Source organism: Bradyrhizobium sp. LA6.1, assembly GCF_040547805.1.
GTDB lineage: Bacteria > Pseudomonadota > Alphaproteobacteria > Rhizobiales > Xanthobacteraceae > Bradyrhizobium > Bradyrhizobium barranii.
The window spans coordinates 1-56,921 of record NZ_JBEPQK010000030.1; the positions used below are offsets into that span (position 1 = coordinate 1).

Sequence of the window (56,921 nt, forward strand, 5' to 3'; positions counted from 1 at the left end):
GACCCGAAAATAGGCCGGACATATGAGCGCGAGCGATCCGAGCATGCTGCCCGAGCCAATCCTTGTAAGTCGGGGGCCGTCCACATATGAACCGAGCCGCAAGGCGTCTCGGCCATTCGGCTTCGATCCCTCGCGCGATCATGAGTCGCTCGCCGGAGGCACTCGCCCTCGGTCCCGCCGTCATTTCATTCCGGCGTCGCTATCACTGCCCTTCGTTCGGGTGCCTTCTTAACCGGTCTCGCGACTGCACTCGGTCCCGGGTCCCGCCGCTATCGCGTCGGCGCTATGCTGACTCTCCTGCGGGTGCCTCTTTCTCTTGCCTGCGCTTCGCTCCGGCGCTTTTCGCTACCTCTCTGCGAGGCCGCTTTTCATCGGAAATCGGGTGGAAGGCGGTGCGCCCGAACTTCTATCGTGCTCGGGAAACGGGAGCACGACATGCGCAAATTTCATTCTATAGCGGCCCTGTGCGGTGATGGCCTTAGGCCAGAGCTACGGGAATTGTTTGACCGGCTGGCGGTTGATCCCAATTCCGAGTTGTTCGTGAGACATGATGGTATGTTGCAATCCGGTCCTGACCCAAAATCTATCGAAGCCCCTCCAGTCGAGCGCGCAGTACCTAAGAGAGTGGCCAAGATGAGTCGCGCCGCCAAATGCAGCGCGCATACGCAGCGAGCATTTCTTGGCGGCGCACCAGACGTAAAGAACAATTGACCACGCCCGCGATTAGAGACCGCTCCTGCAGCTGCCTCTTTCACTGCGCTTCGCCCCAGCGCATTTCGGCGCTTCCCCGCGAGACCGCTTTGTCGGCTGCGCTGCAGCCCCGCGTCGCGGGTCATCACCCTTTAGGGTGTCCGTCCTGTCAAAAAGACAGCCGCGCGAATGCGCGGTCCGTTTTCCCGTCACCGCCGTTGAGAGTGAGAGTGCGGGTCGGGTTTGCCGCGACGGGTTGAAGATCGGAGGAGAGGCTTCCGGTGCCCGTCGCGGAGAACCGCGATGTCTGGACATACCGCCCGAGTTCGTGCCGGCAACGACCGCGTGAGCCTTTACGCCGAGATCACCGACAAGATTATCGCCGAGCTGGAGGCTGGCCGTATCCCGTGGGTGCAGCCATGGGGCACGGCGGCGATCAAGGCGCCGCTCGCGATGCCGCGCAACGCGTCGACGCAGCGCGGATATTCCGGGATTAATGTACTGATCCTATGGGGTTCCGTCATCGAGCACGGTTTTTCGGGACAGAGCTGGCTCACTTTTCGCCAGGCGCTCGGGGTTGGCGGCCATGTCAGGAAGGGCGAACGGGGAACGACCGTCGTCTATGCCGATCGCTTTACCCCGGACGACGAACGTCGGCGCGCCGCGGAGGCCGGTGAAGAGCCGGGCGTCGTCCCGTTTCTCAAGCGTTTTACCGTCTTCAACACGGACCAGTGCGCTGACTTGCCCGAGGGGTTCGCTGCCTCGGTCGTCCCGCCGCCACCATGCCAGATTGAGCCCCGAGCTGAGGCGTTGATTGCCGCCGCTGGCGCGGATTTCCGCATCGGCGGTGCGCGCGCCTACTACAACACGACGGGCGATTTCGTGCAGGTCCCGCCGCCGGCTGCCTATTTCGAGCCGATCAATTGGCACCGAACCGCTTTTCATGAACTCGGTCATTGGACCGGCCAGGCGTCCCGCCTCAACCGCGACCACTCGGGTTCGTTCGGCTCAAAATCGTACGCGCGCGAAGAGCTGGTCGCCGAAATGGCGGGTGCCTTCGTTTGCGCGTCGCTCGGTATCGTGCCGACCGTGCGCCACGCCGACTACATCGGTTCCTGGCTCGAGGTTCTGCGCGAGGATAATCGCGCCGTCGTGCGCGCCGCGAGCGCGGCATCGAAGGCCGCCGATTTCCTGCTCGCCTTTCTGCCGCCCGCAATCGATTCCGTCGTTGAGGGTAACGAGGAGGCCGCGTGATCCATCCGCACGTCGTTTCAGCGTCCGCTTTCAGTTGGTGCTGCGCGTCAGAGAGTGAGAGGAGCGCCGGTTTGCCTGTGACGGGTAGGAGGTCGAGAGAGAGTCTTTCGGCCGCCCGTCGTGGAGAATCCGACATGGCAAGCGTTCAGAAAATCAAACTCAGTCCCTCCCGCGATATTCCCTTCAACAAACTGGTGCTCAGCCAGTCCAACGTCCGCCGCGTGAAGGCCGGCGTCTCGATCGAGCAACTGGCGGAGAGCATAGCTCAGCGCACGCTGTTACAAAGCCTGAGCGTTCGCGCGGTCGTCGATGCCGACGGCCAGGAGACCGGCATGTTCGAGGTGCCCGCCGGTGGACGCCGCTACCGCGCGCTCGGACTGCTGGTCAAGCAGAAGCGTATGGCGAAGACGCAACCTGTCCCCTGCGTCGTCCGTGATGGCGGCATCGCCGAGGACGATTCCCTCGCCGAGAATGACGAGCGCGTTGGTCTGCATCCGCTGGACCAGTTCCGCGCGTTCAAGCTGCTGCATGACGGTAGCATGAGCGAAGAGGATATCGCGGCGCGGCACTTCGTCTCGCCGGCGATCGTCAAGCAGCGCCTGCGTCTGGCGTCAGTGTCGCCGAAGTTGCACGACGTCTATGCCGACGATGGCATGACGCTCGAACAATTGATGGCCTTCTCGGTCACCGCCGATCAGCCGCGCCAGGAGCAGGTCTGGGAAAATGTGAGCCGCTCCAATTACGATGAGCCGTACCAGATCCGCCGGATGCTGACGGAGAACACCGTGCGCGCTTCCGATCGCCGCGCCCAATTCGTCGGACTGGATGCCTACGAGCAGGCCGGCGGCACCATCATGCGGGATCTGTTCGAACACGACGATGGTGGCTGGTTGCAGGATGTGCCGCTGCTCGATCGTCTCGCCACCGAGAAGCTGAAGGCCGAGGCCGAGACGATCGCGGCCGAAGGCTGGAAGTGGATCGCAGTGGCGGTCGATTTCCCCTACGGCCACACCAACGGGTTGCGCGAGATTGAGGGCGAACCGGTTGATCTGACGGAGGAGGAGCGGGCGACGCTTGACGCGCTCAATGCCGAGCACGCCAGAATCGAGGAGGATTACCAGGACGCCGACGAACTGCCGGACGAGATTGATCAGCGCCTTGGAGAAATCGAGGCGGCGCGGTCCGTCCTGGAATCTCGATCGCTTATCTACGATCCGGGCCAGATCGCCAGTGCAGGCGTCTTCGTCAGCATCGATGCCGAAGGTTCGCTGTCAATCGCTCGTGGCTACGTGCGGCCAGAGGATGAGGCACCCTGCGTCGCCGAGCCTGAGAGCGAAGTACAAGGCGACGGAGAGAACAACGGCGACGAACCAACCACCAATGATGTAGTCCAACGCGCGGTCATCACTGTCGGCGGTGCGCCAACCGAACCCGTCGAAGAGGAGGACGACGACACGGTCAAGCCGCTGCCGGATCGGCTCATCATCGAGCTGACCGCACACCGCACTCTGGCGTTGCGTAACGCGCTCGCCAACGATCCGGCCGTCGCCTTCCAGGCGGTATTGCACAATTTCGTGTTGGCGACCTTCTACCGCTTCTCGTCATCGAGCGGCTGCCTGGAAATTGCGATCCGGACGCCGACGTTCCCCGCTCAGGCGCCTGGCTTGAAGGAGAGTACATCAGCGGAAGCTATCGATGGGCGACATGACGGCTGGAAAGCCCGCCTGCCCAAGGACGAAGCCGATCTGTGGAACGTGCTCACAGCGTTCGACGGGAAAGAGCAGGCCGCGTTGTTCGCGCATTGCGCGTCATCCGCCGTCAATGCGCTCTACGAGCCCGCCAACCGCTACAATGAGGGCCGCGTCTCCGCGAACGGCATACGCCGAAGGCTTGATCACGCCAACGTTCTTGCCCGCGCCGTCGGTCTCGACATGGCAGCAGTGGGCTGGAAGCCGACCGTCGACAACTATCTCGGCCGGGTCACCAAACCTCGCATTCTTGAAGCGGTGCGTGAGGTAAAGGGCGAGCAATCGGTGCAGCTCATCGACCACCTCAAGAAAGTCGACATGGCGCGGGAGGCCGAGAGACTGCTCGAGGGGACCGGATGGTTGCCGGAACCCCTTCGTCTCGATGAGGTGGGTACGGTCGGAGAGCCCGCTGCAGATCCCGAGGCGTTACCGGAGTTCCTCGCCGCAGGCGAGGACGAAGCTGACACCGAGGCCGACGACGAACGGCCGCACATCATTGCGGCAGAATAATCTCCCAGGTGTTGGGGGCTCCGGCCGACCCACACCTACTTATCCTTGGTCCTTCCCAAGCCCGGCATTCCGTGCCGGGCTTTTTCTTTCGAGGACGTCCGAGATCGTCCCTAATTCAGCTCGCAGGAATCTCTTGCCATCGCTTCTCAGCGCAGTTGCGTAGCTGAACTGGGCTCGGAATTCTCTGCGGTCTCGTTGTCATCCAATTCGACGAGATAGACCAGCAACATTCCATCAGATGGTTGAGCATCCTTGAAAGCATCACCGAATGTTGCGATCTCGTCCTCGTAGCCCATGCGCGCTCTCAGTTGGGCCTTGCCATCCCACAACGGCGCGCCATTGGAATGTGCTGACGCGAAATCTTCACCTAGCCACGGCGCATTGCATATCTCGCTTGCTTCACGGAGGCTTTTTGCTTCGAACGTCACCGTTGGCTTGCCGCCGATCTCGATCGTAAAGACCGAAGCAAAAAACGTGGGCGTCATGTTCCCTTTGCCTTTTCGGCGGCTTCCCGCGCCAATCGCAATGATTTCAAGCGTTCGCGATTCTCGTGAAACGCCTTTTGTGCCTTTTCTTGCTCGCTTACGGCTTTTTCGGTCTTGACCTGCCCGAATACTTTCAGCGCCTCTCGTTCGGCTGGCGTGATCCGTCGTTTGAGCTTTTGGTCGTTCATCTGGTCACTTCGTTGCGATTCCCGGTGGGCAGAAAGATAGCGCGCAGAGTCATGAGACGAAAGGGCTGTTTCCGTCACTTCCTCGGTGCGGAGCAACTCGGCCTGCGTCTTCTTGGCCGTCAGTCAGCGTCTCCGTAAGAGGGAGAGGGGGCCGGGACGGGTTTGAGCCGGCGTGGTCGAGAGAGCGCCCCGCGGTTCGATCCTTCCCCGCTCTCCGAGGCTCCCTCCATGACGATCATTCCCGCATCCGTGGCCGCTGTTGCGGCTGCGCCGCTTCCCGTTGCGCCCGCTTCTCTGAACAAGACCCGCGCGATCGCCAGCGCCGCGCAACAACTCCTTCTCCATCTAGAGCGCGGTCAGCGCGTCGATGCGCCGATGTTGCGCACTGCGATGGAAAACGCCTTTGGCAACTCCGACGCCGATGGGGGATGGGACTGGAAGACGGCCTACGACGCCTGTGAAGCAGCCACCGTCCTGTTCCTTCGCAAGTTCGGTCCGGCCATGCGCGCGCGTGCCGATTTGCCCGCCGCGATGCTGCCGATGCTGGCGAAAATCGCCGGCCTTCTTCCCACCCACACCCGCCGTTCGGAAGAGAGCGAGGCGCTTCAGCAGTTTAGCACACCCATCGCACTTGGTTTCGCGGCGAGCACCGCGGCGGCGATCACGCCTGCGGATGTTGTGCTGGAGCCTTCGGCTGGCACGGGCTTACTCGCCGTCCTGGCCGAGCTGTCTGGTGCATCGCTCGTTCTGAACGAGTTCGCCGAAACCCGCGCTGGACTTCTTTCACTTCTCTTTCCCGGCATCGCCGTCACGCGCTTCGACGCCGCGCATATCGACGACCATCTCGACACCGGCATCACGCCAAGCGTCGTGCTGATGAATCCACCATTCTCGGCTCTCGCCAACGTCGATCGCCGCATGGCCGACGCTGCCTTGCGACATATAGTGTCGGCATTGGCGCGGCTCCCCGAAGGCGGTCGGCTGGTCGCAATCACCGGGGCGAGTTGTTCCCCGGACAATCCGGTCTGGCGCGATGCCTTCATCCGGTTGCAGGAACGCGGGCGCGTCGTCTTCACCGCAGCCATTTCTGGTGGGGTCTTCGCCAAGCACGGCACCACCATTGAGACGCGGCTGACCGTGATCGACCGGTTGCCTGCGGACGATGCGACGACATTCCCGACGTCTTCAGGCGTGGCGCCGGACGTTGCCACGCTGCTGGGATGGGTCACGGAGTACGTTCCGGCCCGACTGCCGATCGCGATACCAGTCGCTGCTTCGCTCAACGCTCGTCCGGGCATTCCGCGAACCGTCCGCGCCCATGCGATGCGACCGTCCGGCATCGCCGCTCTCACAGCGGATCCGGCCGGGGCTGAACTTGCCTACGAGACCGTTGCTTGGACACCGGCCGAGGGCGGTCGGATCACCGAGGCGCTTTACGAAGAGTACGCACTTCAATCGATTCGTATTCCCGGTTCTCAGCCACATCCCACCAAGCTGGTCCAATCAGCCGCCATGGCGTCGGTGGCGCCGCCGGTCCCGTCCTATCGGACGCACCTTCCGGCTCACATCATCGCCAACGGTCTGCTGTCCGATGCGCAGCTCGAGTCCGTCATTTATGCGGGCGAGGCGCATTCCCAGCTCCTTGCGGGATCATGGACCGTTGAAGAGACCTATGACCTGGTCTGCGCGGCGCGTGACGATGCGAATAATGCCGTGCAATTCCGGCGTGGTTGGTTTTTGGGAGACGGCACCGGCGCTGGGAAGGGCCGTCAGGTCGCCGGCATTCTGCTCGACAACTGGCTGAAGGGCCGCCGCCGCGCGCTATGGATCAGCAAGTCCGACAAGCTGATCGAGGACGCCCAGCGCGACTGGTCGGCGCTCGGCATGGAACGGCTGCTGGTCACGCCGTTGTCGCGCTTCCGCCAGGGTACGCCGATCTGTCTGGAGCAGGGCGTCCTTTTCACCACCTACGCCACGCTGCGGTCCGACGCGCGCGACGACAAGGTTTCGCGGGTCAAGCAGATCGTGGAATGGTTGGGCACCGACTTCGACGGTGTCATCATCTTCGACGAGTCTCACGCGATGCAAAATGCCGCAGGCGGCAAGGGCGAACGCGGCGATCAGGCCGCGTCGCAGCAGGGCCGCGCGGGGCTTCGCCTTCAGGATGCGCTGCCGAACGCGCGCATCGTCTATGTCTCGGCGACCGGCGCCACCACTGTTCATAACCTCGCCTACGCCCAGCGTCTCGGGCTGTGGGGCGGCGAGGACTTTCCGTTCGCGACGCGCAGCGAGTTTGTCGAGGCAATCGAGGCGGGCGGCGTCGCGGCGATGGAGGTGCTGGCGCGCGACCTCAAGGCGCTCGGGCTCTACACGGCGCGGTCGCTGTCCTACGAAGGCATCGAGTATGAGCTGATCGAGCATCAGCTCACTGATGAGCAAATCCGCATCTATGACAGCTATGCCGGCGCCTTCGCGATCATTCATAACAATCTCGCCGCGGCCATGCGGGCCGCGAACATCACCGGCGCGACCCGCACGCTGAACGCGCAGGCCAAGTCCGCCGCCAGATCAGCGTTCGAATCGGCGAAACAGCGCTTCTTCAATCATCTCATCACGGCGATGAAGACGCCGTCGCTGATCGCGTCAGTCGAGCGCGATCTGAGGGACGGCCATGCCGCTGTGATCCAGATCGTCTCGACCGGCGAGGCGTTGATGGAACGCCGCCTTGCCGAAATCCCGACCGAGGAATGGGGCGACGTCCAGGTCGACATTACCCCGCGCGAATATGTGCTGGATTATCTGGCGCACAGCTTCCCGACCCAACTCTACGAGCCCTTTACCGATAGCGAGGGTAACCTGTCGTCGCGACCGGCCTTCCGAGATGGCCAGCCGGTGCAATGCCGGGACGCCGTCGCGCGTCGTGACCTTTTGATCGAGAAGTTGGCATCATTGACGCCGGTTCATGGTGCGCTTGACCAAATCGTGCAGCGCTTCCGCACGGACACGGTGGCGGAAGTCACAGGGCGCTCGCAGCGTATCATTCGCAAGCGAGGGGCTGATGGCGTCGACCGCCTCGTGGTCGAGAACCGCGCCGGTTCCGCCAACCTCGGCGAGACCCAAGCATTCATGGATGACGTCAAGCGCATCCTCGTCTTCTCCGATGCCGGCGGTACCGGGCGTTCCTATCACGCGGAGATTTCTGCAAAGAACCGGCGCTTGCGCACACATTATCTGTTGGAGGCCGGATGGAAGGCCGATGCCGCTATTCAGGGATTGGGCCGGACCAACCGTACCAACCAGGCGCAACCGCCGCTGTTCAGACCCATCGCCACCAATGTGAAGGCCGAAAAACGCTTCCTCTCGACCATCGCACGGCGTCTCGACACGTTGGGCGCCATCACCAAGGGACAGCGCCAGACCGGCGGGCAAGGCCTGTTCCGCCCCGAAGACAATCTCGAAAGTCACTACGCGCGCGACGCGCTGCGCCAGCTCTATCTCCTGCTGGTCACCGGAAAGGTCAGGGATTGTTCGCTTCAGGCATTCGAGGACGCGACCGGGTTGAAGCTCACCGATAGCAACGGCATCAAAGACGAGTTGCCGCCGATTACTACCTTCCTCAACAGGCTGTTGGCGCTGACCATCGATCTCCAGAACATCCTGTTTACGGCGTTCGAGCAGTTGCTGACCGCTCGGATCGAGGGCGCAATCGCGTCCGGCACCTATGATGTCGGACTGGAGACGTTGACGGCCGAGAGCTTCGTCGTCGCAGGCCGGCAGACGATTTACACCCATCCCGGCACCTCTGCGGAGACGCGCCTGCTGACCATCACCCAGCGCGAACGTAACCGGCCGGTCACGCTCGATGAGGCGCTGAGCCGCCTCTCCGACCCCCGCGCGGTTCTTCTGGTCAACAGCCAGTCGGGCCGCGCGGCCGTACAGGTTCCGGTCCGTAGTTTGATGCTCGACGACGGCGAGGTCGAACGACGGGTCCGCCTGATCCGCCCGATGGAACATCCTACCATACCGTTGGCTATGATGCCGCAGACCCATTGGCGGGAGACCGACCGCGACACCTTCGCCCGTGTCTGGGAGGCTGAAGTCGCCGAGGTTCCGGAGTTCACCGACAGTGAGATCTACATCGTCGCTGGTTTACTGTTGCCGATCTGGAAGCGCCTGCCGAACGAGTCGACGCGGGTGTATCGGCTGCAGACCGACACCGGCGAGCGAATTATCGGCCGCAAGGTCTCACCCGCGTGGGTCGCAAGTTCACTGGAAGTCGGAACGTCGAGTCTTTCGCCAGACGCCGCCTTTACCGCGCTGATCGATGGCAAGACCATGCTCGATCTCGCCGAGGGCCTTCAGGTCAGGCGCGTCCGCGTAGCGGGTGTGAACCGGATCGAATTGACGGGCTTCACTGACATGATGCGGGATCGGCTGCGCGCCTACGGCCTGTTCGGCGAGATCATTTCGTGGAAGTTGCGTTTCTTTGTCCCAGTCGATGCGACTGGCCCCGCGATCCTGGCCAAGGTTTTGGAGTGCTATCCGATTGCCCGCATCGCCGATCGCACGGCGGCGTGACATGCCGCGAAGTGCGGCAGAACTGGCACATCGCCTCGCGCGCGAGGCCGAGGCGGTGTGCCGTCATTATCTCTCCAACGGGCGTCGTGTCGGCAATTACTGGCTGGTCGGCGACGTCAGGAACACGTGCGGCCGATCGATGTTTGTCCGCCTGAAACCGAAAGGCACGGGCGGCCGCCCGGCCGGCAAATGGACCGACGCGGCGACCGGCGAGCACGGCGACCTGCTCGACGTAATCCGCGAGAGTTGTAGCCTGGTCGATTTTCACGACGTAGCCAATGAAGCCCGACGCTTTCTGAGCTTGCCGCGATTCGAGCCGAAATCCGACAGTCGATCGCGCCTGCCACCGGTACCGAACGGCTCACCGGAATCGGCACGGCGTCTCCTCGGCATGTCACAGCCGATTGCCGGCACGGTTGTGGAGACTTACCTGCGGGGGCGCAGCATTACTAACCTGCATGGCATCGACAGCCTGCGATTCCATCCGCGCTGCTATTACCGTCCCGAAGCAGACGCCCCGACGGAAATCTGGCCGGCTATGATTGCAGCTGTCACCGATCTTCAGGGCCACATCACCGGCGCGCATCGCACCTGGATCGATCCGTCGGGGCGCGACAAGGCACCGGTCGATACCCCACGCCGGGCGATGGGTTATCTTCTCGGGCACGCGGTCCGCTTCGGGCCGGCTGGCGACGTGATGGCGGCGGGCGAGGGCATCGAGACCATGCTGTCGCTCCGCTGCGTTATGCCCGATATGCCGATGGTCGCAGCGCTCTCGGCCGCGCATCTCGCAGCCATTCTGTTTCCAGCACCGCTGCGCCGCCTCTATATCGTCCGTGACGACGATCCGGCAGGCGATGGCGCGGTGGCAGGACTGTTCGACCGGGCGCAGTCGGCCGGAATCGAGGCGATGGTGTTGTCGCCGCAGTGTAGCGATTTCAACGAGGATCTGCGGAACTCCGACATCAACGTACTGTGTGCAGCGTTACGCGTCCAGATTGCCCCTGAAGACATAGCCCGGTTCTTGAGTACGAGGGCTTCGACCGGAATGGGGGACGAAGCTCTTGCTCCTCTCTGACGATGCGCTGTCCGTCGATCGTCAGGCGTCTCCTGTTGTCGGAGAGGGCCGCGCTCACGGCCTTCTTGAGAGGGCGACCCTGCGGCAAGCGGTCCGGCCACGCAATGGCGTCCGCCGACTATTTTCCGTCGCGCCCTGAAGAGGGCGCTTTACATCGCGAGGCAAAATAGCCGGCTCCTGCCATCCTTCGCTGCGCTACGGCCGCTGTCGCTGCGCTCGGCGGTGCAGGTCCGGTCCGCCCGCCGCGTTTCGTCGCCATGAAGGCCGCGATGAGCGCGACCAATCCGACCAAGGAAAGCCGCCATGACGATCGAGCGCACCGAGACCGACTTCGAGCGGCCGCACACCACATCCCCGACTGATCACGTCCTTACCGAACTCCAGCTTCACGGCTACCGCGCCTTCCAGGACGAACCCGACCCGAGACCGCTACCCGAGGGCCGCATCGTCGCTGCCGCCGTCGCCGATATCTTCGACGCACTCATCGCGAGCTTGAGCGAAACCCGCCTCGAACCCGACCTCGAGGACCTCTTGTGGTCCACCGTCAATCTCTTCCACCGCGCCAACGAGCGCATCGAGCGCGAACTCGACGACAACGAGCAGGCTCAGAAGCGCAGCCAACGCGACCAGGACGGCTCCGAAATCCGCTCGGTCGAACTCGAACGCCTCACTGCCGAGGGCATGACACTGATCGAGCGGCGCAACAGCATGGAGTACTTCCGCGACCAGGCCGGCGACCATTTCGCCCGCCACACCGGATCGCACTGGCATCCGCGCAGCGGCTCGATGGTGAACCACCGCGCCCTGACCTCGGCTGTCATCGATAGTCGCGACTTCCTCGCCGCCAAACACCGGGCCGAAACCGAGGTGCTGTTGCCCGCCGGGCCGAAGATCGCCTTCACCGGTGGCTTGGATTGCAACGATCATCGCCTGATCTGGGACAAGCTCGATCAGGTCCACGCCAAGCATCCAGACATGGTCCTACTGCACGGCGGTTCGCCGAAGGGCGCCGAGCGTATCGCCGCCCGCTGGGCCGACCACCGCAGAGTTCCGCAAATCGCCTTCAAACCCGATTGGACCAAACACGCCAAGGCAGCACCGTTCAAGCGCAACGATCAGATGCTCGACGTGCTGCCGATCGGTGTCATCGTCTTCCCCGGCACGGGCATTCAGGAGAACCTGGCCGACAAGGCACGAAAGCTCGGCATCCCCGTCTGGAAATTCGGCAATGGCGGCGCGTAAGGGCCGCCTCGCTACGTCGTAGAAGCAATGTACGCCTAATCTCGTTTGCGCAGCTGTAGCGGTTCACTTCTCCGGTCGTGACGGACTGCCGCCTCGGCCGTCTTGCGTAGAGGTCGGAAATCGGGTGGCAGACCGAACGTCTCTGCTCCAAAATCCATCGCATCGATCGATCCGATCGTCAGATGAGACGACGAAGCAAGAGGAAATAACATGTCGAAAGAAGATGAAAACAAAGCCATCGTCGGCCGCTGGTTCACCAAGTTCTGGGGTGAGACGTGCGATCTCGGAATCGTCGACGAACTCTCCGCGCCGGATATGCTCCTTCAGTACTCACTCCACGAGCCACGTCGGGGAAAGGAGGACATCAAGGCTTTCATGACGGATTTCCGTAAGGCCTTCCCCGATCTCAATTTCTGGGGCGCCGCCGACCTCATTGCGGAGGGCGACTATGTCGTCGGCCGCTGGGAAGGTGGCGGGACGCACACTGGCCCTGCGTTCGGCGATTTCCTGGCCGGCTCCTTGCCCGCGAACACCGGTCGAAAAATGCGATTTACCGGTACGACCGTCCTCAAGTTGAAAGACGGCAAGATCATCGAGGAAATCGGGCTCGACGACGGCGTCACGGCGCTACAACAGCTCGGGCTGATCAAACTTGCCGCTTAGCTAGCGACAAGCGAATAGCCGGCCTTCCTGATTGCGATCTCGAAGGCCGGCAGGGCGACACGTCAGCGCCACCGTTCAATGTCGGTCTCTATTGCAACAGCGACCGGGACGCTCTCCTGCATTGCTTGTTCATGCCTGAAACTTGACCGTAAGGGATTCCAAACACGGGCGGGATCGGTTATTCCTTGGAACGCGCCGTGGTGGTGGAAGGCGCGACCCTTGCAACCTTTGTCACGGGGACCATCACCATACTCATCATAGGCGTTCTTCTCAATATCGTCGGGCTCGGCATCTTCTGCTGGGCGCTATTCGCGCTCGCAACCCACGCATTGCCGTTCTTCGTCGGCATGACCGTGGGGTTCTATTCATTTCAAGCCGGAGTAGGTCCGTTCGGTGCCATCGTTGTTGGCTTCGCTACGGCCGGCTTCACATTCGTGATCGGGCGGTACGCCTTCTCCGTCGCGCGCTCTCCGATCGTCCGCCTGGTCATTGGGCTACTGTTCGCGGGTCCGGCGGCACACGCCGGCTGTAGTGTGACCCTTGCCCTTGCACATTTCGGTATTCCCTCGGAATGGTGGCGGGAGTCGTTCGCCGTGCTTGGCGCCATCGCTGTCGGGGGTATCGCTTGGGCGAATGTGTCGATGCAGACCGCCCCCGCTCTCAGACCGGGCGCTGCACTCAGCCTTATTCAGCAACCGAATGGGGGGACGACCACGGTCGGCTGACGTCGCGCGTTTGTCGTCTCTCTCCCTTAGCGTAGATCGAAGCGTTGAAGCTCGGATCTACGCCAACCTCTTCGACGACGAAGACGCCGAGACTTACACCCTGATCTGGTCCCGCAGCCGCAAGCCCAACGGCGACTGAGGGGCGCTTACCACAAAGCCCCGTCCGGTTCACCGGGCGGGGCTTCTCAATATCGCAGCGCGCACTGGCAGTGACGCATAGCCGCCAAATCGGGCCGCTCGGCCCTCGGACCTGCTATTCTACCTGCCCGCGAGTCTTTCGTTTGCCGCTAGTTGCGGGCGGGCGCGTTAAAAGGTCGGCTGCTTCGACTCCCAAGCTGCGCGCCAATCGATCGACCACGTCGATGCCAGCCGCATAGACGCTCCGTTCGAGCGCGCTGATATAGGTTCGGTCAATTTCCGCTCGGTGAGCTAATTCCTCCTGCGACAAGCCGCGGGCTTGTCGCAGCTTTCGCAAATTGATTGCAAGTACCTCGCGTATGTCCATACGCGAGAGGGCATGTCCTTGAAGAGTATTTCACCACGGAGTATTCTCGACAAAACGCGTTTAGCCGAAGCCCTGTGACGAAAATTTAACGCTTCTGCCTCTTCCGGGCGGCGTGTTAGAAATTGTCTAATCTAAGGCGTGGAGTTTCATGAGGAAGCCGCCGCTCGACCCCGAGGTAGCCGACGCTGCACCCACTGACCCAATTCTAACGGTCTATGACGAGCAGCATGTCGTGACTTACATTCGCCTTCTAGAGGCTGAGAACGAAGGTGCCGACTGGAAAGAAGTCGCACGAATAGTCTTGCACATTGAGCCCGAGCGCGAGCCGGACCGAGCGCGCAATGCATATCTGAGCCATCTGGCGCGCGCGAAATGGGTCAGCCAGCAGGGCCGTCTCCTGCGCGGTGCTGGCTCGAATTAGAAGAAATCTACCGATTCCATATCCGCAGTCAGAACAAATTTCTTCGATTGATTGGTGGTCATCCCAGGGCACCACGCGGTGCTAAACTAGGGGCTTCCCACAACCAAATCGATCAGAATTATTGCGCCGCAATCCTCGTTAGTTGTGCGAAAGGGCGCGGAAGCAATGCCTGCATTCGATTGGCGATCGCCGGAGTCTTACAAGAGCCTACAAGAAGCTGATATCACCGACATTGCCTGGGAATGTCTGCGTCGCAATGCCGACTACCAACGCGACTACCAAGCGACGATCGCCAAGAGTCCAGACGGACAAGTAACCGCGGAATTCAGGAGGAGGTGGGGTATCTGCTTTCGCTCATGACCCGCAGGGGCCTTTTGGCGAGCAGGCCATCTTTTGGGCGCCTGAGGTGCTGCCGGCCGTCGTGCCAGTCGCAGCGACCTCGTCGCCTGTACATAGCCTTGAGGCGGTTCGCCCATTGCTGGATCTCGCAGCAGGTCAGATGCGACGCGCCTCCGATGGATGGCATGTCATCCTTCGTGTTGGCGCGGTGGAACATCGTGTCTGGCTGAGAGAACCACCCACACTCGGTGCAAACTATGCTGCGGAATTGCCGTTTGACGGCGACTTCGATGCACATGCCTACGCTGCCCGGCGGCTGTGGCGCGCACTGAATGGGCGCACACCAGGGGCCGCCTTTCATGAGCTATCTAGGCAGCGGCGGGAGCGGCTAAGCGTCGCTATTCGCGCGCTCGATGCTCGCGACGCCGGTAGCACTTACCGTGCGATCGCCGAAACGATGTTCGGCAAGACACGCATCCCGGATCGCGCCTGGAAAACGCACGATCTCCGCAATCGGACCATCCGTCTCGTGCAAAGCGGCCTCGCATTGATGCGCGGCGGCTATCGCGATTTGCTGCGTCCAAGGCGCAAGAACAAATAAAACCTGCAGCCGGGGGGTATCGAAAACATACCCCACGATCATCGGCATCCCCTTCGCGGGCCCTCTCCGCCATCGTGACCGTCGACGCGCCGCCGCTCGCGCCGGCGCTCCAGATAGTCACGGAGCCTCTCAAATGTCCGATCCAAACACCAGCTTGCCGCCGCGGTACTTGCGCACGCCCGAGGCCGCGCGATTTCTCGGCCTTTCCGGCCGGACGCTGGAAAAGCACCGCACCTACGGCACTGGGCCAACCTACCGGAAGATCGGTGGCCGTGTCGTCTATGCGCTGGACGATCTGAAAGCTTGGGCCGATCTCGGCGCCAAGACGTCGACATCCGATCCCGGCAAGGGGACGGTCTTGCCTGCCAAGAAGCATCCGACCCTGCGCCCGTATGCGGGCCAGGAACGCCGTTGATCACGCAGGAAGGGCAGCGGCGATGCGGCGCAGACACCTATCCGAACGCGATCAACTGGAGCTGTTTCGGGCGTTGCCCGGCGATCTGGCGCCGCGCGACGCGCAGGACTTAATGGCATATCCATTCTTTTCGCTCGCAAAGACCAGACGTGTGGTGCCGATTGATTTCCGTGCGGGCGTGATATCCATTCGTGTCGAGGCCGTGCCGGAACACGGGCTGGCGACCATCTGGGATGCAGATGTCCTGATCTGGGCCGCGTCGCAGATCGTCGAAGCGCGAGACGCGGGCCTGAAGACCTCGCGCCTCATGGCTGCAACTCCGTACGAGATTCTGACGTTCGTCGGCCGCGGCACCAGCGCACGCGATTACGATCGCCTTAAAGCGGGTCTCGACAGGTTGCAGTCAACGACCGTGCTGACGTCGATCCGTCAGCCTGCAGAACGACGGCGCCATCGGTTCTCCTGGATCAACGAGTGGAAGGAGACGGCTGATACAAACGGGCGTCCGCTCGGGCTCGAGCTGATACTGCCCGATTGGTTCTATGCCGGCGTGATCGATGATGCGCTCGTGCTCACCATTGATCGCGCGTATTTCGATCTGACGGGTGGACTTGAGCGCTGGCTTTACCGTCTCGTGCGAAAGCATGGCGGCCGTCAGCAGGGCGGCTGGAGTTTTGATCTTGTGCACCTCCATGCCAAGTCCGGCAGCCTGTCGCCGCTCAAGCATTTTGCATACGACGTGCGCCAGATCGTCCAGCGACAGACATTGCCTGGCTACCAGCTGGTGCTCACGCATGACGCAAATGGCGCCGAGCGCTTGAATTTCGCACCCACGCTCGTCGATCCATTCGCTCAGAGGCTCCGCAGGCGTGGTCTCATTCGAAAGTCGGGAGACAGCCTGTGAATCAGCTCGTGCTATTGGGGACCGCAACCTTCGTGCCATCAGGGACCGGATCCTCGTGCTATCGGGGACCAGAATCGACCCTAAGTCCTTATGTCGCAGCACTTTCCAGCCACCGTAACTCTTCTAACCAGAAATCCTTCGGATTTCTTCTAACGGACCGCGCTATTCGCGTAGCTGGGGAGAACCACCAACAACCATCCGCAAGTTCTGCCTCGCCTCGCAGTCAAGGACGGCGACGATGCGCTGTCGCAATCGGGCTTCAGCCAGGCAGTCGGAGCATCTCTCAAGCTTGGAGCGTCTCATGAGCGAACTCACCGAAGTCGAGCTCCTGTGGCTTGAGAAGCGCATCGAGAACCGCATTCGCTTCGGGCGTTCCGTCGCGGAAAAGATCCTCGATCGTCGTCGACGGCTGCTATCATTTGCGCCAGGCAGCATCTTTGCGTTCGTTCGCTGGACGTCGAACGACTTCGGAACGGCGATCTCGCGGATCGATATCCTGCGCGCGGTCGCGTCTGGACAGCGCTGCTCGACCGTGCCCTACGTGAAGCCTGGTGGTGAGATCCTCCTGCGCCTGTCGGGCTGGCCCAAGGTCGAACGAGCGCTCAAGTTGATCGACGTCGTTGAGGCACTCGACATCAATCCAGCGGACGCGGCACCCGATTATTGGCATCACGTTCACAACCGGCTGTCCGTCAACGAAAACCCGCGTCCTTACACGAAAGCGCGCCACCAAGCGTGGCTTCACCGGCAGAGGGTCATGCGATGACCAGCCGGTTCAAGACGCTGACCGCAATGCTCGGCGGTGCCGCCGCTCTGGTCGCGCCAATCGTTCTGGAGATTCCGCCGGCCTACATCTGGAATGCGTCCGAGAGCATACCGATCGGGCTCTACCGTGTGCAGCCGGCGGACAAACTATTCGTTACGGAACTCCTCGCCGTACAGCCACCGGAGCCGCTCGCGACCTTCCTCGATCTAAATGGCTACCTGCCAGCCGGGTTGCCGATGCTCAAACGCGTGCTGGCGCTCCCGGGACAAACTGTCTGCAGAAGCGGGCTCACCGTTTCCGTCGACGCGATCGAAATGGGCGAGGCCAGAGATCGCGATGGACACGGCAGACCGCTTCCGAAATGGCAGGGCTGCCGCGTCGTCGGCGAGAACGAACTCTTCGTCATGAACTGGCAGACGGCCAACTCGCTGGATGGCCGCTATTTCGGATTCTTGCCGGCATCGTCAGTCATTGGCCGTGCGCTTCCTGTGTGGACCCGGGAGGATTGATCGTGCGCATCTTGGGAATCCGATCTGCCATTCCTCTGTTTGGCCGAGTGCTGCACCATTCCTCCGTCCCGACCAACGATTGCGTGGGGGTCGCGCACAGCGGCGGTCCAGGGCGGCCGAAACGCCGGCGCGAAGCGGCTTTACCCTGGATGGGCGCGAGCACGGCGGCACGATTGCGTCTGTTCGAGAGGAGCCTGCGCACTGTCGTATCATTGTTCGTTGCGCTGACCGTGAGTAACGCTGCGGCTGTTGCCGAGTCGCGCCCTACGCAACCTACCGCCAGTTATCGAACTAGCGATCGATTTGCGGCTTTTGTCGAGGGGGCCTCGCGTCGCTTCGGCGTCCCGGCGCACTGGATACGCGCAGTCATAGTGGTCGAGAGCGCCGGAGACGTGCGCGCCAAGTCACGGAAAGGTGCCATAGGCCCGATGCAGATCATGCCAGAGACGTGGGCAGAGCTCCGTCTGCGGCACGATCTCGGCAACGATCCCTACGATTCCTATGACAACATTCTTGCCGGGACCGCGTACCTGCGCGAACTGCGCGACCGCTACGGTGCGCCGGGCTTGCTTGCAGCCTATAATGCGGGACCTGCTCGTTACGAAGAGCATCTTGCCGGCCGTCCATTGCCAGCAGAGACCCAAGCCTATTTGCAGAAGCTTGTGTCAATCATCGGCAGCGAAATTGCAGCGTCCAGCGCAGTCGCGATTCTACAGCCATCAGCAGCGACGCTATTCGTTGTGCGGTCTGAAAGCTCAAGGACCGCCGCCCGCCTGCAGCCTGGGCGCCCTCCGAATCGGACTCCGACGGTCGCGTCCGTTCACGACATCTCGGCCATTGTGCCTCAAGCAACCGGACTGTTCGTCGCGAGATCTGATGCGGGAGGTCCGCAATGACCAAATGCGCAAGCTCGCATGCATTGGCGTGCCGTGGAGAAGAATGGGCGGAAAGGCGAGGGCAGCGGGGAAGCACGACAGCGGGACGGCGAGATAAAAGCGGCTCGCCGGTCGAACCACAAGCCATTGGAATGGCTTGGGTTCGGCCGTGCCGGTCGGTCGGGGCGCGTGCCGCGCCTGATGCTTTCGCCAATGAATTCAACAGTGTTTTCGGCACTGTCCGGCGTTCCGCGTTCGTGGAGCCTTTGCCATGAGCGCGGGCGACAGCGATTTACGCATCCGGCCTGGCCGCATCCGCGGCACGCGAGCGCCAAAGCCTAAGAGCTTCATCAACCAGGTGCTGCGCGCGGCGAAGAAGGCTGGTCACAGCCCTTCGCATGCGGCGGCGGGTAAGCTCTCCCTGCGCTACGGGCGCTCGACCTTCGGGCGTGGCCGGATCAGCTTTAGCCGCAACCGCCTGTTTAGCCCGGCGCGCCGCGTGGTGGTGAAGGCGCGCGTCGTTCGTCACCAGGGACGATCCTTCCGTTCCGCGCCGCTGACCGCCCATCTTTCCTATCTGAAGCGCGACGGCGTCACGCGTAACAGTGAGAAAGCGGTGATGTTCGATGCCGGCAGTGATGGCGCTGACGACGCGGCCTTCGCGGCTCGCTGCAAGGACGACCGGCATCATTTCCGCTTCATCGTCTCGCCCGAGGACGCCGGCGAGATGACCGATCTCATAGCATTCACGCGCGATCTCGCCCGGCAAATGGAAGTCGATCTCGGCACTCAGCTCGATTGGGTCGCCGTCGATCACTGGAACACGGACAACCCGCACGTTCATCTGCTCGTGCGCGGCGTCGATCAGACCGGCGCCGACCTCGTGATCTCACGAGATTACATTAGCCGGGGCCTGCGCTCGCGCGCCGAGGAGTTGGCATCTATCGAGCTTGGTCCCAAGCCCGAGCATGAGATTCGTAACGCCCTGGAAAAGGAGATCACGGCCGAACGCTGGACGCGGCTCGACGTCGAGATCCGAATGGCCGCCGATGAAACCGGCGCCATCGACCTGCGCCCCGAAAATCCCGGCGCGGCCGACCCGGAAATCCGTCGCCTGATGATTGGACGGCTCCAGCATCTGGAGAAGATGGGTCTTGCCGCGCCTGCCGGCCCCGCCGAATGGATGGTCGGACTGGAGGCCGAGCGCAATCTCCGCGACCTCGGCACGCGCGGCGACATCATCAAGACCATGCACCGCGCCTTCACGGAGCGCGGGGAGGCCCGCGGCGTCGCCGACTATATGATCGATAGTGAGAAGCCGGGATCGCCGATCATCGGCCGGCTGGTCGACAAGGGACTTCATAACGAACTGACCGGCGAGGCCTATGCCGTGATCGACGGTACGGACGGACGCGCCCACCATGTCCGCTTCGGGGGCGTTGAGGCCTTCGAGCAGGCGCCGCCGATCGGCGGCATCGTCGAGGTGCGCCGCTTCGGAGGCCCGGACGACCTGCGCCCGATGTTGGTGCTCGCTAACCGCAGCGATTTCGACCTCAACCAGCAGATCACCGCACCTGGGGCGACCTGGATCGACCATCGCCTTGTCGAGCGCGATCCCATGCCGCTCTCCATGGGCGGGTTCGGTCGTGAAGCGCACGACGCCATGCAGGCTCGCGCCGAACATCTCGCAGGCCAAGGGCTCGCCCGGCGGCAGGGTCAGCGCGTCATCATGCAGCGCGATCTCCTCGACACCTTGCGTCGACGCGAACTGGACGCAGTGGGTGCAAAACTCTCAGCCAAGACGGGATTGCCGCACCTGAAGACCGCGACCGGCGAGCATGTGAGCGGCACCTATCGTCAACGCCTGACGCTCGCCTCCGGCCGCATCGCCATGATCGACAACGGCCTGGGCTTCCAGCTCGTGCCCTGGTCGCGCGAGATCGAGAAGAAGCTCGGCCAGCACGTCGCCGGCGACACCAAGGGCGGTGGCGGCATCGAGTGGGCCCTCGGTCGCAAACGAGACCTTGGCTTGTAGCTCCATCGTTTCCACAACGCTTAACCACAAGAAGGACGCCTCCCATGTCCGCGACCAAAATCCTCTGGGGTCAGATCATCGTCGTCTTCCTGATCGTGTTGCTCACGATCTGGGGCGCCACCGAATGGACGGCGTGGCGGCTTGGCTTCCAGCCTGAACTCGGCCAGCCCTGGTTCAAACTCGTCGGGATGCCGGTCTACTATCCGCCGGTCTTCTTCTGGTGGTGGTACATCTACGACGCCTATGCGCCACAGGTCTTCGTCGAGGGCGCCTACATAGCCGCATCCGGCAGCTTCATCTCGATCGCGGCGGCGATCGGCATGTCGGTCTGGCGGGCGCGGGAGGCGAAGAACGTCGAGACCTACGGTTCGGCGCGCTGGGCCGAACTGCGCGAGGTGAAGGCAGCCGGGCTTGTTGGCGCAGATGGCGTCGTGCTCGGCCAGCTCGACCATGACTATCTCCGTCACGACGGCCCGGAGCATGTGCTGTGCTTCGCGCCGACCCGTTCCGGCAAAGGCGTCGGCCTGGTGGTGCCGTCTCTCTTGACCTGGCCAGGCTCGGCGATCGTCCACGACATCAAGGGCGAGAACTGGCAGCTCACCGCGGGCTACCGCGCCAGGCACGGCCGGGTGCTGCTGTTCGATCCGACCAACGCCAAGTCGTCGGCGTACAATCCGCTGCTGGAAGTCCGCCGCGGCGAATGGGAGGTGCGTGACGTCCAGAACGTCGCCGACGTGCTGGTCGACCCGGAGGGATCGCTCGATAAGCGGAACCATTGGGAGAAGACCAGCCATTCACTGCTCGTCGGCGCGATCCTGCATGTCCTCTATGCCGAGGTGGACAAGACACTGGCCGGCGTCGCCGCATTCCTCTCGGATCCAAAGCGGCCGATCGAGTCGACGCTTCAAGCGATGATGACCACGCCGCACCTCGGCGAGCAAGGTCCGCATCCCGTCGTTGCCTCGACCGCGCGCGAGCTGCTGAACAAGTCTGACAATGAACGATCGGGCGTGCTTTCCACCGCCATGTCGTTTCTCGGCCTCTACCGTGATCCCGTCGTCGCCGAGGTCACGTCCCGCTGTGATTGGCGGATTGCCGACCTGATCGCCGATCCGCGGCCCGCGACGCTCTACCTCGTGGTGCCGCCATCCGATATCTCGCGGACCAAGCCGCTGATCCGCCTGGTGCTGAACCAGATCGGCCGCAGGCTCACCGAGGATCTGCATGCGAAGGATCGCCGTCACCGCATCCTGATGATGCTCGACGAGTTCCCAGCACTTGGCCGACTCGATTTCTTCGAATCCGCGCTGGCCTTCATGGCAGGTTACGGCATCAAAAGTTTTCTGATCGCGCAATCGCTGAACCAGATCGAGAAAGCCTATGGCGCCAACAACTCGATCCTCGACAACTGCCATGTCCGCGTCAGCTTTGCCACCAACGACGAGCGCACGGCGAAGCGTGTCTCCGACGCGCTCGGTACAGCGACCGAGATGCGCGCCATGAAGAACTATGCTGGTCACAGGCTGAATCCGTGGCTGGGTCACCTCATGGTCTCGCGGCAGGAGACGGCGAGGTCGCTGCTGACGCCGGGCGAGGTGATGCAGCTCCCGCCCACTGACGAGATCGTCATGGTTGCCGGTACGCCGCCGATCCGGGCGAAGAAAGCTCGCTATTACGAGGATCATCGTTTCACCGAACGGGTGCTGGCGCCGCCTGATCCGGCGAAGTCCGGCCGGTCGTCACGGACGGATGGTTGGTCAGCTCTAACACCGCAGACACCGGACGCCGTACTGCTTGGTGAAATCCAGAAGGCGGAACAGGATGCCGCCAACAGCGGCTTGCGCCGCGAACCCGAGCTCCCCGATCACGTCGCCATCGTCAAGGAGACGACTGATCCGAGGCCTGCGGAAGAGTTCGCCGTTGTGCTCGACGACGAGTCGGACGATGCCGCCAGTCAAGCCCGCATTCTGCGCCAGATGCGCGGTGTCGCCCGCCAGGTCTCGCTCGACCCGAATGATGGCATGGAGTTGTGAGACCATGCGGGACCGGATGAATGTGTATTTCCCGCCGGAGCTTCTGAAGCAGATCGCCGATCTTGCCGACCGCAAGAAGCTGTCTCGATCGGCGATCGTGGAAGCCGCGGTCGCCTCGTTTCTGTCTCCGGATGGGGAGGATCGGCGCGAGGCGGCGTTCACACGCCGTCTCGATCGGCTGTCGCGACAAATGCAGAGGCTGGAGCGGGATGTTGGCCTTACCGCCGAAACACTGGCGTTGTTTGTCCGTTTCTGGCTGACGATCACGCCGCCCTTGCCGAACGATGCGCAGGCTGCCGCCCAGATCAAGGGCCGCGAGCGGTTTGAAGGTTTTATCGAGACCCTTGGCCGCCGCTTACAGAAGGGCCAGAATTTCCTACGCGAGATCCCGGACGACATCGCGAACCAAAAACCGGATGACCGGGGCTGATGGACTTCTCAGAAGCCAGCATCTTCGTGGCCAAGACGTCGATAGCAAAGCCTTAGGTATCACTCATCCCGCCTAGTCTTTCTCTTCCTACGCCAATCTACGATCGCCCTGGGAGCATTGTTGCGCCGGGCCAGTTCCTGCCTTTTCTACTCATCCCCATCTGAGGGCGCTTCTTAAGCGGCCTCTTTGGTGGGGGCGGCGGTGGCAATTCATTCGACTCAAGCAGAGGCGATCTCGCGCGGCGCGCGGATGCTCCGCAGCGCACTTGGCCCAGCTATTGCGCGATACCTGGAGGACGCCTCGATCGTCGAGGTGATGCTCAACCCCGATGGCCGGTTGTGGATCGACCGGCTGTCGAGCGGCTTGATGGACACGGGAGAGACCCTCTCGGCCGCTGACGGAGAACGCATCGTTCGGCTGGTGGCACATCACGTCGGCGCGGAAGTGCATGCTGGTGCGCCGCGCGTTTCCGCTGAATTGCCCGAGACCGGCGAGCGCTTCGAAGGTCTGCTGCCGCCGGTGGTCGCGGCTCCAGCCTTTGCTATCCGCAAGCCAGCGGTCGCCGTGTTCACGCTCGACGACTACGTCGCTGCCGGCATCATGACCTCGGATCAGGCTGAGGCCTTGCGGGGCGCCGTCGCCGCACGCCGAAACATTCTGGTCGCTGGCGGTACCTCCACCGGCAAGACCACGTTGACCAACGCCCTTCTTGCGGAAGTAGCCAAAACCTCCGACCGCGTCGTGCTGATCGAGGATACACGCGAACTGCAGTGCAAGGCGCCGAACCTCGTGGCCTTACGCACCAAGGACGGCGTGGCCTCACTGTCAGATCTCGTGCGGTCGTCGCTTCGTTTGCGACCGGACCGTATCCCCATCGGCGAGGTGCGCGGTGCCGAAGCGCTTGATCTCCTCAAGGCCTGGGGCACCGGCCATCCCGGCGGCGTCGGCACCATCCATGCCGGGACGGCGCTGGGCGCACTGCGCCGGCTCGAGCAACTTATTCAGGAAGCGGTCATCACCGTTCCGCGCGCCCTGATCGCCGAAACCATCAGCATTGTCGCCGTGCTAGCCGGCCGCGGCGCGGATCGTCGTCTCACCGAACTCGCCCGCGTCACCGGGCTCGGACCAGCCGGCGACTACAGTCTTTCACCAGCAGGAGACCAAACATGAGATCTCGATCATCTCTTCTTTCTCTACGCGCCATCTCGCTCACCGCATCAGGCATGGTTCTATTCGTTGCCGCTCCGGCTTGGGCTGCCGGCTCCAACATGCCGTGGGAACAGCCACTCAATCAGATCCTGCAATCGGTCGAGGGGCCCGTCGCCAAGATCATCGCGGTGATCATCATCATCGTCACGGGCCTCACGCTCGCATTCGGCGATTCCTCCGGTGGTTTTCGCCGGTTGATCCAGATCGTGTTCGGCCTCTCGATCGCCTTCGCCGCATCGAGCTTCTTTTTGTCATTCTTTTCGTTCGGCGGTGGGGTCTTGATCTGATGGACGAGCCCGTCGCTGGCTTCGTGGCGCCCGTGCATCGCGCGCTGACCGAACCGATCCTGATGGGTGGCGCGCCCCGGGCGGTCGCCATCGTCAACGGCACGCTCGCAGCCGCCCTTGGTCTCGGTCTGCGGCTCTGGATCGCAGGTCTCTTGCTCTGGGCGATCGGTCATGCGGCCGCGGTGTGGGCTGCCAAGCGTGATCCCGCCTTCGTCGACGTGGTGCGCCGCCATCTGCGCATTCCCGGTCATCTCAGCATTTGAGTTCTCAATCATGATGAATCTTGCCGAATACCGCCGCTCAAACACCCGCCTTGCGGATTTCCTGCCGTGGGCTGCATTGGTCGGGGAGGGCGTCGTCCTCAACAAGGACGGTTCGTTCCAGCGCACCGCAAGGTTCCGCGGACCGGATCTCGACAGCGCAGTGCCCGCCGAACTCGTCGCCGTCGCTGGCCGCCTCAACAGCGCCTTGCGCCGTCTCGGTTCGGGCTGGGCCGTTTTTGTTGAAGCTCAACGCCATGCTGCATTCCGGTATCCGGCAAGCACGTTTCCGGATGTGGCGTCCGCCCTGGTCGATGCCGAGCGAAAAGCCCAGTTCGAGGAGGCGGGAGCTCATTATGAATCGAGCTATTTTCTCACCTTTCTTTATCTGCCGCCGGCTGAGGACGCCGCGCGGGCCGAACGGTTTCTCTACGAGGGCCGCGATCGGACCGAGAACGCCGACGCCCGCGAAGTGTTGCGCGGATTCGTCGACCGCACCGATCGGGTGCTCCAGCTGGTCGAGGGTTTTATGCCCGAATGCGCCTGGCTGGATGACCCTGAGACGCTGACGTATCTGCACTCCTGTGTGTCGACGAAGCGCCACCGCGTTCGGGTGCCCGAGATCCCGATGTATCTCGATGCGCTACTGGCGGATCAGCCGCTGACCGGCGGCCTCGAGCCGATAGTGGGTGCGTCGCATCTGCGCGTTCTCACAGTCGTCGGGTTTCCAACCGCGACGACGCCCGGAATACTCGACGAACTCAATCGTTTGGCATTTCCGTATCGCTGGTCGACGCGCGCGATCATGCTCGACAAGACGGATGCTACGAAATTACTGACGAAGATCCGTCGGCAATGGTTCGCCAAGAGGAAGTCGATCGCCGCCGTCCTCAAAGAGGTGATGACGAACGAGCCATCGACGCTGCTCGATACGGACGCTCACAACAAGGCGATGGACGCCGATGCCGCGCTCCAGGAACTTGGCTCTGACCAAATCGGTGAAGCCTATGTCACGGCGACTGTCACCGTATGGGATGACAACCCACGCGCGGCTGATGAGAAGCTGCGTCTGGTCGAAAAGACGATCCAGGGGCGCGACTTCACCTCGATGACTGAGACGGTGAACGCCGTCGAAGCCTGGCTCGGCAGTTTGCCGGGACACGCCTATGCCAATGTTCGGCAACCGCCGGTCTCGACCCTCAACCTGGCCCATATGATTCCGCTATCGGCGGTTTGGGCCGGCGAGGTGAGAGACCATCACTTCGCAGGCCCGCCTCTGCTGTTCGGAAAGGCCGAGGGGTCGACCCCGTTCCGATTTTCTCTCCACGTCGGGGACGTTGGGCATACGCTGGTGGTTGGCCCGACCGGCGCCGGTAAATCGGTGCTGCTGGCGCTGATGGCGTTGCAGTTCCGCCGCTATCCGGGGTCGCAGATCTTTGCCTTCGATTTCGGTGGATCGATCCGGGCGGCTGCCATCGCCATGGGTGGCGACTGGCATGACTTGGGTGGAGCGCTGTCGGACGATGCGTCTGAACCTGTTGCGCTGCAGCCGCTGGCCTGGATCGACGACCCCTCCGAGCGGGGCTGGGCGACCGACTGGATCGCCGCGATCCTGACGCGGGAAAAGATCGAGATTACGCCGGAGGCCAAGGACCATCTGTGGTCCGCCCTGACGTCACTGGCCTCGGCTCCGATCCAGGAGCGCACCCTGACAGGCTTGTCGGTGCTGCTCCAGTCGAGCGCGCTGAAGCGGGCCTTGCAACCCTATTGCCTGGGAGGACCCTACGGCCGGCTGCTGGATGCCGAACTCGAGCGTCTCGGCGAAGCCTCGGTTCAGGCTTTTGAAACCGAAGGATTGATCGGCACCGGCGCCGCACCTGCGGTGCTTGCCTATCTCTTCCATCGCATTGGAGACCGTCTCGACGGTCAACCTACCTTGTTGATCGTCGATGAAGGCTGGCTTGCACTTGATGACGAGGACTTTGCCGCGCAATTGCGCGAATGGCTGAAGACGTTGCGCAAAAAGAACGCGTCCGTCATCTTCGCGACGCAGTCACTCTCGGACATCGACGTATCAGGCATTGCGCCCGCCATCATTGAGAGCTGTCCGACCCGTATATTGCTGCCGAACGAGCGGGCCATCGAGCCGCAGATCACGGCGATCTATCGTCGTTTTGGTCTCAACGACCGGCAGATCGAGCTGTTGAGCCGGGCAACACCGAAGCGGGACTACTACTGCCAGTCCCGCCGTGGCAACCGGATGTTCGAGCTGGGTCTGGGCGAAGTCGCGCTCGCTTTTACTGCGGCGTCTTCCAAGACCGATCAGGCGGCGATCGAACGCCTGCTCGCAGAACACGGCCGCGACGGCTTCGTGCACGCCTGGCTGCGACATCGCGACGCTTCGTGGGCCACGGATCTGATCCCGAATCTGAGCAATCTGGATCAATCATTATGAGACGTCTTTGCGTTCTTGCGGCGGCGAGTGCTGTCGCGTTGTCGTTTGCTGCGGTGTCGCCGGTATCTGCGCAGTGGATCGTCTTCGATCCGAACAACTATGTCCAGAATGTCCTGACAGCGGCGCGCGAGCTGCAGCAGATCGACAATCAGATCACATCGCTGCAAAATCAGGCGCAGTCACTTATCAATCAGGCGAAGAATCTGGCGAGCCTGCCATATTCGTCGCTACAGCAGCTTCAATCGTCAATTCAGCGCACGCAGCAGTTACTCGCTCAGGCCCAGCGCATTGCCTATGATGTACAGCAGATCGACCGCGCGTTCTCGACCAATTATGCGCCGGCCACCAGCAGCCAATCCAATCTGGCACTCATCACCAACGCCCAATCGCGTTGGCAGAACTCGGTCGCAGCGCTGCAGGACGCCTTGCGTATGCAGGCGGGCGTTGTCGGCAACCTCGACACTAACCGGACCCAGACGTCGGCGTTGGTGACGTCGAGCCAGGGCGCAAGTGGCGCGCTACAGGCGACACAGGCCGGCAACCAGATCCTCGCACTTCAGGCTCAGCAGCTCGGCGATCTCACGGCGACCGTCGCCGCCCAAGGTAGGGCGCAGAGCCTTGAAGCGGCTCAACGCGCAGCGGCGCAGGATCAGGGCCGCGAGCAGCTGCGACGGTTTCTGACGCCGGGCCAAGGCTATCAATCTTCAAACGTGCAGATGTTTCATTGATGAGTGCGTTCAACAGGTTCAAACGACTGCCGATTGTCGCGGCAGCCGCATCCTTGATGCTGGTGATGGCGGCATGCGCCATCCAGCTCCGCGGTGATGGCGACGAAACGGCGTCAAATTCGGCGGGTCCACAGACCACGAGCACGCTCGCCTCCAGCCTGGCGCGGTGCCGAACGGTCACGTCGGAACAGACGGCAACCTACGACGACTGTCGTCGGATCTGGGCTGAGAACCGACGCCGGTTTTTCGGTCAGGCGAAGAGCACAGCCGCTCCCGATCAATCGTTAGAAATGCCGCCAAAGGATCAGAGCCGGATTCCGCAGGGCTATCCGTCCGCACCTCTTTCGGAGAGCGAGTAAGCCATGACCGGCACCGGCGTGATCGATCAGTTCCTCGATACCTACACCCGCTATATCGATTCTGGCTTCGGCCTTCTGGGCAGCGAAGTTGGATTTCTTGCGACGACACTGGCCGCCATCGACATTACACTCGCGGCTTTGTTCTGGAGCTGGGGGACTGATGACGATCTAATCGCACGGCTCGTCAAAAAGACTCTGTTTGTCGGGGTCTTCGCTTACCTGATCGGCAACTGGAATAATCTTGCCCGTATCGTGTTCGAGAGTTTTGCCGGTCTCGGGCTGAAAGCCTCCGGTACAGGCCTGTCATCCGCGGACTTCCTGCGGCCAGGGCGGATCGCCCAGGTTGGCCTCGATGCCGGCCGGCCGATCCTCGACTCGATCTCTGGTCTGATGGGTTACATCAGCTTTTTCGAAAACTTCGTCCAGATCGTCGTCCTGCTGTTCGCCTGGGTCGTAGTGCTCCTCGCCTTTTTCATTCTGGCGATCCAGCTCTTCGTGACACTTATCGAGTTCAAGCTGACGACACTCGCCGGCTTCGTGCTGATTCCCTTCGGTCTGTTCGGCAAGACCGCATTTGCGGCGGAGCGTGTGCTCGGTAACGTCGTCTCGTCAGGCATCAAAGTCCTGGTTCTTGCCGTCATTGTTGGCATCGGCTCGACGCTGTTCTCTCAATTCACGTCTGGGTTCAACGGCGGACAGCCGACCATCGAAGACGCTATGGCGCTGGTGCTGGCGGCGCTATCGCTGCTCGGTCTCGGCATTTTCGGTCCTGGGATCGCTAACGGCCTGGTGTCCGGCGGACCTCAACTCGGCGCGGGTGCCGCGGTCGGGACCGGACTTGCAGCGGGCGGCATTGTTGTCGCGGGCGCTGGCTTGGCTGCGGGCGGAGCCGGGCTTGCCGGAGGAGCGATAGCAGGAACCGCGCGAGGTGGCGCCGCGCTTACAAGCGGTGCGTCCGCAGCTTATCGCAGTGGCGGCCTGAGCGGTGTCGCCGATGCCGGGCTCTCGGCAGTGGCAAGCCCGCTGCGTCGGGCCGCGGCAACTCTCAGTAACAGCGCTCAATCGGCTGGGCAGGCGCCAACCGCAGGGGGCGCCGAGACCGGGAACACCGCGCCGGATAGTCCGCCCGATTGGGCGCGGCGCATGAAGCGTGCCCAGACCGTCAGCCATGGCACATCAGCCGTCACCCATGCCGTTCGCTCGGGCGACCATGGCGGAGGCGGCGCATCGATTGATCTCTCTGAAGGAAACCACTGATGTTTAAACGTCCATCCGTTCACTACGGCCGCACACCTGAGCCGGTCACGCCCTATCAAAAGGCAGCGCAAGTCTGGGACGACCGTATCGGGTCAGCCCGCGTGCAGGCAAAAAACTGGCGATTGATGGCATTCGGATGCCTCGCGCTGTCGACGGGTCTCGCCGGCAGCCTTGTCTGGCAATCGACTCAAGGCACGATTACGCCCTGGGTGGTCGAGGTCGATCGTCTTGGCCAGGCACAGCGAGTGGCACCGGCCAATACAGACTACCAGCCGACAGACCCGCAGATCGCCTACCACCTGGCGCGATTCATCGAGGATGTCCGGGGCCTGCCGGCTGACGCCATCGTGCTGCGTCAGAATTGGCTGCGGGCCTACGACTTCACGACCGATCGTGGGGCCACCGCTCTCAATGACTATGCCCGCACCAACGATCCCTTTGCCAGGCTCGGCAAAGTGCAGGTCTCGGTCGAGGTATCGAGCGTTATTCGCGCGTCGATGGAGAGTTTTCGGGTGGCGTGGGTTCAACGCGCCTACGACAACGGATCTCTCAGTTCAACCGAGCGCTGGACTGCCATTCTCAGCGTCGTGATCGAGACGCCGCGCGATGCCGATCGGCTGCGCAAGAATCCCCTCGGCGTCTACGTCCACGCCATCAACTGGTCGAAGGAGCTTGGGCAGTGAATACGATATTTCGCAATATGGCTTCTCCGCGCCGTGCTTCATGCGCTCGCTCCGTCACATTCAGATCGGAAGGTCTGGCGTTCCGAAAGGCGATACTTCCGGCACTGCTGCTTTGCGCTTCGGCTTTGTGTGGTTGCTCCACATTCGAGCCGCCCGAGATCAGCTACGACAGTGATGTTCCGCCATTGCCTCCGCCGCCGGTGCCTGCCGACGACAAGCCGCAGCCGCTTCATGTCCCGCCACTCTGGAAACCGGCCCTTGGCGGTAAGTCCGGTAGTAAGGAGGAGACCGAGCCGGTGAACCGGGTCGAGGCGGCGAACAGTGCGGCTCGGGTCGAGCCCCGCAAGAAGGGATATTTTAACGCAGCGCAGGTCTACGCCTACAGTCCGGGTGCGCTGTACCAGGTTTACGCCGCGCCCGGACAGATCACCGACATCGCGCTTGAGGAGGGCGAACAACTCACGGGGTCCGGTCCGGTCGCGGCAGGCGATACCGTTCGTTGGGTGGTCGGCGATACCGAAAGCGGCAGCACAGATACCCGCCGCGTCCATATTCTGGTGAAGCCCACGCGCGCTTCGATCGAAACCAATCTCGTCGTCAACACCGATCGGCGCACCTACCTGATCGAGCTACGCTCCCGCGAGAAACCTTATATGCCTTCAGTCGCCTGGTATTATCCGGAGGACCGGCCGGGCAGGGTGCGGCCCGTGGCTTTGACGCCAGTGTTGCCCGATCCGACGCAGCGTCGTTTCCGCTATGCCATTGAGGGCGACGGTCCGCCCTGGCGGCCGCTGACCGCCTATGACGACGGCCGCAAGGTCTATATCGAGTTTCCGCAGGGCATCGTTCAAGGCGAGATGCCGCCTCTCTTCGTCATTGGCCATGACGGCAAGACCGAGATCGTGAATTACCGCGCCTACGGCAACGTCCTGATCGTCGATCGGCTCTTTGCGGCCGCGGAGTTGCGGCTCGGTGGCGAGCACCAGCAGAAAGTCCGGATTGTCCGGACCAATGGGAGGTCGTCGTCATGAGCACCCTTCAGAGCGATGACACTAACGAGCAGCCCGGCGAGCCGAACAGGTCGGAAGAATTGGCGCACGGGTTCCGGTTGAGGGCAGATCACCCCCGCGTCACGCGGCTGTCCCGTAAGGTCCTTGCGGGAGGAACCGCCGTTGCATTGGTTCTTGTTGGCGGTGCCGTGCTTTGGGCTCTCCAAAACAACCGCTCCCGCGGGACCGCGCCGGACGAACTCTACAGCACCGATCATCATAACGTCGCTGATGGCCTCGCCGGATTGCCGCGGGACTATGCTGCCGTTCCGCGTCAGGTGCCCTCGCTGGGCCCACCGCTTCCTGGTGATCTCGGCCGGCCAATCCTTGCCGCTCAGGGACAGCCGCCAACCACAACCACGACTGGCTTCGATCAGGAGCAGCAGCGCCGCGACCAGGAGATCGAAGCTGCGCGCGTGAGCCGTTTGTTCGCCTCCACCAATATTCGCGAGACGATGCCCGCTGCGGCCCAGGCTTCGAGCGTGGACCGAGCCGCTCCATCGTCCAAGCCGGGAACTGACGACGGCTTTGCGCAGAACGGCCAGGATCGCAAACTTGCCTTCGTCAATGCGTCGGTCGATCGCCGTACCACAAGCCCGGATCGCGTCACGAAACCAGCTTCGCCGTATGTGGTTCAGGCAGGGACGGTTATTCCGGGAGCTCTCATTACCGGCATTCGCTCAGATCTGCCCGGGCAGATCACGGCGCAAGTGACCGAGAATGTTTTTGACACACCCTCCGGTCGCTTGCTGCTGATCCCGCAGGGAGCCCGTTTGATCGGAACCTATGACAGCCAGATCGCATTCGGTCAGTCACGCGTACTGCTGGTCTGGACACGCTTGATCATGCCGAACGGCCGTTCGATCGTGCTCGAACGCCAACCAGGCGCGGATTCAGGCGGCTATGCTGGCCTGGAAGACGAAGTCGACAATCATTGGGACGCTCTCTTCAAGGCGGCACTCCTGTCTACGTTACTGGCAGTCGGCAGCGAAGTGGGAGCCGGCTCCGACACCGGCAACAACGGTGACATCATCCAAGCCCTTCGCCGCGGATCGAGCGATAGCCTAAATCAGACTGGCCAAAAGATTGTTCAACGCAATCTCAACATCCAGCCAACGCTAACCATCAGGCCGGGTTTCCCGGTTCGCGTGATCGTCAATCGCGACCTCGTATTAGAGCCTTACAGAGGGTGAGGAATGAAGATGGCCAAACTCAAGATTGGGGCGCTTCCAAATGACAAGCCTGTCAAGGTCACCGTTGAATTGCCGGCTGCCGTGCATCGAGATCTCGTCGCCTATGCGAAAGCCCTTGCAGGCGAATCCGGCCAATCCGTCGCCGACCCGAGTAAGCTGGTCGCGCCGATGCTGGCGCGGTTCATGGCAACAGACCGGGGATTTGCAAAGCTACGGCGCACCGGTCACTCTCCGACGGAAGGGGAGGAATAGCACTCGCCCAGCAGCTTGAGAAGCTGCTTCAGGGCGGGGTTTCCGTTGTCGGCGCGCCATTCTGCGAAAAAGTCCAGGCGGCTCGCGCCGGATCCGTCGCGCAATTCGCGATAGGTCAATCCGGCGAAACGCGCGCCGGTGTCTGATTCCGTGACGAGACTGACACCGAGTCCCATGCTGGTCAGACTCTTGATGATGCCGCGGCCGACATCGTGTCGTTCGATCTTGGGTCTGTCTGCCGGAGCTACGAGCTTCGAAATCAGGAAATCCTCGAGCTCGCGTCCCGGGTCCTGCTGACTGAGGAGAATGGTTTCGTGTCGCAGATCTGTCCATAGGACAAACTCGCGTGTGGATAAGGCATGATCCTCAGGCAATGAAATCAGAATCTGTTCACTCCAGAGTGACAGGATATTATCGTTTGAGCAGGGCTGGCGTCCCGGGCAGATGACGATATCAACTGTTCCGTCTCGAAGCGCATTCATCAAGCGAATTCGCGAGCGTTCAACTGTCGCTAGCTCGATCTTGGGAAAGCGCTCCTTGAATTCGATCAGAGTGGCGCGCAGGTTTCCTGCGGAGATCGAGGTGCAGAAGCCTATCGACACACGCCCGGCTTTCCCCTGCCTGTTAGATCTTGCTGTCTCTACGAGCGCGTCAATCTCCTCCAGGACCAAGTTTGCGATCTTCAGAACGCCTCGGCCAGCAAACGTGGGCCTTACTCCTCCGGCAGAACGCTCGAACAATGTGGCTCCAATTAGATGCTCAAGCTGACTGATCGAGCGGCTCAAGACTGAATGTCGAACCGAGAGCATGTCCGCGGCACGCCGAAGACTTCCACAGTTATTGGCGGCCACGGCAAACCGAAGATGTTGCAATTCGATCGCCGAGGTCCTTGACGCATTTCGTAGGCTGTCCGTTTTGCCCATCTCCGACATTCTCTGAATAATCCCGACGCATTCTGCTTGGGTCGGTGCGTGTTGCGCTCTTAGCTCTCCAAGAAAAATCGACTTCGTTTAGAAGAGGATTGCACCCCCGATCCTACCCATGAGCATGTACTTGAACTCGGCGAATTCCTCGATGCCGCGGGAGGGGCGCTCCTGGCACGCTCGCGTACATGCGTCTGATGGTCTAGCTCTCGCTATTCGCGCTACGCGACCGAATCCACTCGACCCCTCCCATCAGGACGAGGGACAGAACGACCATCACCGTCGCGGCTGCGGCAACGATAGGCGTCAGATTGTAGTCGATATCTTCGAAGAGCTTTCGCGTAATCGTCTTGCCCTCGACGCCGGAAATGAACAAGGCGACCGTCGCCTCATCGAAGGAAGCCAGAAAGGCGAAAACCGCGCCGGCCGCGACCCCAGGAGCGATGTTGGGCAGCACCACATGCCAGAATGCCTGGGCGCGGGACGCACCGCAATTCAATGCGGCGAGTTCGAGGGCAGGATCGATCCGCTGCAGCGCGGCGGACACCGTCATCATGACATAGGGGACCGAGAGCATTGTGTGCGCGATTGCGAAGCCGACAAAGTTGCCCGTTAGACCGAGCGGCGCGAAGACGAGGTAGAGCGCGACGGCCAGCACAATGTGGGGAACGATCAACGGCGCCAAGGTAAGCGCCTGCAGGGCACGGGCACCCGGAAGATTGCCACGCACGACTGCGAAGGAGGCCAGCGTGCCGATCACCGTCGCCGACGCGGTCGTCGCCAGCGCGATCCGCAGGCTGAACCAAGTTGCGCTCATCCACTCCGCATTGGCGAAATAGGCCCGGTACCATTTTAGCGTAAGGCCTTGTGGTGGAAATTGGATATAGGAGGCTTCGCCCAGCGACATCGGAATGACGATGAGGGTCGGCAAGAGCAGGAAGATCAATACGAGGCCGGCGAACCCGTTCAGGAGCGATCGACCGATCGCGGGCGACAATGCTGGATTAGATGATAGGACGGGTGCCAGCGCCCCTGCGGGGGTCGTTTCAAACAAGGTCGACATCAGGCACCTTTTCCAAAGCGGAGGAACCGCTTGAATGCGCCGACGAGGCCGAGCGTCACCACGAGTAGAACACCGGCCAAAGCCCCGGCGAAAGGCCAGTTGAGCAATTCCGTGGTCTGCTGACCGATCAAGGTTGCGATGGTCAGGTTCTGCGGGCCGCCCACCAAGGCCGGCGTGACGTAGAAGCCAAGCGACAGGATGAAGACCATGGTCGCCCCTGCATAGACGCCGGGCAGGCTAAGCGGCAGCGTGACGGCCAAGAAACTGGTCCAGGGTCCGGCGCCGAGATTCCTCGCCGCGCGATCGAGCTCAGGTGGAGTCGAGCGCAGAGAGGAGAAGATCGGTAGGATCATGTAGGGCATGAGCACATGCGTCATCGCGACGATGACCGCCCCCTCGGTGTAGATCAGCTTCAGTGGCTGATTGATCAGCCCCCAACTCAGCAGCGCGTTGTTGACGATCCCCGTCCTCTGCAGCAGCACGATCCAAGCGTAGGAGCGGACGAGCACGCTGGTCCAAAGCGGAATCAGGACGCAGGCCGCGACCAGCATCGCGGCGCGCGTGCCGAGCCGCGACATCACCAGTGCCACGGGATAGCCCAGCAGAAAGGCCAGAAGCGTAACGATCGCGGCCGTCTGGACGGTGCGCAGGAATATTCGCAGGAAGATCGGCTCCTGGGCGATGCGCAGATACTGCTCCGCCGTCGGCGTCGGCGTGAAGATGCTGCCCAGCAGCAGTTTCGCGACCGGCAGGAGAAAAGCGAACCCCAGCAGCAGGACGAGCGGCAGCGCGAGAACGAGCGAGGCGGGGCGGGAGAGCTGGCCGGCCACCAAGCGTTCTGCGTCGGCGATTGTCGTGTTCGCCATGGCTTAGGCCTCGCGCGCGAAGACACGAACGGCGGCCGGGTCCAGCCGTACGAAAGTCCGCCCGCGTGGCGTGACGCCGCTGTCCCGATGGGAGGATGGAACCTGGATCTGGAGCTGCGTTCCGTCTTCCGTCCGAACAATCAGCGTTCGATGCGGACCGAGGAAGATCGAGGTTTCGATCTCGCCCGCTATGGCTCGTTCGCCTTCGTCCGTTGGGCTCAGACTTTCTGGCCTGGCCGCGATCCGCACGGAGCGTCCAACGGCGACTTCCTCGCGCCCACCGATTTGAGACCGTGCGACATCGAATGTCTGTCCCGAGATCGCGATCTCGATGCGGCAATCGTCGAGCCCAGTTACGACCCCGTTGAGGAAATTCATCTTGCCAATGAAGTCGGCGACGAAGCTGCTGCTGGGCTCGTGATAGAGCGAGACAGGGCTGCCGAGTTGCTGGATGCGCCCCTTGTCCATGACCGCAATCCGGTCGGACATTGTCAGCGCCTCTTCCTGATCATGTGTCACGTAGATGATCGTGACGCCCAGGCTGGCGTGCAGCGTCTTGATTTCGATCTGAAGTTCTTCGCGTAGTTTCTTGTCGAGAGCACCGAGCGGTTCATCCATGAGAAGGACCGGCGGCTGGAAGACCAAGGCGCGCGCCACCGCCACACGCTGCTGCTGGCCACCCGAAAGCTGGGCGGGCATGCGGCCACAGTAATTCTGAAGCCGGACACGCGAGAGCGCCTGCTCGACCAAGCGAGCGATTTCGTCCTTCCTCACGCCCCGCATTTTGAGCGGAAACGCGACGTTCTGTGCCACGCTCATATGCGGAAACAGGGCGTAGCGCTGGAAGACCCTTCCGATTCCGCGCTTATTGGGTGAAACATGGGTCAGATCCCGGCCGCCCAAGGTGATCGACCCCGAACTCGGCATCTCGAATCCCGCAAGCATCATCAACAGAGTCGTTTTGCCCGAGCCGGAGGGGCCGAGCAGAGAAAGGAATTCCCCGGCCTCAACGTGGAGATCGACACAATCGACACCGACGATCGGTCCGAACCGTTTCGAAACGCCTTGGATGGCGATAGCCTCGCCTTTGAGTGAATTCAGGCTCTGGTGCCTGTTTGAGGCATCGCTGTTGGACATGGCGATCATAATCACTCTTTGAATCCCTGAGAGGCACTTCGCCGGCCGGGAACGGTCGCCCGATATCCAGATTTTGATATTTGGTGTATCATTCTTGCGGCTTTGTCAAGGCACTGGCGGTCGAGGGGAGCCAAGGCTATTTGATGCATCACGCAACAAGAGGCTTTCCATGTCGGAGTATCTGCTCGCCGGTGTCGTCACTCCTATCGCCCGGCAATCCAATCTCGGAGAGCTCACCTATGATCGCCTGAAGGCGATCATCGTCTCCGGCGCCTTCCCGCCTGACGAGAAGCTGACGGTGCGGTCAGTCGCGGCCGCGCTGGGGGTCAGCACCACTCCAGCACGGGACGCCATCAACCGGCTCTTATCGGAGGGAGCTCTCATCAATGAAGGCCCCAAGACGGTCGTCCTGCCATCTCTGACACTAGAAGCGCTCGACGAGATCACCGCCACGCGGCTCGCCCTGGAAGGTTTGGCCGCCGACCGCTCTGTTTTGGCAGTGGCTCCTGCCGACATTGAGGGGCTCGAACGGATGCAGGTGGCGATCAATGCCGGGTTGGATTCTGCCGACTATCGCCAGGTCCTTAAGGTCAACCGCGAGTTCCATTTCCTGATCTACCGGTTGTCAGGCTGGCCGCGACTGGTCGCGATGATCGAATCCCTTTGGCTGCGTGTCGGTCCTTCGCTAAACGAGCTTTACCCCGGCTTCGCCATGAATCGGCGAGGCGTTGCCAATCATATGGCCGCTATGCAGGGCCTGCGTGCCAAGGATGGTGCCACGGTCAAGTCCGCCATGGAACAAGACATCCGTGATGGTTACGTGCAGCTCAAGCTTATGATCGAGGCCCGTCGCTAAGCTGGGCGGCAGAGAAGCCGGGTTTCTTGGCATCGAACATTTTTGTTGCATCAAATATCATACTTGGTCTATTGGTTCCGACCACCGCCGCCCTTCGCGCGGCTCCTGGATGGAACAATGACAGCAGCGAAGACCGAAGGTCACAACTTCGTAGGACGGGCCTCGAAGGAAGCGTTCGAGCGCGCACGGCACGTCTTTATCGACGGAACCACACGGGTGACGATCGAGCGGAATCCGATTCCGCGGTACATGGAGCGGGGCGACGGCGCTTATCTCGTCGATCTCGATGGACGCCGCTTCCTAGACCTGAACGGCAATTTCACTACCCTCATCCATGGCCATCGTTTCGCGCCCGTGATCGAGGCGGTGACGCGCCAGCTGCAGTCCGGCACCTGCTTCGCGAACCCGACGTTGGCCGAGATCGGCCTCGCGGAGTTGATCTGCGAGCGTGTTCCCGGCGTCGAGACAATCCGTTTCGTCAACACCGGCTCCGAAGCTGTGATGTTCGCGATCAAGGCCGCACGCGCCCTCACCGGGCGCTCCGCGATCGCCAAAATCGAGGGCGCCTATCACGGTTCCTATGATTGGGTTGAAGTGAGTCAGGCGAGCACGCCAAACAATTGGGGGCAGGCGGCTGCGCCGGCGGCTGTTCCGTACTACCGTGGCATGCCAGCGTCGGTTCTGAGCGAGGTAGTGCCGCTCCGTTTCAACGACGTCGAACTCGCGGAACGGCAGATAGCGACCCGCGCGTCCCATCTGGCAGCGATCGTGCTCGACCCGATGCCGAGCCGGGCCGGCCTGATCGCTCCGACAGCGGAATTCGTATCTGCGATCCAGCGAACTGCGAAACAGCACGGCGTCCTCGTCATTGCCGACGAGGTATTGAGCTTTCGGCAAGGTTATGAGGGCGCCTCGGCACGTTACGGCCTGACGCCAGACCTCTTTGCCTTCGGCAAGATCATCGGTGGCGGCCTCCCGATCGGCGCGATCGCCGGTACCCGCGAGGTCATGAGTGTCTTCGATGCCTCCGCAGGCAACCCGGCGCTTCCCCAGGGCGGCACCTTCTCCGCCAATCCGCTGTCGATGGTCGCTGGCTTCGCGTCGATGACCGCTCTGGATCGTGCCGCCTTCGATCATCTCGAAAGGTTGGGCGACCGACTGCGCCAACAGCTCACGGCCGCTATCGCGCGGCACCACGTGCCTCTCTCGGTTTCCGGCGCCGCCTCGCTCTTCCGGATCCATCCGAAAGTGATCCTGCCGCGCGATTTCCGGGAGGCGACGCCGACCGCCGCGCAAGCGCATGTCATGAAAGAGCTCGGCCGCACATTCGCAGAGAGCGGCATCGTTCTTCCCAGTGGCGCGGCAGCTTGCCTCTCCACCCCGATGACGACCGAGGACACCGATCGCGTCGCCTCAGTCTTCGACGACTTTCTCGCTACGCGCAGCGACCTGATCGAAAGCCTCGCAGTATGACCAAGACCGCTCCCACCGTCGCACGAATTATCGCCTATGCCCTGAAGCGCCACGGCGTCGAGGTGATCTTCGGACAGAGCCTGCCCTCGGCCGTCATCCTCGCTGCCGAGGCCATAGGCATCCGGCAGATTGCTTACCGGCAGGAGAACATGGGCGGCGCCATGGCTGACGGCTACGCTCGCGTGTCGGGGCGTGTCTCCGTCGTCGCCGCGCAGAACGGCCCCGCCGCCACTCTCCTCGTGCCGCCCCTGGCGGAAGCGCTGAAGGCGAGCATTCCGATCGTCGCGCTCGTCCAAGATGTCGAACGGCATCAGGTCGACAAGAACGCCTTCCAAGAGCTGGACCACGTCGCGCTGTTCGCATCCTGCGCGAAGTGGACGCGGCGGCTCTCGGGCGCCGATCGCGTCGACGACTATGTCGACGCCGCATTCATTGCTGCCGCAAGCGGCCGACCCGGCCCGGCGGTGCTGCTCTTGCCGGCGGATCTCCTGCGCGAGACCGCTACACCGTTCGCGGCCAGCCGCAAAGCGAGCTATGGCAAATTCCCCCTCGACCGCAGCCGCCCGGCCCAGGTCAACATCGAGGCCGTCGCCCGCCTGATCGCTGAGGCCCGGCATCCCGTCGTCATGGCTGGCGGCGGCGCCTTCTCGCAGGATGCCCCGGCCGCGCTGGCACGACTCCAAGACCTCGCAGCGTTGCCCGTCTTCACCACGAATATGGGAAAGGGGGCGGTCGACGAGAGCCATCCCTTGTCCTGCGGCGTGCTCGGCGCCTTGGTAGGGCCCGCCTCGCTCGGGCGACACAGTCGCGCGCTGCTCGCCGAAGCAGATCTGATCCTGCAGATCGGCACGCGCAACAACCAGAACGGCACCGATAGCTGGCGGCTCGTGCCTCCGACCGCGCGCCTCGTCCAGATCGACATCGACCCGCAAGAAATCGGCCGCAACTACGAAGCAGTTCGCCTCGTCGGCGATGCCGCGGAGACGATCGGCGCGTTAACGGAAGCGCTGCGCGCGATGGACTTGTCCTCGCGCGCCCTGGCACGGCCCGCTCTGGAGTCCCGCATCGCCGAGGCATGGCACCGGTTCGAAGCCGCCCGCGCGCCGCTCACGCGACACAATGCGAGCCCAATCCGGCCCGAACGCGTGATGGCCGAATTGCAGACGCTGCTGACACCCGACACGATCGTCGTCGCCGATGCGAGCTACTCCTCAATGTGGATCGTCGGCCAGTTGCGCGGACTGGCGCCGGGCATGCGCTTTTTGACGCCGCGCGGCCTCGCCGGTCTCGGCTGGGGGGTGCCGCTCGCTATTGGCGCGAAGGTTGCGAAGCCGGCTGCCCGGGTGGTCGCGCTCGTCGGCGACGGCGGATTCGCCCATTCCTGGGCAGAGCTCGAGACCATGGTTCGGATGGGCATCACGCTCACGGTCATCGTGCTGAACAACGGCGTTCTCGGCTATCAGAAGGATGCCGAGACCGTAAAGTTCGGAGCCTACACCACGGCCTGCCACTTTGCCCCGGTCGATCACACCGCGATCGCCCGCGCCTGCGGCTGCGTCGCCGTGCGCGTCGAGACGCCGGCGGAAATCCTGCCGGCGCTGCGCGACGCGTTGCAGGGAGAGCGGCCGACACTGATCGAGATCACCACCGATCCGGACGCGCATCCGGCGATTTCTCTCTATGATGGCACGCTCGACCCAGCGGTCGCCCCCGAACCGGTGGTCGTCTGATGGAACGCCCGCGCAGCGTCGCTGTCGTCTCTGACGGCAGCTCCGGCATTTCCCTGCCAAGATATTCGCAAGGGCACCAGCAGCTCGCGGCGGCTGACCACCATCCGCAGTTGCTTCCGTTAACGGACATCAAGGGGATTTCCTACATGACCAAACCAAGCACACGCGGCTCTCGTCGACGCATCGGCGCACACATCGCAGCGACGCTCATCCGGCAGATCTGGCTCAGCCTTCTGCTCTCAACTGCGGCGGTAGCACAGTCAGGCGAGGTAGTCGTTGCAACCACGGGCGGCGTTTACGACAGGACACTGAAGGAAGTTTGGTTCGAGCCCTTCACCAAGGCGACCGGGATCAAGGTCAGCACCGTTACCGCCACCGATTCCGAGCAGCGGACACGCGCCCAGGCCATGGCGAACGCAGGTCAGGTCACGTGGGACATCATCAACAACGTCGACATCATCGCCGAGTCACCGCAGAATCGATCTTTCACCCGCGACCTCTCGGTCTTATGCGAGCAGTTCAGGGAGCGCAAAGATTTGATCGATAAGACCTGCAATCCTGCTGGGGTGCGGATCACGTTTAACGCCACACTTCTCGCCTTCGACGCGGCGCGTTTCACGGGCGCCAAGCCCCGGAGCTGGGCTGATTTCTGGGATATCGCCCGTTTCCCTGGCCCGCGTGCGTTGCCGAGCTTCAACGATCCCTGGCGCGTGTTCGCGGCCGCGCTGCTGGCTGACGGCGTGCCCGCTGACAACCTCTTCCCCCTCGACATCGATCGAGCCCTCAAGAAGCTCGACCAGATCAAACCGCAAATCCAGCTCTGGTGGCGCACCGGCGACCAGAGTCAACAAGGCTTTCGCAACGGCGAATACGTCATCGGCATGATCTGGGGTACGCGCGTCTCGGCCTTGAAGGCGGAAGGCCAACCTGTTCAGATTTCCTACGATGGCGCCTTCATGCTCGCCGACACGATGCAGATCCTCCGCAACGGCCCGAGCCCCGCCGGAGCGGAGGCTCTGCTGAAGTTCTACCTCGATAATCCGACGGTGCAGGCGAAACTCGCAGAGCGTCTTAACGTCACACCGCCGAGCCTCGACGCCGTGGCAATGATGAGCGAGGCCGCACGCGCCAACATCCCGAGTTCGCAAGAAGCCTTCCAGGCCATCGTCAAACACGATTCCGCCTGGATCGCAGCCAACCAAGCCAGAATGCTTGACGCCTGGAACGCTTGGATCCAGCAATAACACCGACAATGACGAATCCGACTTTTGTCACTTCTCCGGCCACGTCGCAAATGGCGAAGCAGAAACTCGGCCCGGCAGCCGACGACAAACCCGTCGAGGTTTCGGTGCGCTGAAGTCCTCGGCCGTGAGGCCGACCAGCGTTCGGCCGATCCGGTTCGGCTGATCGTGCCCATGCTGGAGCGTTTCATCGCCCCCGATCGAGGATTCGCCAAGGCAAGACGGAGTGGGGCGGCACTCATGCCTAAGGAAAACTGAGCGTTTACAAGCCGACCTGCAACGGATGTCGGTATTGGTGTTTCGTGTCCCCGCAACCATCTCAAATTGCGAGACCCCAGCCCCGGTGGCTGGGGTTTTCGTTTGTGTGCCGAGTATGAACGACAGCTTGGAGGTGGAAGTCCTCTATCCAGCCTGATGACGGCGAAGGATTAGCGAAGCGCAAGGGCGTCATCGCGAGGTGGGGTCTGAAGAAAGCGCGGAGCAAAGCCGCGGCTCGATGGACAAATACCGGATAACGAGGCCTACCCGGCCGGACGAGCGGGCAAACGATCGCAAAGTCCACGGTCATCAAGGGTCGGGGTGGTAAATCCGGCGAGCGTGCGGTGAAGGCGGTCGGTCTTACCTCGGGAGGTCTGCGTTGTGTCCCGGTAACGGGACTGGGGTCGTCGCAAGGCGACCTGATTGCAACGTAGAAGTCAGCCGAGGGCGTAGTAGGCGGCAGCGCGCCGCTGAAGGCCTGAACGGTGGAAGTGGTTAGTAGAGCGGCAATCTCGCGCAGGACCATGCAGCAGAAGACACAGCCAACACTGGACTTGGGCCGCGACGCGACGGGTGAAGCCCGAAGCGCCGCCTCCCAAGCGGCTGAAGCCTGCGCGGCGAGAACCAGTCTCGAACGCCCGGCGGTCGCGGGACCGTCGATGGAGGCAGTTGTCGAGCGTGAGAACCTGAAGAATGCGTTGGCGCGAGTGAAGCGCAACAAAGGAGCGGCAGGCATTGACGGCATGTCCGTTGACGATCTGCCGGCCTGCCTGAAGGAGCATTGGCCGACGATCCGGGCTCAGCTGCTGGAAGGCACCTACAAGCCGCAGCCGGTGCGGCGCGTCGAGATACCGAAGGCGTCGGGCGGCGTTAGGCCGCTCGGCATCCCGACGGTGCTCGACCGCTTCATCCAGCAGACGGTGATGCAGGTGCTGCAGGCGGACTGGGACGGAACGTTCTCCGAGACCAGCTTCGGCTTCCGGCCGGGGCGCTCGGCGCATCAGGCCGTGGAGCAGGCGCAAGTCTACATTGCGTCGGGACACAACGTCGTCGTGGACATCGACCTGGAGAAGTTCTTCGACCGGGTCAACCACGACATCCTGATGGGGCTGGTTGCCAAGCGGGTTGCTGACAAGTGCCTTCTGAAGCTGATCCGCGGCTTTTTGACCGCGGGCGTGATGGAAGGAGGACTGGTCAGCGCGACGACGGAAGGTACGCCGCAAGGCGGCCCGCTCTCGCCGCTGTTGTCGAACCTGATGCTGGACGTGCTGGACAAGGAACTGGAGAAGCGCGGCCATCGCTTCGTGCGCTACGCCGACGACTGCAACATCTATGTGCGCAGTCAGAAGGCCGGCGAGCGAGTGATGGCGGGCATCGAGACGTTCCTCGAAAAGCGCCTCAAGCTGAAGGTCAACAAAGCCAAAAGCGCGGTTGCCAAACCGAGCGTCCGCAAGTTCCTGGGCTTCAGCTTCACAGGTGGGAAAGAGCCGCGTCGGCGCATCGCGCCGCAGGCGATCGCCCGCTTCAAGGCGAGAGTCCGGGAGCTGACGCGGCGCACGTGCGGACGAAGCCTCGTGCAAACCGCCAAGGAACTGTCCACTTACCTTGTCGGCTGGCGCGGCTACTTCGGCTTCTGCCAGACTCCGTCGGTGTTGCGCGCACTCGATCAGTGGATCAGGCGGCGGTTGCGCGCCATCGCCTGGAAGCAGTGGAAGCATGGACCCACTCGCTTTGCCAGCCTGCGACGCCGTGGCGTCGGCCGGGACCTGGCGGCTCAAACCGCCGGCAGCCCACATGGCCCTTGGCGGCTGGCAGCGAGTCCTGCGCTCAACATCGCTCTGTCAACTCGTCTACTCGGTTCACTCGGCTTGGCTTCCGTCGCGGCTCCAAAGCCCGCATAATCTATCGAACCGCCGTATACGGACCCGTACGTACGGTGGTGTGGGAGGGGCGGAGCCGCGAGGCTCCCCCCTATCCCGATTGAGAGCGACCGCCAGGATTCCGGCTAGGTCACCTCGGACATCGATCTTCAGTTCCCCGTCGCCGGGAGTGAGGATGATCTCCTTCACGAGAGAACGCAGAACCTCTCCAGCTTTCAGCCGGGTTGCCTCAGTATCAGCCTTCAGCGCCTCATGCAGAGCGCCGACCTGTTCTCGGTAGAAACTTGCCATCTCGGGGTGCAGCAGGGGTGGTGGTTCTTCCGCGTCAACCAATGCTTGCTCGAGTTCGGCCCTGCGGCTCTCAAGCTGAACCATCTTTGTGTTGATCTTATCTGCAGCGCCACCTTTGAGGATCAGGTTCAGCAGAGTATCGAGTTCGCGCTCTATCCGCTTGATCTCGGAGCGAGCCGCCTCGATCGACGCCGAGCCTTCCATCCGAAGACGGTTCATCTCGCGTGTGAATTCCTCGCAGAATTCCTTGAAGAGAGCCGGGTCCATTAGGTGGCATCGTAGCGCGTTCAGGACGCGTGCCTCAAGTTGCTCCCGCTGGACACTCCTCCGATTATCGCAGGTTCCCTTATTTCTTGCCGTCGAACAGCCCATGAGGTCGGCCGAGATCATGGCGTAACCGCCACCGCAGCATGAGCATTTTATCAATCCCGAGAATAGGTATTTTGGACGGCGGCGGTCGCGGAAGCTATTTTGCACCTCGGTGCCATCATCCTCGCGCTTTGTCTTTATGGCAGCTTGTCGCGCTTTTGCGGCCTTCCAGAGCCCGTCATCCACGATGCGCAACTCTGTTACTTCTTGAATGATCCATTCGGCGGCTGGGTTTGGACGCGCCTGACGTTTGCCAGTTTCGGGGTCTTTGATGAACCGCTGTCGATTCCAAACGATACGGCCGATATACATCTCGTTGTTCAAGATGCCGTTGCCACGCTTGGTGTTGCCATTGATTGTACTGAAGCCCCAATCGCCGCCGCCGGGCGCCGAGATGCCATCCCTATTTAGCTCAACAGCGATCCGCTTCGCCGACTTGCCAACGACATAGTCGCGAAAGATGCGCGTACCACCTCTGCTTCCTTAAAATTAATCCTGCGATCGCCACGTATCGGCTCACCGCTTTCATTGAATTGCTTCACAACATCATAGCCGTAAGAGTTGCCACCGCCAGATTTGCCAAGCGCGACGCGTCCGCGCTGGCCTCGGCGCGTTTTGTCGGCGAGATCCTTTAGGAAGAGGGCATTCATCGTGCCTTTGAGGCCGACATGCAGGTGGGTAACCTCGCCTTCGGATAAAGTGACGATCTTTACGTTGGCATAGGCCATGCGCTTGAACACGCCGGCGATGTCTTCCTGATCACGTGAGAGGCGATCCATCGCCTCCGCCAGCACCACTTGAAACCGCCCGCGCATGGCGTCGGTAATAAGCGCTTGGATGCCGGCACGCAGAAGCGACGCTCCGGAGATCGCATGGTCGGAATATTCCTCAACGACTCGCCAACCCTGCTTCTCAGCATAGGCACGGCAGACGCGAAATTGGTCCGCGATCGACGCGTCGCGCTGGTTGTCACTGGAGTAACGGGCGTAAAGCGCGACCTTCATGAAATGGTCTCCGGTAGAGTCAGGAGCGCTCCGACCCATGCTCCTTGTCGGCTTGTTCGTACCAGCGCCGCGCTGCATGGCGAGCCAGCAGACGCACGAACTCGACGAGACGAGGGTCGGGCGCGTTGTCGCTCTGCATTGCAAGCGTCAACTCCGGTTCGTTGCAACCGGCGATGTCTTTGCGCTTTTGAACGCCAATGTCTTTCATCGCAATGCCACTGACCGTCGGTCGCACCGGAACAATCCCGAGCACCATCAGCCTTACGATAGGCAACAATAATAGAAACTCGATGCCAGGCCCTGGATACTGCTGGCGTGTTCGATCGGACGACTTCTGGTCCTCGCGCAGCGGATCGCATTTTCGCGTCGTGCGAAAACTTGCGCGCTTCGGCTTGAATAGAAACTAACTGTGTCATCAGATCATGCGCAAATTTGCGATACAGGCAGTACGGTCAACTTGGTCGGATATATTTCTCATTTGGACAGTTGTCGCACGTCGATCGTGCGTGCTGTTGCGTGGACCGTGATTTCGAAGTGGTCCGTCTGCACGATATCTACGATGTTGCGCGGTCTATGCGCGACGACGTTGATGCCGGTACGACGCCGTAGGCTGTCGTAAAGAAGCCCCGCACCACCTGACGCACGAATATCCTCGCCAAGCTTTTGCGAAGCATCATGACGTTCGCTCGCATACACGTCGGGGCGTGCTAGTTGCTGCCCTGTGATGTCGAGATAATCCCCTAGCAGCGCAGCGGTGTATGCCCTGTAGGTCCGGCTCATCGTGGCCGTGTTGCGAGCGGCAGCTTCGCGCCGCAGGTGATGACCGACCTCGGCAGCCGCCGTGCGAATATCATCGGCCGCATACCAGGCGCCAAGCTGCGGTCCGTTGAATCTCATTCCGCCGGGAGCGACGTGGAGAAAGGCTGCCATGACGATGCTGGAGTTGGGTGCGCCATATACCCATTCGCTCTGCGGTAGCCGATCGATACGTTCGGCCACCAGACGGTCGTTCGTCCAACCGACGAGCTCCATCACCGCTGACAGATCGGCCGCCGTCGCGACCGTATCGAACACCCCGATAGGAGGAAATTGTGAGGGGATCAGGCGATGGGCAGGCCGTGGCGAGGGTGTGAAAGCGTCCGTCACCGGAAGACGATCTCCGTGTCATCGTAAGGTGTGAAGGCTTCGTCTATCGTGTTTGGCTGCATGTAGAGGCCGCCACGCGCCCCGTCGAGGAAACGACGCACCGAGAGCAACCCATCTTGAGAGCCGTTGGTGATGAGGTCGAGCGGCCGATGTCCGCCGAAGACGATCTCGTTATGTGGACTACGCAGCCAGTCAACGCCGAGGCGTTCCTGAGGAAACAGAATCCCCAGCGCTTGGTGGATACCGAATACCGCTGAAATGCGCGTTAGAACGTCCACATCAAGGGTGAAGGCGCCGTGCTCACGCGCCTGCTTGCACCAGTTATGGTAGGTGGACCGGGATGGATACCCCAAGACCAGCAGGCGCTGCTCTTCCGTCAATCCCCACAGATCCGCGATAGCGAGGAAAGTCCGTAAAGCTGGGGCGCTCAGCCGCCTTCGGTTGGCCGGAGCAAATCGTGACCTATCAAGTCGCTGAGGGCCTTTTGACGCCTCAGCTGGGGTCGGCTTGCGCTTATTTAACATAGGCCGCTCCTTTTTTCAAATATGGATATAGTCCAAATCTGGACAAATGGCAACCTCAAAACTCCTAGTAGTGGAAAGCGCTGGCATCCGGTCTCGTCCGGGCTTGGGGGACCATCGCGTTCCCGGCTACGGGCATCGCGTCCATGCTGGACTACGTTTCTGGCTACTCTTCGGCCTCGGGGACGGTCGTCCTGTGGAACAGGAGGTCGGTGGTTCGAGCCCACCCAACTGTACCAGCGAAATCAACATCTTAGAATCAAATGGCGTCGGAGTTAGCGATCAATAGCTACCGAATAGCTACCACGGTGATTTTATAGAAGCGTAAGTTGTGATGATTGCGGGCTCGAGGCCCTGCCGAGCGGGGCGGCGAAGAACGCCGCTCTTGGCGTGAAGAGTGGGATCGAGGAGTCGCTGAGCATCCGACCACGCAGGAGTTCGAATCTCTTCGGGCGCGCCACCTGCGAATAAAAGTGGGCACTCCGGCGGGGCTGCGCCGCCGCCCATCACAAGCCGTTCCAGGACTGACTTTCGGCCGATTATGCGAATTTCCGCATCATCCACTTCGACCTGGTCGATGACGGAAATGTCGCGACTTTGCAATATTTTTCAGGTTGCTGCTAATTGAGAGAAGGTTTTTCACGATGTAGAAGTGAAATTCGACAATGGGCGTCTTTGGAGAAGAAATTTCAGGGACCCGGCCAGAGAGTGTTTTTCAGAGGACTTTGAGTGAGCGCGCAATTTTCAGGATCGGTGAGCGTTTTTCATGACCGAAGGCTGCCGGAAGCTGCCGTCCCGGTGGGTTACGCTGCCCTGATCGACGCTTATAAGTTGCCCGTTCCTGTCCCCCGGACCCTTTCGGCGATTGGCAGCAAGCACCGCATTATCGAGCAGGGCGGCTGGCGCATCTATACGCCGCGCCACGCGCCGGAGGCCTCTCTTGAGGGACACTTGACTTTTGCTCTCAAGAACGAGGGCGTGGACCTTGCCGTTCTGAAGCGGCTTTTCCTCGCGGTTAAGGAAGGCGAGATCGCGGAGCTTGTACGGCAGAAGCCTACCGGCCTCTACGCCCGTCGTATCTGGTTTCTGTACGAGTGGCTGCTTGGCTGTGAGCTAAAGCTGCCGCCCGCAGACAAGGTCTCATATGTGGATGCGGTCGATACCGAACTCCAGTTCGCAGGGGCCGGCGAGAATTCGACCCGGCATCGTGTCCGCAACAACCTTCCCGGTACGCCGGACTTCTGCCCGCTCGTGTTCAAGTCTGCTGCGCTGAGCGACTTTATCGCGCAGGACTGGAGGGAGCGCGCGCGCGCGGTCGTCAGCGCAGTTCCTAAGGACCTGCTCGCGCGGACGGCTGCGTTTCTTTTGCTGAAGGATTCGAAGTCCAGCTACGTGATCGAGGGAGAAAGGCCGCCACAGGATCGTATTCAGCGGTGGGGCCGCGCTATCGGGGAGGCGGGTCGCGCGCCGCTCGATGAGCAGGAATTTATGCGCTTACAGAGCATCGTCATCGGCGACGAGCGCTTTGTGAAGCTGGGCTTCCGCCAGGAAGGCGGCTTCGTCGGTGAGCACGACCGGGATACGCAGCGGCCCATTCCCGATCACATTGACGCGCGGCATGAAGATATTGCGTCGCTGATGGCGGGCTTGATTGCTTTCGACCATAATGTCGAGAACGATCTCGATCCCATCATCGCTGCAGCAGTACTGGCATTTGGGTTCGTCTATATCCATCCGTTCGAAGACGGCAACGGGCGTATCCACCGCTACCTGATGCATCACGTTCTCGCGCGCCGAGGGTTTAATCCTGCTGGACTGCATTTCCCGGTGTCGTCGGCGATCCTCGATAGGATTACGGAGTACAAGACTGTGTTGGAGAGCTATTCTAGCAGGTTGCTTCCCTGCGTCCAATGGGAAGCTACCCAGAAGGGCAATGTAAAGGTTCTCAACGATACGGCCGACTTCTACCGTTTCTTCGATGCGACGCCGCATGCTGAGTTTTTGTACGAATGCGTGCGCCAGACGATTGAGCAGGACCTGCCCAACGAAACTAACTTCCTTCGTAACTTCGACACGTTCCGTGCTGGCATCGATAACATGATCGATATGCCCGAGCGGACGCTCAACAACCTGTTCAGTTTCCTGCGGCAGAACAACGGCGCGCTTTCCAAGTGGGCAAGGGAGAATGAGTTCACGCAATTGACCGCAGAGGAAGTGGCGAAGATCGAGGAGTTGTACCGAGCCTCGTTCCAGGAGAGCGCATGATCGAATTTCGACAAGTCGATCTAACTCGTAACGAGCATCCGTGGGGCGGGAATTAGCCGATGGCGTATTTATCGCTGATCGACGCGGCTACCCACAGTGACCTCGTCACGGTATCGCGCAGACACTTCCTCGGGGGTAAGGAATTTGGCCTCCGTCATTCGTCATCTCCATCACTCCGCCGCACCAGAGGTCACGGTCGAGATGGCTGAGATGTTGGCACCCAGAATGACGGAAGAAAACGATATTCTCGATGACACTGCATAGCTCGCGTCAAACGCGGACGAGTTAGAGCGTTAGCCGATCAGGTTGCAAATATCCTGCGGCGGCGAAGTAGTTTGTGGATTCTGCGGGCGAGTAAGTGTCGACGATGCGGCCAACGGCATCCCAGAGACCATTGACGGAGCGTTCGGCAGCCTTTCGGAGATTTGCTTTGAGTTTGGCGAAGGCGTTCTCGATGGGATTGAAGTCGGGGCTGTAGGGCGGAAGATAGAGGAGCGTTGCGCCGGCGGCTTCGATCATCTCGCGTATGCGCGGCCCTTTGTGGCTGGAGAGGTTGTCCATAATGACAACCGCGTCTTTTGGAAGCTCGGGCACGAGCACCTTTTCCACATAGGTCTCGAAGGCATCGCGGTTGATAGGGCCGTCGAGCACCCAGGGCGCGATGATGCCGCTCGTGGTTAGAGCGGCCACGCAGGTTGTTGTTTTCCAGTGGCCGTGCGGAACGGCGGCTCGCAGACGTTCGCCGCGCTGGCAGCGGCCATGTGTTCGCGCCATGTTGGTCGATGCCCAGGTCTCATCAATGAAGACGAGCCGGTCCCGATCGAGCAGACCTTCTTTGCTCAGGCCATCACGCAATTCCTCGATGGTGATATCGGGGGTTGCCTTGAGCAAGGCCAGGATCGTCGCCTGATGGACATCGATCCGGTGGGATTTGCGATCTCCGCCCTGAGCTTTTGGCTGGGCATCCCCTTGCTCTCGCTCGCGCATCCGCCACCGGCTGACGCTCGCCGCGCTTACACCAAACCGTTCGGCAGCTTGCCGGCCGGATACCCCGCCCGCAATGGCCGCAAGCACTCGTTCACGAAGGTCCATCGACAGCGGTTTTGCCATGCCCGCCGGCCTCCTGTCCCGGCGGGTAGCTTGAATCACCAAAACGCTGATTTGCGAATCCGCAACGATTCAGTCAGATGGGCTAACTCTCTAGCGCGTCGACCTTCGTTGATAGTCGCAAGATGGCGTAAGGGAGCGTAGTAAAAATACTTGCGCCTCTCGGCCCCAGGTACACGATGTATCGAAGGCTGCGGGCGGCCTTCATGTCGGACCTGAAAGGGAAATTGCACAAGAAATCCGAACGCCATCGAGCCGGCCGCTCCAAGCTGGTCGGCGTTCAGGATTTAGCTCGGCGACAAACCCTGGTACTGCCTACCTTAGCATCAGGTCTGTCGCGAGGCTGAAAGCGGATCCGGGCGACGGCGGCGATCCTGGCCGCGCACTACGCCTCGGGGGACCACATGGCCCGCGCTCGCCTGCCTCCAGCCGAGCCATGAGCTCGTTGCCCCACGCTCAACGCGGCTTCAATGACCGTCCCGATGTAGATCCAGCTTGAGCTTGTCTTGGTATACGCCAATCCGCTTCTTTGCTCGCTCAATGACGTCGCCGAAGTGCAGCAGCTCAAAGTAGGTCTCGCCCCAATGGCTGCCGAGTACGAGGGTCCAAAAGGGGGCTCGACTGGAACCATCCCTGGCCGACTGAAAACGGAGTCCAGGTTCCGCTTAGTCGCAGCGGATTGACAGTGTCGCCGATAAGATATCCGTAAAATTTCCTTAGCCGGCCCCCTGACTTGGCCGCAAGCAAATGAGCGTACTCTGAAAGGTCGCCGACATGTTCGTCCATCGATACTCCCGGCGCCTTGAATTCGACGATAATGGCGGAGCCCTCTTTACTGAACAGAGCAATGTCTGGCCGCTTGCCGCCATTGTCATCTGCGCGCTTGGCAAGCAGCTTTTGAAATTCCCGATCGATGTCATTTTCGAAAACACTTTCGCTGTCATTCCAGCGGATGCTTGCTAGTGGAACGTCTGACGCAATGTAATCGTAGTAGTGGTATTCCTCGCTCAGCAGCCAAATGTCGTGGTCAGCAATCTCAGTGCTGTCTTTCCGCATCGGAAAGAAGATGCTGTGGATGATCTTCTCGTCCTTTCGGCGGCCACCCGAAATCACATATCCCGCTTCCTCACCCTGATGCGTGTAGGGTTCTTTGCCGCTTTCGGAGCCAGGAGGGAATGTGCATCTCAGAAGCTCGAGCTGCCGGCCAAGATTGGGGGACAGAAGCTCATCAGTAATGCCACCTACGAAGGTCAGTTTCCGTCGTGAGCTTGCTCTCACAACATAGTCACGCAAATCGCTGTCATCATCGGCCTTCGGCGGAAAAAACCAGCTGATTGTGACCCCCAACGCTCGGCTGATACTATGAAGAGCTTTCACCGAAGGGCTCGAGACCCCACGCTCGATCCTGACTGAGATATCCCTTTGACAAGCCCGCGGCGTCGCTAAGTGCGTCGAGCGTGATGCCACGCGCCTTGCGTAAGTTCTTGATTTCTCCTCCGATACGGTGGCCGACATTGAGCAATTCTTCCAGGTTGACGGGTTGCTCAGCCTGCTCTGCCAGTCCCTCCAGATTGGAAGGGCGCAGCATTTTGGGCGGCGTCCTGATCATCGAACTCATATTCGCTCCTTGAATCGATCGAGTGCAGGCGGAACGGGATCAATTCCGCTTATCTCTATTGAGCCAACTGGTAACCGGCATCGCGACGGGCGGCATCTATGCCTGCATGGCACTCGCCATCGTGATGATATACCAGGCGATCCACCACCTGAACTTTGCGCAGGGCGAGATGGCGATGTTCTCAACCTTTGTCGCCTGGCAACTACTTCAATGGGGCCTTCCCTACTGGTTCGTGATCCCGCTAACTGTGGCGCTCTCCTTCGTTGGCGGAATAGCCGTCGAGCGCATTATCATTGGGCCACTCGGCGACGCCCCAGTCTTGAGCCACGTCGTTGTCTTTATCGGCCTTTACGCGGTCATCAACAGCCTGTGACCGGAGGTTTGCCGAGATCCGGCGTAAACGTGGGTCGGCTCGCGGCTTCTAGTCGCGGTGTCGGTTTCAGAATCGTCGAGCGTCGCTTGCTCCGCGCTGCCGTGCCAGACAAATCAACGGAGCTCGCAGCCGTCGAGTCGCGACTAACCTTCGGAGTAGGCCCGAGGGTTCGCATGTTGACATTGAGTGGGCTCGCTGCTGTCGCAGATGCAACATGGTCTCAGACCCGAGACAGCACAATTGGGAAAAGTGCTTGTTATTGAGCGCGTCTGTGTTTGGCATGGGATTTGAAGGGAATCGCCAATGGCATCGCTTGCCTAAGGAGTTGGAACGCATGGCTTACAAGATCGTCGCTTCGCAATGCACCGTTTGTGGGGCATGTGAGTTCGAGTGTCCCAACGCGGCGATCAGCCTCAAGCGCGACATTTACGTTATCGATGCCAAAAAATGTACGGAGTGCGAGGGCCATTGCGAAACGCCGCAATGCGCGGTCGTCTGTCCGGTGCCTGACACCTGTGTCGCGTCTAAGACAGCATAAGCAGCCCGCGTCAACGAAGTAGTAGATCTCGAGCTTAGGAGGCCGCCGACCGCATGGGGCGCAGCGGTCGATCAACATCGTTATCGCTTGAGGCGCTGATCGACTCCGAGCAGCCCCCGAAGGGCTCTGCCAGTAAGTGATCTTCGCGAGTGGATGCAGGGCGCCGATAAGGTGCTGGCGGGCGAGCAGATCGTAGCCGCGGTGCAGCGAGCCCTGGCGAAGCGGTGCCCGAAGAGCCGCAGTTGTGGTCGGCTCGGCATGCTGGCAGAGGTGGTGTTGCGCCTGTTCGTTCTTATGCACATCCGGAACCTGAGCTATGGTGCTCTGGACGAGAGGAGCGCGCCGAGCTCGTCTGCCGCGATTTCTCGCGGGTGGGCCGTGGCAAGATGCCGGATGCCAAGACCATGGGCCGGTGGGGTCTGGCGGCCGGCTCTGAGGTGCTCCGCGATCTGCTCGTGACGAAAGCGCAGGACAACGGCGTCATTGCAGGCGAGCGGATGCGCGTGAACACGTCCGAGGTGGAAACCAACATTCACCATTCGACCGACAGCACATTGCGGAACGGCGTGCGGGTGCAGACCGGACTGGAGGGCCTCCGCGAGGACCCCGATAGGATGTTGCCGCTGGTGCTGGACGTGATGCGTCAAACCCGGCCCGCATCTTCCACGGCGACACTCTTGTGGAAGATAAGGTTCTCAGCGTGTTCGATCCGTCGACCGAGCAATGCCGGCAAGCCCGAATGACGTCGGCAAAATGATCAAGCTGGTAGAGGCCGAAAACCAGATCATTGTCGACTACGAAGTCTATGCTCGGTGCCCCGTGATTGCGATCTGTTGATCCAGGCCGTCGCAACCCACCAGGTCAAGCTGGGGCGCGCGCCGCGGGGTGGCGACTGACTTCGGGTTCTACTCTGCCTGGAATGAGGCCGCTGCGAGAGTACGGGGGTCAAGCGGGTTGCATTCCCAATCGATCGAGAAAAAAGGCCCTGAGCGCATCGCGAACAGAAGAAGCGCCGGTTCCGCGACGGCCAGAAATGGAGCACGGGATGTGAAGGAAACATCAGCGTGGCTAACCGGCGAAATGGTCTCAATCGGTCCCGATACAAGGGTGACCCCGCGAATGCAGCGCTGGGTCGCCTTCAGCGTGATTTCTAACAACCACGTCAACATCGTCTCTAATCGAGATACTGAAGCGAGCTGCAACGACTGCCGAGGCTTGCGCCCTTGTAGGCTCTCGCGGGTTAAGGATCGATCAGCCCCACGTGCTCTCCGCGTGATCGGGTGTCGTTACATTTGAGCGCGTGTCCCGAGATCGACTGGAATGACAAGCGAAGCGAAAGATCGCGCGTTAGTGAAACATGCGTTCCAGCCATTTCGCTGGGCGAAAGCGCAGGTAATTGTTTGGTTTCAGACATGGCGTTAGCGGGTACGCCTGTCGGTGCCAGACAGGGTGAGGTTTATAACAATCCTCATCCTGCCGGCTATCCAGCTCTAGAGACTTGAGTTTTTGTATTCAACCACCGCTGGCACACTCGTTGCAGATCCCTGCGCAATAGACGGCTGTTAGCCCTGCATCGACATGCAGAGGGACAGGCCGCCGGATGGCACGTGAGCGAGTAAAGAAGCGGATATGACCAATCGGTGGAGGGCGGGCATGACATCACCCAGACGCATCTTGGTCAGCGATCCCGGGGCAAATCAACAGCGTCACACACGGTGCTCGCATGCGCTCAGCCGAGATGAAATACAACATCTGATCGACCGCTGCGGCACGATCAGAAGCTGGCGAAGTTGCGACCGGTAAGACCTGCAGGAAGATTGCACGCTTTAAACCTGAACGCCGGATCGGAAATCCGTCGGTCCACCGGAAAAGCGCCGCGTCTTGATTTGACACGACAATGGAAAGGAATTGTGTATGAGCCGAGCAACTACCGAAAGCGTCGCAGAGATCAAGGCGCGCAACAAGCAACTAATCGATGACGTGTTGAAGGTCTACCCAGAGAAGACGTCTAAAAGGCGTGCCAAGCATCTGAGTGTTCACGAGGCGGGCAAGTCGGATTGCGGCGTCAAGTCGAATATCAAGTCCATTCCGGGCGTGATGACCATCCGTGGCTGCGCCTACGCGGGCTCCAAGGGCGTGGTCTGGGGGCCGATAAAGGACATGATCCACATTAGCCACGGTCCGGTCGGCTGTGGTCAGTACTCATGGGGCTCGCGACGCAACTACTACGTCGGCACGACCGGCATCGACACGTTCGTGACACTGCAGTTCACTTCCGATTTCCAGGAAAAGGATATCGTGTTCGGCGGCGATAAAAAGGTCACCAAACTCATTGACGAGCTCCAGGAGCTATTTCCTCTCAACAGGGGCATCACCATTCAGTCCGAATGTCCGATCGGTTTGATCGGCGACGATATCGAGGCGGTCTCCAGAGAAAAATCAAAGGAATATGGCGGCAAAACCATCGTGCCGGTGCGGTGCGAGGGTTTTCGCGGGGTATCACAATCGCTCGGCCATCACATCGCGAACGACGCCGTCCGAGATTGGATCTTCGACAAGAGTGCCCCAGAGGTCAGCTCTAAATTTGAGCCGACGCCGTATGATGTCGCCATCATCGGCGATTACAACATCGGTGGCGACGCCTGGTCGTCACGGATCCTGCTGGAAGAAATGGGCCTGCGCGTCATCGCCCAGTGGTCCGGTGATGGATCTCTCGCTGAATTGGAGGCAACGCCGAAGGCGAAGCTCAACATACTACATTGCTATCGCTCGATGAACTACATCTCACGGCACATGGAGGAAAAATTCGGGATTCCCTGGTGCGAGTACAATTTCTTTGGGCCTTCCAAAATCGCTGAGTCCCTGCGCAAAATTGCAAGCTTCTTCGATAATAAGATCATGGAAGGCGCCGAGCGCGTCATTACGAAATATCAGCCGCTTGTCGATGCGGTGACCGCGAAATATCGGCCGCGGCTCGATGGCAAGACCGTAATGCTGTTCGTCGGCGGCCTACGTCCTCGCCACGTCATCGGCGCCTATGAGGACCTCGGCATGGATGTTGTCGGCACAGGCTATGAGTTCGGTCACAACGACGACTATCAGCGCACCGCCCAGCACTACGTCAAGGACGGCACGCTGATCTATGACGATGTCACCGGCTACGAATTTGAGCGCTTCGTAGAAAAGATCCGGCCCGACCTCGTTGGCTCCGGTATCAAGGAAAAATACGTCTTCCAAAAAATGGGCGTGCCGTTCCGCCAAATGCATTCCTGGGACTACTCGGGTCCTTACCACGGTTATGACGGCTTCGCGATCTTCGCCCGAGACATGGACATGGCAATCAACTCCCCGATCTGGGGGAAGACCACCGCACCTTGGAAGGACGCTCCGCGGCCGAGCCTCATGGCGGCGGAATAGGAAAGCCGACGCCCGGCCCTTTCTTCAACAGAGGAGGGGAAGGGCAGGAGAACGAACACAAGAACCTGAAGAGTGCCATGATGACACAGAACGCCGAACACATCCTCGACCACTCTGAG

At 61.4% G+C, this 56,921-nt stretch carries 53 protein-coding genes and 4 pseudogenes (1 of these 57 running past the window's edge); 42 read left to right on the top strand and 15 right to left on the bottom strand.

The genetic code is table 11. The features are described from left to right. Window positions 1–993: 993 nt before the first annotated feature. Complete coding sequence (locus ABIB99_RS41670; RefSeq protein WP_354181703.1) at window positions 994–1,944, top strand: ArdC family protein; 951 nt, start codon at window positions 994–996, stop codon at window positions 1,942–1,944. Between the two features lie 134 nt (window positions 1,945–2,078). Then, window positions 2,079–4,202, top strand: a complete 2,124-nt coding sequence (locus ABIB99_RS41675; RefSeq protein WP_354181644.1) for a ParB/RepB/Spo0J family partition protein — start codon at window positions 2,079–2,081, stop codon at window positions 4,200–4,202. Window positions 4,203–4,348: 146 nt separating this feature from the next. Here ABIB99_RS41675 and ABIB99_RS41680 read toward each other — a convergent pair whose 3' ends face one another. Both ABIB99_RS41680 and ABIB99_RS41685 read right to left on the bottom strand, forming a co-directional pair. Beyond that, window positions 4,349–4,687 carry a hypothetical protein gene (locus ABIB99_RS41680; RefSeq protein ID WP_354181646.1) on the bottom strand — a complete coding sequence of 113 codons (339 nt, stop codon included), beginning with the start codon at window positions 4,685–4,687 and terminating at the stop codon, window positions 4,349–4,351. Beyond that, on the bottom strand, window positions 4,684–4,875 hold the full coding sequence (locus ABIB99_RS41685; RefSeq protein WP_354181648.1) for a hypothetical protein: 192 nt from the start codon (window positions 4,873–4,875) through the stop codon (window positions 4,684–4,686). Before ABIB99_RS41685 ends, ABIB99_RS41680 begins: the two co-directional genes overlap by 4 nt. 228 nt (window positions 4,876–5,103) lie before the next feature. Between ABIB99_RS41685 and ABIB99_RS41690 the strand changes: the two genes are divergently transcribed. From ABIB99_RS41690 to ABIB99_RS41715, 6 genes and pseudogenes are all read left to right on the top strand, one after another. Further along, window positions 5,104–9,453, top strand: a complete 4,350-nt coding sequence (locus ABIB99_RS41690) for a strawberry notch-like NTP hydrolase domain-containing protein (protein ID WP_354181650.1) — start codon at window positions 5,104–5,106, stop codon at window positions 9,451–9,453. 1 nt (window position 9,454) lies between these two features. Beyond that, window positions 9,455–10,531, top strand: a complete 1,077-nt coding sequence (locus tag ABIB99_RS41695; protein WP_354181705.1) for a DUF7146 domain-containing protein — start codon at window positions 9,455–9,457, stop codon at window positions 10,529–10,531. 303 nt (window positions 10,532–10,834) lie between these two features. After that, the gene (locus tag ABIB99_RS41700) at window positions 10,835–11,773 is read left to right on the top strand and encodes a DUF2493 domain-containing protein (protein WP_354181652.1); all 939 of its coding nucleotides are present in this window, start codon (window positions 10,835–10,837) and stop codon (window positions 11,771–11,773) included. A gap of 210 nt (window positions 11,774–11,983) precedes the next feature. After that, complete coding sequence (locus ABIB99_RS41705) at window positions 11,984–12,436, top strand: ester cyclase (RefSeq protein ID WP_354181654.1); 453 nt, start codon at window positions 11,984–11,986, stop codon at window positions 12,434–12,436. Between the two features lie 185 nt (window positions 12,437–12,621). Continuing rightward, entirely contained in the window at window positions 12,622–13,161 is a 540-nt protein-coding gene (locus ABIB99_RS41710; protein WP_354181656.1) for a hypothetical protein, read from the top strand. A 34-nt stretch (window positions 13,162–13,195) separates the two neighbouring features. Beyond that, window positions 13,196–13,300: pseudogene (locus ABIB99_RS41715) on the top strand (DUF736 domain-containing protein); the annotation flags it as partial. A gap of 114 nt (window positions 13,301–13,414) precedes the next feature. Here the strand turns inward: ABIB99_RS41715 and ABIB99_RS41720 are convergent. Next, the gene (locus tag ABIB99_RS41720; RefSeq protein WP_354181658.1) at window positions 13,415–13,666 is read right to left on the bottom strand and encodes a helix-turn-helix domain-containing protein; all 252 of its coding nucleotides are present in this window, start codon (window positions 13,664–13,666) and stop codon (window positions 13,415–13,417) included. A gap of 148 nt (window positions 13,667–13,814) precedes the next feature. Between ABIB99_RS41720 and ABIB99_RS41725 the strand changes: the two genes are divergently transcribed. The 22 genes from ABIB99_RS41725 to ABIB99_RS41830 all read left to right on the top strand — a co-directional run bounded on the left by ABIB99_RS41725 (window position 13,815) and on the right by ABIB99_RS41830 (window position 32,726). After that, window positions 13,815–14,087 carry a DUF2285 domain-containing protein gene (locus ABIB99_RS41725; RefSeq protein WP_354181660.1) on the top strand — a complete coding sequence of 91 codons (273 nt, stop codon included), beginning with the start codon at window positions 13,815–13,817 and terminating at the stop codon, window positions 14,085–14,087. Between the two features lie 165 nt (window positions 14,088–14,252). Further along, the gene (locus ABIB99_RS41730) at window positions 14,253–14,447 is read left to right on the top strand and encodes a transcriptional regulator domain-containing protein (protein ID WP_354181662.1); all 195 of its coding nucleotides are present in this window, start codon (window positions 14,253–14,255) and stop codon (window positions 14,445–14,447) included. 115 nt (window positions 14,448–14,562) lie between these two features. Further along, window positions 14,563–15,027, top strand: a complete 465-nt coding sequence (locus tag ABIB99_RS41735; RefSeq protein ID WP_354181664.1) for a DUF2285 domain-containing protein — start codon at window positions 14,563–14,565, stop codon at window positions 15,025–15,027. Between the two features lie 133 nt (window positions 15,028–15,160). After that, window positions 15,161–15,442: a helix-turn-helix transcriptional regulator gene (locus tag ABIB99_RS41740; protein WP_354181666.1), complete on the top strand. Its 282-nt coding sequence runs from the start codon at window positions 15,161–15,163 to the stop codon at window positions 15,440–15,442. Window positions 15,443–15,464: 22 nt separating this feature from the next. Beyond that, window positions 15,465–16,346: a replication initiator protein A gene (locus ABIB99_RS41745; protein ID WP_354181668.1), complete on the top strand. Its 882-nt coding sequence runs from the start codon at window positions 15,465–15,467 to the stop codon at window positions 16,344–16,346. Between the two features lie 301 nt (window positions 16,347–16,647). Next, complete coding sequence (locus ABIB99_RS41750) at window positions 16,648–17,112, top strand: DUF2840 domain-containing protein (RefSeq protein ID WP_354181670.1); 465 nt, start codon at window positions 16,648–16,650, stop codon at window positions 17,110–17,112. After that, the gene (locus tag ABIB99_RS41755) at window positions 17,109–17,621 is read left to right on the top strand and encodes a S26 family signal peptidase (protein ID WP_354181672.1); all 513 of its coding nucleotides are present in this window, start codon (window positions 17,109–17,111) and stop codon (window positions 17,619–17,621) included. Before ABIB99_RS41750 ends, ABIB99_RS41755 begins: the two co-directional genes overlap by 4 nt. A gap of 2 nt (window positions 17,622–17,623) precedes the next feature. Then, the gene (locus ABIB99_RS41760) at window positions 17,624–18,517 is read left to right on the top strand and encodes a lytic transglycosylase domain-containing protein (protein ID WP_354181707.1); all 894 of its coding nucleotides are present in this window, start codon (window positions 17,624–17,626) and stop codon (window positions 18,515–18,517) included. Window positions 18,518–18,767: 250 nt separating this feature from the next. Further along, the gene (locus ABIB99_RS41765; RefSeq protein WP_354181674.1) at window positions 18,768–20,531 is read left to right on the top strand and encodes a relaxase/mobilization nuclease domain-containing protein; all 1,764 of its coding nucleotides are present in this window, start codon (window positions 18,768–18,770) and stop codon (window positions 20,529–20,531) included. Window positions 20,532–20,575: 44 nt separating this feature from the next. Continuing rightward, window positions 20,576–22,564, top strand: coding sequence for a conjugal transfer protein TraG (locus ABIB99_RS41770; RefSeq protein ID WP_354116544.1), 1,989 nt, complete (start codon window positions 20,576–20,578; stop codon window positions 22,562–22,564). 4 nt (window positions 22,565–22,568) lie between these two features. After that, a complete protein-coding gene (locus ABIB99_RS41775) occupies window positions 22,569–22,994 on the top strand; it encodes a CopG family transcriptional regulator (RefSeq protein ID WP_354116543.1) in 426 nt (141 codons plus the stop codon). Window positions 22,995–23,243: 249 nt separating this feature from the next. Next, the gene (gene trbB / locus ABIB99_RS41780; protein WP_354116563.1) at window positions 23,244–24,164 is read left to right on the top strand and encodes a P-type conjugative transfer ATPase TrbB; all 921 of its coding nucleotides are present in this window, start codon (window positions 23,244–23,246) and stop codon (window positions 24,162–24,164) included. 53 nt (window positions 24,165–24,217) lie between these two features. Then, complete coding sequence (locus tag ABIB99_RS41785; protein WP_354116562.1) at window positions 24,218–24,490, top strand: TrbC/VirB2 family type IV secretion system protein; 273 nt, start codon at window positions 24,218–24,220, stop codon at window positions 24,488–24,490. Further along, a complete protein-coding gene (locus tag ABIB99_RS41790) occupies window positions 24,490–24,753 on the top strand; it encodes a VirB3 family type IV secretion system protein (protein ID WP_044587821.1) in 264 nt (87 codons plus the stop codon). Before ABIB99_RS41785 ends, ABIB99_RS41790 begins: the two co-directional genes overlap by 1 nt. Before the next feature lie 10 nt (window positions 24,754–24,763). Continuing rightward, window positions 24,764–27,205: a conjugal transfer protein TrbE gene (gene trbE, locus ABIB99_RS41795; RefSeq protein ID WP_354181677.1), complete on the top strand. Its 2,442-nt coding sequence runs from the start codon at window positions 24,764–24,766 to the stop codon at window positions 27,203–27,205. Then, a complete protein-coding gene (gene trbJ / locus ABIB99_RS41800) occupies window positions 27,202–27,933 on the top strand; it encodes a P-type conjugative transfer protein TrbJ (RefSeq protein WP_354181679.1) in 732 nt (243 codons plus the stop codon). The genes trbE and trbJ overlap by 4 nt, the downstream gene beginning before the upstream one ends. Further along, the gene (gene trbK-alt, locus ABIB99_RS41805; RefSeq protein WP_354116541.1) at window positions 27,933–28,292 is read left to right on the top strand and encodes a putative entry exclusion protein TrbK-alt; all 360 of its coding nucleotides are present in this window, start codon (window positions 27,933–27,935) and stop codon (window positions 28,290–28,292) included. Before trbJ ends, trbK-alt begins: the two co-directional genes overlap by 1 nt. A gap of 3 nt (window positions 28,293–28,295) precedes the next feature. Then, window positions 28,296–29,549 (top strand): P-type conjugative transfer protein TrbL, encoded by a 1,254-nt coding sequence (trbL, locus tag ABIB99_RS41810; protein WP_354181682.1) that lies wholly within the window; start codon window positions 28,296–28,298, stop codon window positions 29,547–29,549. After that, window positions 29,549–30,232: a conjugal transfer protein TrbF gene (gene trbF, locus ABIB99_RS41815; protein WP_354116539.1), complete on the top strand. Its 684-nt coding sequence runs from the start codon at window positions 29,549–29,551 to the stop codon at window positions 30,230–30,232. The genes trbL and trbF overlap by 1 nt, the downstream gene beginning before the upstream one ends. 17 nt (window positions 30,233–30,249) lie before the next feature. Then, a complete protein-coding gene (trbG, locus tag ABIB99_RS41820; RefSeq protein WP_354116538.1) occupies window positions 30,250–31,263 on the top strand; it encodes a P-type conjugative transfer protein TrbG in 1,014 nt (337 codons plus the stop codon). Then, entirely contained in the window at window positions 31,260–32,474 is a 1,215-nt protein-coding gene (locus tag ABIB99_RS41825) for a TraB/TrbI/VirB10 family type IV secretion system protein (RefSeq protein WP_247457960.1), read from the top strand. Before trbG ends, ABIB99_RS41825 begins: the two co-directional genes overlap by 4 nt. Window positions 32,475–32,483: 9 nt before the next feature. Beyond that, the gene (locus ABIB99_RS41830; RefSeq protein ID WP_247457959.1) at window positions 32,484–32,726 is read left to right on the top strand and encodes a DUF2274 domain-containing protein; all 243 of its coding nucleotides are present in this window, start codon (window positions 32,484–32,486) and stop codon (window positions 32,724–32,726) included. On the opposite strand, the gene ABIB99_RS41835 is transcribed toward ABIB99_RS41830, so the two are convergent. The 4 genes from ABIB99_RS41835 to ABIB99_RS41850 all read right to left on the bottom strand — a co-directional run bounded on the left by ABIB99_RS41835 (window position 32,699) and on the right by ABIB99_RS41850 (window position 36,724). Then, window positions 32,699–33,658, bottom strand: a complete 960-nt coding sequence (locus ABIB99_RS41835; protein WP_354181685.1) for a LysR family transcriptional regulator — start codon at window positions 33,656–33,658, stop codon at window positions 32,699–32,701. The genes ABIB99_RS41830 and ABIB99_RS41835 overlap by 28 nt on opposite strands. A gap of 193 nt (window positions 33,659–33,851) precedes the next feature. After that, window positions 33,852–34,712 (bottom strand): ABC transporter permease, encoded by an 861-nt coding sequence (locus ABIB99_RS41840; RefSeq protein WP_502916699.1) that lies wholly within the window; start codon window positions 34,710–34,712, stop codon window positions 33,852–33,854. Next, window positions 34,712–35,578 carry an ABC transporter permease gene (locus tag ABIB99_RS41845; RefSeq protein ID WP_247457957.1) on the bottom strand — a complete coding sequence of 289 codons (867 nt, stop codon included), beginning with the start codon at window positions 35,576–35,578 and terminating at the stop codon, window positions 34,712–34,714. Before ABIB99_RS41845 ends, ABIB99_RS41840 begins: the two co-directional genes overlap by 1 nt. A 3-nt stretch (window positions 35,579–35,581) precedes the next feature. Beyond that, the gene (locus ABIB99_RS41850) at window positions 35,582–36,724 is read right to left on the bottom strand and encodes an ABC transporter ATP-binding protein (protein WP_354181711.1); all 1,143 of its coding nucleotides are present in this window, start codon (window positions 36,722–36,724) and stop codon (window positions 35,582–35,584) included. A gap of 160 nt (window positions 36,725–36,884) precedes the next feature. Between ABIB99_RS41850 and ABIB99_RS41855 the strand changes: the two genes are divergently transcribed. From ABIB99_RS41855 to ltrA, 6 genes and pseudogenes are all read left to right on the top strand, one after another. Next, on the top strand, window positions 36,885–37,571 hold the full coding sequence (locus ABIB99_RS41855) for a GntR family transcriptional regulator (RefSeq protein WP_247457956.1): 687 nt from the start codon (window positions 36,885–36,887) through the stop codon (window positions 37,569–37,571). A gap of 117 nt (window positions 37,572–37,688) precedes the next feature. Beyond that, a complete protein-coding gene (locus tag ABIB99_RS41860) occupies window positions 37,689–39,044 on the top strand; it encodes an aspartate aminotransferase family protein (protein WP_247457955.1) in 1,356 nt (451 codons plus the stop codon). After that, window positions 39,041–40,774 (top strand): acetolactate synthase catalytic subunit, encoded by a 1,734-nt coding sequence (locus ABIB99_RS41865; RefSeq protein ID WP_247457954.1) that lies wholly within the window; start codon window positions 39,041–39,043, stop codon window positions 40,772–40,774. The genes ABIB99_RS41860 and ABIB99_RS41865 overlap by 4 nt, the downstream gene beginning before the upstream one ends. Then, on the top strand, window positions 40,774–42,018 hold the full coding sequence (locus ABIB99_RS41870; protein WP_247457953.1) for an ABC transporter substrate-binding protein: 1,245 nt from the start codon (window positions 40,774–40,776) through the stop codon (window positions 42,016–42,018). Before ABIB99_RS41865 ends, ABIB99_RS41870 begins: the two co-directional genes overlap by 1 nt. A 50-nt stretch (window positions 42,019–42,068) precedes the next feature. After that, window positions 42,069–42,273 (top strand): annotated as a pseudogene (locus ABIB99_RS41875) (DUF2274 domain-containing protein). Between the two features lie 524 nt (window positions 42,274–42,797). Continuing rightward, complete coding sequence (gene ltrA, locus ABIB99_RS41880) at window positions 42,798–44,174, top strand: group II intron reverse transcriptase/maturase (protein ID WP_354181689.1); 1,377 nt, start codon at window positions 42,798–42,800, stop codon at window positions 44,172–44,174. Here the strand turns inward: ltrA and ABIB99_RS41885 are convergent. The 5 genes from ABIB99_RS41885 to ABIB99_RS41905 form a co-directional block, all read right to left on the bottom strand. Continuing rightward, window positions 44,133–45,275: a recombinase family protein gene (locus ABIB99_RS41885; protein WP_354181713.1), complete on the bottom strand. Its 1,143-nt coding sequence runs from the start codon at window positions 45,273–45,275 to the stop codon at window positions 44,133–44,135. The two genes, ltrA and ABIB99_RS41885, sit on opposite strands and share 42 nt — an antisense overlap. Continuing rightward, window positions 45,221–45,817 (bottom strand): recombinase family protein, encoded by a 597-nt coding sequence (locus tag ABIB99_RS41890; RefSeq protein WP_247457951.1) that lies wholly within the window; start codon window positions 45,815–45,817, stop codon window positions 45,221–45,223. The genes ABIB99_RS41885 and ABIB99_RS41890 overlap by 55 nt, the downstream gene beginning before the upstream one ends. 19 nt (window positions 45,818–45,836) lie before the next feature. After that, on the bottom strand, window positions 45,837–46,073 hold the full coding sequence (locus ABIB99_RS41895) for a hypothetical protein (RefSeq protein ID WP_247457950.1): 237 nt from the start codon (window positions 46,071–46,073) through the stop codon (window positions 45,837–45,839). A gap of 218 nt (window positions 46,074–46,291) precedes the next feature. Next, complete coding sequence (locus tag ABIB99_RS41900; protein ID WP_247457949.1) at window positions 46,292–46,963, bottom strand: RES family NAD+ phosphorylase; 672 nt, start codon at window positions 46,961–46,963, stop codon at window positions 46,292–46,294. Beyond that, window positions 46,960–47,487, bottom strand: coding sequence for an MbcA/ParS/Xre antitoxin family protein (locus ABIB99_RS41905; protein ID WP_247457948.1), 528 nt, complete (start codon window positions 47,485–47,487; stop codon window positions 46,960–46,962). Before ABIB99_RS41905 ends, ABIB99_RS41900 begins: the two co-directional genes overlap by 4 nt. A 726-nt stretch (window positions 47,488–48,213) precedes the next feature. Between ABIB99_RS41905 and ABIB99_RS41910 the strand changes: the two genes are divergently transcribed. Continuing rightward, window positions 48,214–49,749, top strand: coding sequence for a Fic family protein (locus tag ABIB99_RS41910; RefSeq protein WP_247457924.1), 1,536 nt, complete (start codon window positions 48,214–48,216; stop codon window positions 49,747–49,749). 285 nt (window positions 49,750–50,034) lie between these two features. Here the strand turns inward: ABIB99_RS41910 and ABIB99_RS41915 are convergent, their stop codons facing one another. From ABIB99_RS41915 to ABIB99_RS41925, 3 genes are all read right to left on the bottom strand, one after another. Beyond that, on the bottom strand, window positions 50,035–50,859 hold the full coding sequence (locus ABIB99_RS41915) for an IS630 family transposase (RefSeq protein ID WP_247457923.1): 825 nt from the start codon (window positions 50,857–50,859) through the stop codon (window positions 50,035–50,037). Between the two features lie 561 nt (window positions 50,860–51,420). Continuing rightward, a complete protein-coding gene (locus tag ABIB99_RS41920) occupies window positions 51,421–52,233 on the bottom strand; it encodes a hypothetical protein (protein WP_354181694.1) in 813 nt (270 codons plus the stop codon). Beyond that, a complete protein-coding gene (locus ABIB99_RS41925) occupies window positions 52,217–52,474 on the bottom strand; it encodes a helix-turn-helix domain-containing protein (RefSeq protein ID WP_354181696.1) in 258 nt (85 codons plus the stop codon). Before ABIB99_RS41925 ends, ABIB99_RS41920 begins: the two co-directional genes overlap by 17 nt. Window positions 52,475–52,532: 58 nt before the next feature. On the opposite strand from ABIB99_RS41925, the pseudogene ABIB99_RS41930 reads away from it, so the two are divergent. From ABIB99_RS41930 to nifK, 5 genes and pseudogenes are all read left to right on the top strand, one after another. Further along, window positions 52,533–52,841 (top strand): annotated as a pseudogene (locus ABIB99_RS41930) (ABC transporter permease subunit); the annotation flags it as partial. 340 nt (window positions 52,842–53,181) lie between these two features. After that, the gene (locus ABIB99_RS41935) at window positions 53,182–53,385 is read left to right on the top strand and encodes a 4Fe-4S binding protein (RefSeq protein ID WP_247457921.1); all 204 of its coding nucleotides are present in this window, start codon (window positions 53,182–53,184) and stop codon (window positions 53,383–53,385) included. Window positions 53,386–53,511: 126 nt separating this feature from the next. Further along, window positions 53,512–54,555, top strand: a pseudogene (locus tag ABIB99_RS41940) (ISNCY-like element ISBva1 family transposase); the annotation flags it as partial. 744 nt (window positions 54,556–55,299) lie between these two features. After that, entirely contained in the window at window positions 55,300–56,802 is a 1,503-nt protein-coding gene (gene nifD, locus ABIB99_RS41945; protein ID WP_247457920.1) for a nitrogenase molybdenum-iron protein alpha chain, read from the top strand. Window positions 56,803–56,882: 80 nt separating this feature from the next. Beyond that, window positions 56,883–56,921 carry the 5' portion of a nitrogenase molybdenum-iron protein subunit beta gene (gene nifK, locus ABIB99_RS41950; RefSeq protein ID WP_354122226.1) on the top strand. Its footprint extends 1,521 nt past the window's final position, so the window shows 39 of its 1,560 coding nt (coding positions 1–39); its start codon is at window positions 56,883–56,885; its stop codon lies off the right edge, out of view.

Coding starts and splice junctions, on each gene's coding strand:
- ABIB99_RS41750 (WP_354181670.1), top strand. CDS start 16,648: ATGAGCGAACTCACCGAAGTCGAGCTCCTGTGGCTTGAGAAGCGCATC.
- ABIB99_RS41765 (WP_354181674.1), top strand. CDS start 18,768: ATGAGCGCGGGCGACAGCGATTTACGCATCCGGCCTGGCCGCATCCGC.
- ABIB99_RS41845 (WP_247457957.1), bottom strand. CDS start 35,578: ATGGCGAACACGACAATCGCCGACGCAGAACGCTTGGTGGCCGGCCAG.
- trbF (WP_354116539.1), top strand. CDS start 29,549: ATGTTTAAACGTCCATCCGTTCACTACGGCCGCACACCTGAGCCGGTC.
- ABIB99_RS41690 (WP_354181650.1), top strand. CDS start 5,104: ATGACGATCATTCCCGCATCCGTGGCCGCTGTTGCGGCTGCGCCGCTT.
- nifD (WP_247457920.1), top strand. CDS start 55,300: ATGAGCCGAGCAACTACCGAAAGCGTCGCAGAGATCAAGGCGCGCAAC.
- ABIB99_RS41745 (WP_354181668.1), top strand. CDS start 15,465: ATGCGGCGCAGACACCTATCCGAACGCGATCAACTGGAGCTGTTTCGG.
- ABIB99_RS41725 (WP_354181660.1), top strand. CDS start 13,815: ATGAGGAAGCCGCCGCTCGACCCCGAGGTAGCCGACGCTGCACCCACT.
- ABIB99_RS41865 (WP_247457954.1), top strand. CDS start 39,041: ATGACCAAGACCGCTCCCACCGTCGCACGAATTATCGCCTATGCCCTG.
- ABIB99_RS41890 (WP_247457951.1), bottom strand. CDS start 45,817: ATGAAGGTCGCGCTTTACGCCCGTTACTCCAGTGACAACCAGCGCGAC.
- trbJ (WP_354181679.1), top strand. CDS start 27,202: ATGAGACGTCTTTGCGTTCTTGCGGCGGCGAGTGCTGTCGCGTTGTCG.
- ABIB99_RS41785 (WP_354116562.1), top strand. CDS start 24,218: ATGGTTCTATTCGTTGCCGCTCCGGCTTGGGCTGCCGGCTCCAACATG.
- ABIB99_RS41935 (WP_247457921.1), top strand. CDS start 53,182: ATGGCTTACAAGATCGTCGCTTCGCAATGCACCGTTTGTGGGGCATGT.
- ABIB99_RS41915 (WP_247457923.1), bottom strand. CDS start 50,859: ATGGCAAAACCGCTGTCGATGGACCTTCGTGAACGAGTGCTTGCGGCC.
- ABIB99_RS41870 (WP_247457953.1), top strand. CDS start 40,774: ATGGAACGCCCGCGCAGCGTCGCTGTCGTCTCTGACGGCAGCTCCGGC.
- ABIB99_RS41680 (WP_354181646.1), bottom strand. CDS start 4,687: ATGACGCCCACGTTTTTTGCTTCGGTCTTTACGATCGAGATCGGCGGC.
- ABIB99_RS41755 (WP_354181672.1), top strand. CDS start 17,109: ATGACCAGCCGGTTCAAGACGCTGACCGCAATGCTCGGCGGTGCCGCC.
- ltrA (WP_354181689.1), top strand. CDS start 42,798: ATGCAGCAGAAGACACAGCCAACACTGGACTTGGGCCGCGACGCGACG.
- ABIB99_RS41730 (WP_354181662.1), top strand. CDS start 14,253: ATGCCTGCATTCGATTGGCGATCGCCGGAGTCTTACAAGAGCCTACAA.
- ABIB99_RS41895 (WP_247457950.1), bottom strand. CDS start 46,073: ATGGTGCTCGGGATTGTTCCGGTGCGACCGACGGTCAGTGGCATTGCG.
- trbB (WP_354116563.1), top strand. CDS start 23,244: ATGCTCCGCAGCGCACTTGGCCCAGCTATTGCGCGATACCTGGAGGAC.
- trbL (WP_354181682.1), top strand. CDS start 28,296: ATGACCGGCACCGGCGTGATCGATCAGTTCCTCGATACCTACACCCGC.
- ABIB99_RS41685 (WP_354181648.1), bottom strand. CDS start 4,875: ATGAACGACCAAAAGCTCAAACGACGGATCACGCCAGCCGAACGAGAG.
- ABIB99_RS41925 (WP_354181696.1), bottom strand. CDS start 52,474: ATGAGTTCGATGATCAGGACGCCGCCCAAAATGCTGCGCCCTTCCAAT.
- ABIB99_RS41905 (WP_247457948.1), bottom strand. CDS start 47,487: ATGTTAAATAAGCGCAAGCCGACCCCAGCTGAGGCGTCAAAAGGCCCT.
- ABIB99_RS41740 (WP_354181666.1), top strand. CDS start 15,161: ATGTCCGATCCAAACACCAGCTTGCCGCCGCGGTACTTGCGCACGCCC.
- ABIB99_RS41850 (WP_354181711.1), bottom strand. CDS start 36,724: ATGATCGCCATGTCCAACAGCGATGCCTCAAACAGGCACCAGAGCCTG.
- ABIB99_RS41705 (WP_354181654.1), top strand. CDS start 11,984: ATGTCGAAAGAAGATGAAAACAAAGCCATCGTCGGCCGCTGGTTCACC.
- ABIB99_RS41775 (WP_354116543.1), top strand. CDS start 22,569: ATGCGGGACCGGATGAATGTGTATTTCCCGCCGGAGCTTCTGAAGCAG.
- ABIB99_RS41835 (WP_354181685.1), bottom strand. CDS start 33,658: ATGTCGGAGATGGGCAAAACGGACAGCCTACGAAATGCGTCAAGGACC.
- ABIB99_RS41675 (WP_354181644.1), top strand. CDS start 2,079: ATGGCAAGCGTTCAGAAAATCAAACTCAGTCCCTCCCGCGATATTCCC.
- ABIB99_RS41700 (WP_354181652.1), top strand. CDS start 10,835: ATGACGATCGAGCGCACCGAGACCGACTTCGAGCGGCCGCACACCACA.
- trbK-alt (WP_354116541.1), top strand. CDS start 27,933: ATGAGTGCGTTCAACAGGTTCAAACGACTGCCGATTGTCGCGGCAGCC.
- ABIB99_RS41720 (WP_354181658.1), bottom strand. CDS start 13,666: ATGGACATACGCGAGGTACTTGCAATCAATTTGCGAAAGCTGCGACAA.
- ABIB99_RS41840 (WP_502916699.1), bottom strand. CDS start 34,712: ATGTCGACCTTGTTTGAAACGACCCCCGCAGGGGCGCTGGCACCCGTC.
- ABIB99_RS41860 (WP_247457955.1), top strand. CDS start 37,689: ATGACAGCAGCGAAGACCGAAGGTCACAACTTCGTAGGACGGGCCTCG.
- ABIB99_RS41855 (WP_247457956.1), top strand. CDS start 36,885: ATGTCGGAGTATCTGCTCGCCGGTGTCGTCACTCCTATCGCCCGGCAA.
- ABIB99_RS41770 (WP_354116544.1), top strand. CDS start 20,576: ATGTCCGCGACCAAAATCCTCTGGGGTCAGATCATCGTCGTCTTCCTG.
- ABIB99_RS41830 (WP_247457959.1), top strand. CDS start 32,484: ATGGCCAAACTCAAGATTGGGGCGCTTCCAAATGACAAGCCTGTCAAG.
- trbE (WP_354181677.1), top strand. CDS start 24,764: ATGATGAATCTTGCCGAATACCGCCGCTCAAACACCCGCCTTGCGGAT.
- trbG (WP_354116538.1), top strand. CDS start 30,250: ATGGCTTCTCCGCGCCGTGCTTCATGCGCTCGCTCCGTCACATTCAGA.
- ABIB99_RS41825 (WP_247457960.1), top strand. CDS start 31,260: ATGAGCACCCTTCAGAGCGATGACACTAACGAGCAGCCCGGCGAGCCG.
- ABIB99_RS41670 (WP_354181703.1), top strand. CDS start 994: ATGTCTGGACATACCGCCCGAGTTCGTGCCGGCAACGACCGCGTGAGC.
- ABIB99_RS41695 (WP_354181705.1), top strand. CDS start 9,455: ATGCCGCGAAGTGCGGCAGAACTGGCACATCGCCTCGCGCGCGAGGCC.
- ABIB99_RS41790 (WP_044587821.1), top strand. CDS start 24,490: ATGGACGAGCCCGTCGCTGGCTTCGTGGCGCCCGTGCATCGCGCGCTG.